Source organism: Mucilaginibacter aquariorum (genome assembly GCF_024498135.1).
GTDB lineage: Bacteria > Bacteroidota > Bacteroidia > Sphingobacteriales > Sphingobacteriaceae > Mucilaginibacter > Mucilaginibacter aquariorum.
Window position 1 is genome coordinate 1 of sequence record NZ_JANHOH010000013.1, and the last position, 57,501, is coordinate 57,501.

The following is a 57,501-nucleotide window of genomic DNA, read 5'->3' on the forward strand; positions in this document are numbered from 1 at the left end:
AGGCCTCAGCTTTAAACTATCTAACACCAAACACTATTCACCAACAAAAAATCCTTGCCAGTATTACCTGACAAGGACTATATTTATTCTTTAATTATTGTCAACTTATTTCAGGACAACTCATGTCTCAATGTTAATGACGTGCAAATAAGTTGAATTACGGGAATTTATACAATATTCCGAGCGAAAGCCCCTCTGTTCCTTGTATGTCGGGTATCCCGGTGTTTTTATCAAATAGTAATGTGCCGTTTATAGATACATTTATAAGGCGGTTAACCTTTGCCGAAAGTATCGCATCTAAACGGTGTCGGGTGTAGCTAATTGGTTGACCGTAGGGTATAAACATTTCGTAACGGGCATTCAGGTGCATGTTTTTGGCAATATCCTTATCAAAAATACCAACCACCTGGAATGCTATGTCATTTCGCACTTTTTTGTTATTCGCGGTATCAACCCCGTATGATTGCACCTTGCGCACAGAATCGTCTAAAACAAATGTTTGGCGGGCAGTACCCGTACCTAAACGCAGGTCGAAATATGTGGTGGGTTTATACTCAAAACCGATAGATTCTGTAATGTAACCCGGCGCCATAAAGTTTGATATCAGCAACGGTGGTGCCTGGTTGTTAGCATCATACTGGTACCCCTTGTCAAACTGAGACTCGAACGTTAATGAACCGAAGAAGAACCAATGCTTTGACATTTGGGTGGCTATTTTGTTATCCCAAAAAATACGGTCGTTTGTTTTGCGTGACGATTGCCCTTTATTTTTGGATTTCCCGTATTGCAGGTTAAGCTCTGAAACATAGCTGAACGGGGCCTTATTATACTCTACCCGGTACACAAAGGTAGATCCAATGGCAATTGAGGAAACGCCCCCGGCAGCGTAGTTGTTACTAAAAGCCGCCTGGTTAAAGTTTAATCCGAAGGCTACAAACTTGCGCCAGTAACTTATCTTATAATCCAGCATGGTTACCGGTATCAGCTCCTGCTGTATCTGTATGGGGGTTGGTGGTACCGGTATAGCATTCTTTTTGCTTTGAATACGGTACTTATTGAGCAGGTTGCTATCTATTTTAACCGTGTCTTTTTTCACGGTGTCGGCTGTTTGCGCATTCGCAGACAGTGTAATTGTGATCATCAGTAGTAAAAAAAGCCTGATACCTGTTTTCAACATATTCACAAATAAAAAGCAAAAATCTGTTATTTCATTGTTTTAATTAAAAATACCTGAACCAACTATACATTTTCCGACACTTTAGATAGCCGGGGTCAGCATCTTTTGCATAGGCTTCCCGTTCAAAAACAATGTTTAAGTAGGCCTTATCATGGTTTCGATATTTTGCAATATTAATTAAGTAATTTATTAGATACAATACGTAGAAGGGGATAACCAACAGCTCGGCTTGCTGCTTTAAGTGAATGCGTTCGTGGTTAATGAGTATTGCATCTGTTAATAAGCTTTTATTATTCACCAGTATAAACGGGAACAACGCCATACCGCTTACCTTTAAAAACGGCGCAACTATTATTTTGTATCGGTATCCCATTTAACCTGTGGCAACGGGGCAAGCTCATACGCCCGTGGGTGGCGCAGATAGCGTTTTAAATTATTGCGGATATAGTTGATGAACTCATAATCGCCGGCGGTGGTAACCAGGTAATAACCGGGGCGATACTTCTGCATAAAATCCGTTAGTTTTGGTTCTTCCAGGTGGGTTATGCCCTGTACAAAAGCTTTATTAAAGCGATAGTCGATAATATTTTGGCGGTATTCAGCATCAATTATGCCGCGCAGTTTTTCTGCATTGCGGCCGCTTTTGCTAAAGGCATTATATAAGGCATCTATACTAAATCCTACACCTGATTGCCCCACGCTTAACAGGTTCGAGTTATTTAATGACCCGTAGATCTTGCTGTACTCTTTTTGTGTATTAGCCAATCGCCTTTGTGGGTTCAAAAAACTATCACGAATGGTTACCTCCTGTAATGGTATAGCTTTAGGACGCATATAAACTGCCATGGCCGAATAGTCTTTTATCTTGATAGTATCAGAATAATGGTCGGCTTTGCTAAAAACCAGTACATCGCCGGGTTGGGCGGCAATATTAAACTCTCCCTTAAAGGTGTTATAAACCGATTTGCCCGATGTAACGTTCAATACATTTACTTTTGCAATACGCGCCTTGGTGTCTTTATCAAACACAATGCCCGTAACCTCTTTTTGCTGCGAAAAAGCGGAAGCGCATACTATGCTTAAAAAAAGGGTAAGCCAAAACTTCATTATAAAGTTTAAAGCTAAACGTTTGGGAAGGGATAAACTATACTTTAACAATCTTTAACACACTATTTCACTACAACAAGCTTCTGACCTATCCTTAGATTGTTGTCGGTCATTTTGTTAAGCGCTTTTAACTCATCAACAGTGATACCAAAACGTTTAGAAATATTGTATAGTGTATCGCCCTGTTGTATGGTATAAATTTTATCGTCGGGTGGGGTTTTGGTAATTGAATCTTGCTGTGGTTGGCCAACGGTATCGTTTATCTCCGTTAATACCCGGTCTTCACGTTTTATTTTAGCCAGCTCGCCCTCGGGGCGGTCATACTGGTCAAGCTGGTATTTATTAATAATGTTAAGCAGCAACTGTGGGTATTTGGGGTTGGTTGCATAACCACAAGCCTTTAAGCCGTAGGCCCAGCCATTAAAGTCATTCTTATCCAACTCAAAAAGCCGGGCGTAGTTTTTCTTCTTTAAAAATTCGGAATGGTCCCGGAAAGATTCTTCGGGGTTGCTGTACACCCTAAAACAATCGTTAACATTATCATCGTTTTTGTAATAGCTTTCGCCTTGCCACGTACTGCCGCATTTTATTCCGAAGTGGTTATTGGCCACTTTGGCCAGTTCGCTGTTACCACTGCCCGACTCAAATAAGCCCTGTGCCAGGGTAATGCTTGCGGGTATCCCATAACTGTTCATTTCCTGAATGGCAATGTCTTTAAAACGTTCAATGTATTCCAAAGAGCTAAGATCCTTATGCTGCGCAATGGATGACTTATTCCGTTTCTGAATAGCTTTGTTGTTTTTTGACGCCTTACTTTTGCTAATGGTGCCCTTATGCGCCGAGCATGACGTAAATAATAGAGTGGCAATTAATAATGTATATATTCTACGCATGTAGTTAGCTTATTTTAGCCAAACTTAAGGTTAAAAATATAATTATTACTCGTTAGTTGCCATTTCCTGTTTAGTTGAATCAGGTGCGGCATCGTCATCAAGTTCGTTAAGGTCATATTTGTTAATGATGCCTAAAACCTGTGCCGACCATTTTTTGCTGCTTGCATACCCACCACGTTGTATGCCTTTTGCCCAGGCTTTATAATCATATTGGGTAAGATTATCCGCCAGATGGCTAAATGGCTTCCGCTCTGTCATGATGCGGGCAAAATCTTTAAAAGAATCTAACACGTTATCGTAACGCTTATAAGCCGACCTAACTTTTTTCTTGTTTTTGTAATAAACCACAGTGCCTCCGCCTTTTACTCCAAACTGGTTGTTAAGATTTTTGGCAATGGCACTTTTGCCGCTGGCAGATTCATGCATGGCAACGCCTAAAATTATACTTGCGGGCACACCTGTTTCATGCATAATGCGAATGGCATTATCTTTGAACTTCTCTATGTAAGATTGTGCTGCGTTTTGTGCCGATACGGCTGTTGTAGATGCAATTAATGCTGAAACTGAAAGTAGTGTAATAGTTAAGAGTTTCTTCATAATTATTTTTTTCTGATGATCAATATGCCATCACGTACAGGCAGAATTAGTTTTTCAACCAGTGTGTTAACAGCTATTAGTTCATTTAGTTTGCGAATATTCTCGGTATCGGCATCTTTTTCAGCGCCAAACACCTTTCCTTTCCACAAAACATTATCAATTATTATTAAGCCTCCTGGCCTCACTTTATCAATTACTAACTCAAAGTACTTAAAATTATTTCGTTTATCGGCATCAATAAACACCAGGTCAAAGTTAGTTTCCTTTAAATCAGCTATTACAGCCTCTGCTGCGCCAAAATGAAGCTTGATCTTTTTATCCACATTTGTTAGTTTAAAATGTGAATTTATCATTTCCTCAAATTCGCGGTTAACCTCAATGGTGTGTAAAACGCCGCCTTCAACAAGTCCTTCGGCCAGGCAAATGGCCGAGTAGCCGGTAAACGTACCTATCTCTAAAATAAGCTTTGGCTGTATCATTTTACTGAGCATGCTCAGTACCCGGCCCTGGTAATGCCCCGAAAGCATATGTGGTTTCAGCACCTTCAGGTAGGTATCCCGGTTTATCTTTTGCAACGCCTCTGGTTCAGGGTCGCAATGGTTATCAAGGTAAGCCTGCAAGGCCGGATCAAGGATCTCCATGGCGGCAAAGATAAGAAATTTGAAATAAATGAATTTTTACGGCATTAGTTGGTTGATAATTAACACTTTATTGCATCATGGTTCAAAAATGCTCTTCGCTTTCTTAATCGTTTTTTCCAGATCAATGCCTTTTCCTAAAACGCCCTCAAATAGGTCGCCTTCCTTTTTTAGGCGGGCAATAGAGTTATGGATGGTAAAATGCTTCATGGTTAAACCTGGCTTTACCTCGTCCCAATGCAGTGGCATAGAAACGGTTGCGCCGGGTTTTGGCCTTAACGAATAGGGCCCGGCAATGGTTGCGCCCGGGCGGTTCTGCAAAAAATCGAGGTACATTTTACCGCTACGGTTTTTAACCATCCGTTCAAGTGTTGTATAATCGGGGATCTGTTGATGTACAATGTTTACAACAAGCCGGGCAAACATTTGCGACTGGTCATAGTCATACCTGGCACCCAGCGGAATATAAATGTGCATCCCGGTAGAGCCCGATGTTTTACAGTAGGAGGGCACGTCTATGGCATCTAAAACTTTCTTTACTTCCTGGGCGGCTTCTATTACCTGGTCAAAGGTGTTTTTATCCGGATCAAGGTCTATAATGCAATAGTCCGGGTTATCAGGCGATTGAATCCGGCTAAACCACGGGTTCATTTCAATACAACCTAATGATGCCATCCATAAAAGGGTTGCCTCGTCGTGCCCCACCAAATAATCTTTATCCTCACCCTCGCTGGTGGTGTAGGGGAATGTGCGTACCCAATCCGGAGATTTGCCGCGTACATCTTTTTGGTAAAAGCTTGGCCCATGGATCCCGTTAGGGAAACGGTTAAGCGATTGGGGCCTGTCTTTCAAATAGGGCAGGATATATTCGGCTACCTGATAGTAATAATTGAACATATCACGCTTGGTAATCCCATCCTCTGGCCAGTAAACCTTGCTGAGGTGGGTAAACTTCAAATCGTGCCCGCAGATCTTTTTTACCTGGGTTTCCTCCTTAGGGTTTAGCAGTGTGCGCTTGGTAGACTCTTTTGGCGCGCTTACCAACTTGTGTTTTCCCGATTTTTCTTCGGTGTGATGCTCTTCCTCAACTATTTCAGCTGTATCCGCTTCTATTTCGCGCACCACATCCTTTGCTTTTTTATCCTCCCGCATCCCTTCAAACGAGGGGTGACGGAAAACACCATCACTGGTTACTTCGGCAAAACTCACTTCACAAACCAGCTCGGGTTTTAGCCAGGTGGCTTTTGCCTTTGGCGGATTTGGGCGGAATCTTGAGGGTTTATTTACGTCCGGTTCGTACCCAAAAGGGCTTTTTTCCGTCCTTAAAACGTCAAATTTCGCCATCATTTCCTTCTGTAGTTTATCAGAAAACCCGGTACCAACCTTGCCGACATATTGAAGTTTTTCGCCCTCGTAAACGCCCAACAAAAGTGAGCTGAATTGCTTGGCCGTCCCCTCGTTTTTGGTAAAGCCGCCAATAACAACCTCCTGCCTTTTATTTATTTTTATCTTGAGCCAATCTTTGGAGCGGTTATCAGGCAGATAAGTACTGCTCGCTTTTTTGGCCATGATGCCTTCTAATCCTATTTTGCCCGCCGCCTCAAAAAACTCGGTACCGTTGGCTTTAAAAACCTGGCTTAGGCGCACGCGGTCGTCATCAGTAGGGATAACTTCTTTCAGGATAGCCTGGCGCTCTATCAGCGGCAGGTTCATCAGATTTTTTCCTTCGTACCAAAGTATATCAAAAATGTAGAGCACCAGTTCACCGTCGGCCTCGCTGCGCCAGTTTTGCAGGGCACCAAAGTTTGATACGCCTTTATCGTTCAGCACCAGTATTTCGCCATCAATAACCGCGTTCAGCTTCCAGCTTTCCAGCAGCTTTTTTAGCGGGTAATATTTCTCGTTAAAGTCTTTGTTGTTGCGCGATAGCAGTTGCACCTCGCCTTTATTAATGAAGCCCAATGCGCGGTAACCGTCCCATTTTACCTCGTAGATCCAGTCGGGGTCATCAAAAGGCTCATTCACTAGCGTGGCCAGCATGGGTTTTATGCCTGTGGGTATTTTGCCTTTGGGCGCTTTTTTTAGAATGGCAGCAGTATCCAGCTTTTCTTCTGATGTCTCCTCAGCCATGTCCGCTATTTCTTCGGTAGGCTCCGGGAGTTTTTTTTTTGAGGATCCCTTCTTTGGCTTTTTTTCTTCAACGTCCTGCTCTCCACCGTCCTTCCAAACCTTTTCGCTGGTCTTTTCCATTGTTTCAATGGTTTTACCGGATAGGACAGATTTATCCTTTTTAGTGATATCTGCTTTTGATGCAAAATCGTCCTTATGCTTAATAAGCAGCCAGCCGTTCTCGCCCATGCCATGCGTTTTCACCAGGGCATATTCGCCCTCCAGCTTTTCGCCGTGAAGTTTTATTTTTAGCGAGCCTTCTTTAAGTTGTTTTAAAAGGTGCTTTTCCTGGGCTTTTTTGCCTTTTATTTCTTCAATCGGCTCATAGGTTCCCTCGTCCCATACTATAACGGTACCGCCGCCATATTCGCCCTGCGGGATGATGCCCTCAAAGTTGCGATAGTCGAACGGGTGGTCTTCCACCATCATGGCCAGGCGTTTGGTTTGAGGATCGGTTGATGGGCCTTTGGGTATAGCCCAACTTTTTAATACGCCCTCCATTTCCAGCCTAAAATCATAGTGCAGGCGCGATGCATCGTGCTTTTGGATCACGAACATCAGCTTATCCTTATCCTTGCTTCTTCCGGCTTTGGGTTCGGCGGTTTTTGTAAAATCCCGCTTTTCAACGTATTTTTCGAGGCTCATGGCTTGGCTGCTTTATTTGTTCAGATATTTCTGCACAGCTTCTACAGATGTGCCCACTGCTTCAACCGCTTCTTTTATCCTATCCCTGCTTACGCCAAACTTTTCACTCCAGTATTGCAGTTCGTAATCCTCGTTTACGTTTATTCTATCCCTATCGGGGCTGCCAACATTTTTTGTACTGTCCATAATATTACTGTTTTAGATAAACAATAAACAGCCTGCCGCAATTATGGTTTGAAAAGAAATTAATTAGTAATTAACCCCCTGCTAAGAGTCGATTTCAATTACCGATAAAATATTGCCGGCCGGGTCTGTAAACCAGGCAATATTAGGGCCGCCATTTCCTTTAGAAATGTTGTTTTCGTCAGTTTTTAAATACTCGCTGTCGTACCTTTCAAATCGTACACCGCGGGCTTTTAACTCTTTCACGGCGGCTTCAATATCTTTCACCGGGAAATTCAGGATAGTAAAAGTTGCCGGCGTATGGTTTGGTTTTGGATAGATCAATATATTGTTATCATTACCATTGATATGAACCGTGAGCATGCCGCCCATTTCGTCGTTCTTATCAACCTGCAGGTCCAATGTTTCGCCGTAAAAATCTTTTGCTTTGTCGATATCATTTACCGAAAAGCCACTGAATGCTTTTGAATCTTTTAACATGATATTTAATTTAATATTGATTATTCTGGTTTAAGATCAAACATGGCCATGCCGGTTTCCATATCTATCGGTTCAGAGTTATGTTCATGGGTGATGAACCATTTACCGCCGACTTTACGGTAGCCATCGGTTGTACGGTACCACATATCCATTTCTTCGCCTTTGGCATTGGTGCCGTAGGTGCGGGTAAGGCAATGGCTGTAGGCAATATCGCCGCTAACCGCTATTTCAAGATTGGCTATCTCCTGGCTAATCGGGCTCTCATAACCGGCAAACCAGTTTTCCAGCCGCTTTTTAATGGCATCGCGAGTGTTGTTTTGCAATGGGCTCATCAAATCGAAGGTCACCACATCCGGCGGGTAGTTTGATAACAAACCCTCAAGGTCCCGGTCATAAATCGCTTTTATTTTAGCATCTAATAAATTCTTTATTTCCTGCTGCGAGGCAGATAAATCATTTCCTGAAGCCATAATTGTTCTCCTGTTAATTGGTTGATGTACAGCATAAGTGTTCGGAAGATTAGCGTTTGGGCTAAAGCCCATTTTCTACCCTCTCTATCCGGCCCATAAATGGGACGGCAATGAATTAGAAATTATAAGAATCACTTATATATCATTGCCGTTGGCTTCAGCCAACGGATTACAAACAAAAGCACATAAGGCTTTAGCCAAAATCCGGAGGCTGAGCGTTATTTTGTTTCTTACGAACACCTATGATGTATACAGGTACAAAAATGCAGCCAATAAGTTGATTAAGAAGGGCGTGAACGCGACAATTTAAGGGGTATAAGGAGACAACCCGAAATTAATTCCGGGTTGCCTTTAAGAAATAAGATCTGATATTTGTTTAGATCTCGATATTCTCGAGGTATTTGTATCCACTGCCCGTATTCACCAATACAATGGTTTCGCCGGGTTGGATCCATCCGGATGATTTGAGCTTTTTGTAGGCCTGCCATAACGCCGCGCCTTCGGGCGCCATCAGCACCCCTTCGTGGCGGGCAATCTCTTTTACGGCCGCGCTCATCTCACTATCGCTAACAGATAGCGCTATGCCTTTGCTATCGCGAAGCACTTTTAAGATAACTTTATCGGCATATGATTTTGGTACACGTAAGCCATTGGCAATGGTAAAACCTCCGTCTACAAATTCGGCATTGCTGTGGCCGCCGTTAAACGCGGTAACTATGCCATTGCAGCTTTCGGATTGTACGGCTACCATGCGCGGGCGCTTGCTGCCTATCCATCCTATCTGTTCCAGTTCGTCAAAGGCTTTCCAGATGCCAATAAGCCCGGTACCGCCGCCTGTTGGATAGAACACAACATCCGGCAGTTGCCAGTTAAACTGCTCGGCAATTTCAAAGCCCATCGTTTTTTTACCTTCCAGCCGGTATGGTTCCTTCAGGGTAGAGATCTGGAACCAGCCTTTCTCTTCGGCACCTTCGGCTACCAACTTTCCGCAATCGGCAATATTACCATCAACCTCTACCAGTTGCGCACCGTACAGTCGGCATTCATCTTTAAAAACCTGCGGGGTAAGTTTCGGCATGTAAACAACCGCTTTTACCCCAGCCCTGGCTGCATAAGCGGCTAAGGCACCACCTGCATTGCCGGCTGTTGGCGTGGCAATAGTTTGTATGCCCAGTTCTTTTGCTTTTGATACCGCCATGCCTATTCCTCTGGCTTTAAACGAGCCTGTTGGGTTGCCCGCTTCATTTTTCCAGAAAACCTCATTGCCTTCGGTAAAATGCCTAAGGTTTTGTATAGGCAAAATAGGGGTAAAGCCTTCGCCCATAGTAACAATATTTTCAGGGTCGATAACCGGCAGCAGTTCACGGTAGCGCCACATATTTGCGGGGCGATCTTTCAGGATAGCTTTATCAAGCGGCTGGCTCAGATCGTACTGTGCAAATAATGTGCTTTTGCAGGCATCATTGGTGCAAAAAGTATTTGTTAATGATGCATCGTATTCAGCGCCGCATCCCGGGCATTTTAAATTTATTAATAATGAACCTGTCCCCGTCGCAATATCGTTTATCATAATTTGTATAATCTCTTTTTAATTATTAACCACACCCGCATCCAATTATGGGTTTAAGGTGTCCTAACCATTAACGATGCTTAATGTGGCAAGGTATCAACTCCAATATCTATCCGCAAATTTTTAGCGATAATGTTACCCGGTTGGAATTATGAATAGCCTTTATATTAGCTTAACTATCACAAGCGGATAAACGAATTAAGGAATAAATATTGACGCGCTAAGTTCTGCTTCAGATGGGGTTTGGGTTGCGCTTTCTAATGTTATTTTGGGTAATAGGATAATAATACCGTCTTTATTTTTGGTGAAATTAATTGTTATAGGATCGCCTTTATAGGTGTACGCCCCAAAACTGCCTACTACTTCTAATTTAAATTGTAATCCTATTAATGGATCGTCTGATGATACAAGGTCATAAGCGGCAGCTTCTGTTGGCTTAGCCGGAAAACTTAACCTTAACGTGTTCCCCACTTCATCCTGAAATGCATATTGACCGGCACCACCACCACTTGACCAAATTGCAAATGCAACGTTGTGTTTAGTGTTATTAAGGGTCCACGTACTTTCATAAACCGGCGCTTGAGCTTTATCTTTTTTACATGAGCCGGCGATCATTAGGATGAAGGAAATTAAGATCAGTAAATATTTTCTCATAATAATTCAGAATATAAGTGTAAGATATATGTTTTAATTTTATTCTGTAAATTTATCCATATGTGTGCGTTAGGTATATGTCCGTGTATACGCCCCGGGTCTTCATCCCACAAAACAATCATTAATTAAAAAGCTATATTTACTTATTGAAACACGGTAAGCTACATATCGCTATTAAATGCAAAGCAAAAAAAGGCATGCTCTTTTTGGCCTTGTTGCTTAGCTTTTTTACATTTTCTGGCGCGGCAAGTATCGCGCAGCAAAATAACCTGCTTACACAATCGGAACTGATTTTGCCAAACAGCCAAATTACCAGAAGCTCCATCAATTATAAAAGCGCAGCCCGGCAACTCTATAAAATTCAACATGCCTATTTAAGCAGTAAAAATGCATTTGCTGCTACGATAGTTTTTAACAAGCTTGTTGCCACGCAACACCTGCATTTAATTAGCCTTGCCTTACCCAACCCGCAAGTAGTTTTTCAAAGTTACACGAATACCCCTCACGCTACAGAACCAACACACCAGCTACCTTACAGGGCATAAGCCCCAACCCAACAATTTACTGGTTTAAGTTTTAACGGCCCGGCTGTGCTTACGCATAATGGGCGCTTATTTGTATGGATGAAAAGGTTCAAAAAGGTACTGAGGCTTTGTGGCCTGGTTTTATTTTTATTATTAGCGACCGGGGGAGTATCGCTTACCGGCATTGCGCCTGTGCCACCTAAAAACCGCAGGATGATCAACACCGAAAGCGTTATAGAGATGGAGGAGGATAGCAAGCAAGAATTGCCTGCCGATGAGGCTTTTTATTAAGCACTATATAAATAAGTCCGCCTAAACAGGCGGACTTATTATTAGAAACGGCTAACCGTATGAATAAACGACTATTGCTCGTAAACTGATGCGGTTAATGTCAAAATGGGGGCCGGGGATGCAACCGTTACCCTCACTTCGGGTATAGTTACTTTAATTTTATTATTCTTGGTAAAACCTATTTCAACAGAAACCGGGCTTCCTGTGAAATACCAGCCACCCCCTGCTTTATCGTAAACGTAAAGCCGGCACTCTGTCCCTGAAAGCTTTTCTCCATCAAATGCAGTAATTTGGTACGTTCCTGTTGCTGTTGGCAACGCGACAAAATCCAATCTTAATTTCGCTTTTCCACCATTTGCGTCGTCTTTAAATACGATAGATGCTTCTGTATTAGCGGTAGCCTCGCTACGGGTTGTGCTTGAAACGACGCTTAATGTGCCATCTAACGTCCAGGTATTATCTGGTACTACAGGTGCTTCTTCGCCGCTTTTTTTGCATGCCCCAAATAAAAGCAAGGTACAAGCCAACGTTACTATTAGTCCTTTTTTCATGATTAGTGTTTAAGTTATAGCTGGCAAATATGCAGCATTTATTTGAAGGATACCGCAATGATTCGCTATCGTTATTACTTGGGCCCGGATTCCCATTTAAAACTTTCTGCTCTATTGGTGGTTAAGTGATTAACAATTTATTTTTTAACCAAATTTTATATTATGAAACTCAAAATATTTATGCCGATACTTTTTATTGTAGCAATCGCAGCCTCGAGTTGTGTAAGCAATAAAAAATACAAAGAACTGCAAGCTAATTACGACAAACTGGATAGCAACACCCGTGAAATGCGTGGTAGATACCTGCTTACCGAAAGAAACTTTGCAGTGGCAACCGACAGGATAAAAAGCCTTGATGAACAATTATCATCAGAACGGGCTAATAACAAACAATTACAATCTGCCCTCGACAAGTGTTTAACCTCAAGCGGCCAGGGTAATGTTAACATCTCTAAACTAGTTGACGAGATAAACAGCTCTAACAAGTACATTCAGCAATTAGTGAACGCCAAAAACAAAAGCGATTCGCTTAACATGGTGTTAACTAACAATTTGACCAGGTCATTAAGTCAGCAGGAAATGCAGGATGTTGATGTGCAGGTATTAAAAGGTGTTGTTTATATTTCGCTATCCGATAACATGCTGTACAAATCTGGCAGTTACGAAATTTCTGATAAGGCGGGACAAACCCTTACTAAAATTGCCAAGATCATTAAAGATTACAGCACCTATGATGTGCTGATTGAGGGAAACACCGATAATGTTCCGATTTCGCAAAAGAACATTCGTAATAACTGGGACCTGAGCGCACTAAGAGCGTCTTCCGTAGTGCAGGCCCTGCAAAACAATTACCAGGTTGACCCCAAACGTTTAACCGCGGGTGGCCGTGGTGAGTATAACCCTATCGCTGATAATAATACAGCCGCTGGTAAATTAAAAAACAGGCGTACACAAATTATCATTACACCTAAGCTGGATCAGTTTATGGACCTGATAGGAAAAGCTCCTGAGAAACCAAAACAATAACAAAATAGCAATTATGTGAAAGGCCGGCTCAAATGAGCCGGCCTTTGTTGTTTTATTAATTGTTGTGAGAAATTATGCCTACAATACTTTAAGCTTCTACTTAAAAGTACAATTTGAAAGCCTCTATAGGGACTATATGGAACCCTTATTTGAACTTAATTGCAACCTAACACTCCTTGTAGATTGCATGTACTCCACCTCTCTTTTAGGTTTTCTGAAGGTATATAGCCACCATAAATTATACTTTAAACAAAAGTTATAAAAGAATACAGGCAGCACAATACCAGAAGACCAAACCAAAAGAATAAGTGTTGGAGCATGATCAATCTGTAAAATACTGCCAAAAAAGATACGGGCAAAATTCATAACGATCATCTGCATACAGTATATGAACAAGGAATGATACCCTACTATTCTTATCCAGGTAAAAAGTTTATGCTTCTGAAGTAAAAACGAAAAGTTGATGGATATGGCGCATCCAACCAGCGCTTCAAAAAGGAAAAAGAATGGCATTTTTCGCTCTACAAAATTGTTCCCGTGGGCACTTGGCCTCAGGTTTATTTCGGTAAAATAGTATTGGATGATTAAAAAAAGCACCAATAAGGGCACAAATATTTTCCACGATGAAAACCGTTGTATGTTTTTTTCATCCAGCATTACCTTTGAAATAAGGTCGCCCAGCGCGAAAAATATATAGTATCCAAAAACATCAGTTAAAAAGCCTGCAGACAGATCATTAATGTGGATATATGCAGATACCGAAAAAAGAATCAGGCCCAATATTACCTGTAACCAGGATTTCAACTTAAACACCGATTTAAAAACGGCATAGATCACCCCAATGCAAAACAAAGCATTAAGGTACCAGAAATGCCCCGTATCGCGCGGATCTGTGATCAGTTTAAGATATTTTGAAGGGCCTATCCGTTGATCGATAGTCAACTGTGTAAACCGTGCCGCTATGATCTGAAATGAAATCTCGATAATGCCCCATATAAGCAATGGATATAAAATATTATTGGTGCGGTTACCTATATAATTACCAAGCCCCTTTTTATTAAGGCTCCTGCCAACTAGCAGGCCAGACACAATAAAGAACAAGGGCATCCGGAAACCGTAAAAAAATGTCCCGATGTAATTGAAAAATGGATAATTACTTAAATCTAACCCGTGACCCTGCAGGGTGGCAAGGGCATGCCCATACCCAACCAGCAAAATACTGATGCCTTTATCGTAGTCGATCCAAAGCCACCTTTTTTCATTTAATATAAACTTTGAGTTAAAAGGATCCATGGGCATTTTTATTTAATTGTGTTGCGCCATATACAACTGGTTATCAGTGTTTAAAGATACCATAGGCAACTTTAATAAGCAAACAAAGGTGAAAAGCGTGAAATCTGGCACAGAAAATTACACACATTAGCTTAGGGGTTGCTACACAACAAGCAGGCGTTGCACCTGTATAGATGAGTGGATGTGCCATACTCCCGGCAACTTAACAGCCTTTTGCATATATGCAGATGCGAGTGTATAACTTTATATTTTGGGAGAAACAAAATGTAGCAGCATACGATAGCAGGAACGGATAAGAGTTGCCACCTTTAAAAGTATACTTAACTACATTTTATACTAAAAGTGGGCGTTTCGGAGATATGTTACACCCTATTCCGTAGCAAAACTGACCACCTGTTTTACAGAGGCAATCGGAGGGTTTGCTGTTTGGCCATTTCCTGCTAACGGAGTATGAAAAGCAACAAGTATAAATACCTTTTCATAATCCTGCCTTTGAAAGTTTCTTATTGATTTCTTCCAGTTTCTGTTGAAGCTTATCGGCCTGTAAACGTAAATCTTTTTCTCTTTTCTCCGCGTCAATCAGGTATAAGGTCAGCTCTTCAATTTTTTTTGTCAGTATCTTATTCATATCACCCAAATTCAGCCCATTGGCCATAACCTCTTTTTCTGATGGCATGCCCGGCAGGTGGTGGTTCTGGTCAATGTAGTTCTTAACCTCGGTAAGGGTCCGTAGCTTATAATCTTTTTTAAATACATAATCCGGCCATTCATTCTTTACCTTAACTGTTACAGATGTGGCAATGACACTGCCGTTGACTGCCAGTTGGTAACCTGCAGGCCGGTCTGTTGTACCGATACTAACACTTCCCCCATTCGGGTTCAATAGTAGCGGGTAAGTTGCGTTAAGTGCAGTTTGGCTGGTTGCCTGCAAATAGGAGCCCGATGCCCCGTTAACCCCGAAGTCCAATACGGCTTGGCTGCTTGAACCCTGCAGGCGTAACACACCTGTTTGAGCAGTTCCGGTTGTGGCAGGGAATCCTGTTATCCCAAAAATGTGCGTTTTTAATCCGGGGGTAGTTGTGCCAATACCCACATTTCCGGTGGCGTTCCAAATGCCTGATCCCGGAAGGTTAACAACACCTGCGAAACTATTTTTATACGGCAAAAGGAGCTGGTCAGTCCCGGTCAGGGCTTCATCAACCGCCGTCCAGCCCTGAAAATTGATTGCTACATCCTGGGGCATGCCCCTTGAATAAACACTTACCGTAAAGCGTGAATAGTAAGCCTTATCATTAATAAATATTACCACTTTGCCATCTTCATTGGCTAGTGTTATTGGTGGGGTGTAATTACCATAAGAGGAAATGGAGGCATTGAAAAAGGCTGGTGGTGTGCCATATACATAAAAGCTGATCTGAAGCCCGATAGCAGAAGCACTCACATAGTTATAGCCCTCCAGGATAATAGTGGGCATATTCGAGGTCGATGTAAAAGGTATGTTGGTTTTGATCTTCACGCCGTTAACCGGGGTGGCGTTTAAAGAATAATTTACAATATTGTTATAATTCTGGGCCTGTGTGGTTGTGCAGGCAAATAGCAAGCCAATGAGAATAAGAGAGAGTAGTTTTTTTTTCATGAAGGATAAGCGTTTAGGTAAACAGATGACAAAACAAACATGCCACCCTTTTTGATAAGCCAATGTAAAAACCAAGTTGATTTACATTAACAAACCACTAATTATACGGAAGTTCAATGTGATAAGTTATACATCCGGATTGGTAATTCTGCACTTTCATATATTTTAAAAGGTAACAGCGTCCAATCAAGTAGTTCTGTAAACGCTGTATGCAAGGATTGACCGCAAGCAAATTTCTCAAAAGTTGTAAGTAAAGATTTAATCGGTGTCATTGCAGTGAGTTTTAATGTCGAGTGAATTCTCGAACAGATTCACTGTTGTAACGCAGCATTAAGGAAAGGTGGGGATATAAGAATATGTGGAGGCACCACTTATGGAAACACATATTCGTTATACTATCTTGAAACAAAGTGGTCATTTATTCCACGGGGAAATCTGTTAGCATAAACACAATATCATTAGTATACAAATCACCAAAAAAGCATATCCAATTGGTTACAAACCTTTCAAATATGCTTCCTTCTTTTTAGTCGGGATGGCGGGATTCGAACCCACGACCTCCAGCACCCCATGCTGGCGCGATACCGGGCTACGCTACATCCCGAAGTTGGGTTACAAATATAATAACGGGTATAAAAAATAAAAAGAGTTTCGAGAAACAACCTATAAAAACCCTAAATCAGATCAAACGCCCTTGCGTATTGCATCAGTCCGTAGGTGCTGGCGTTTAGTTTTTGCTTGATATTCTTCCGATGGGTTTCGGCCGTGGTAACCGAGATGAATAACTCTGTCGCTATTTCGGTAGCACTTTTGCCTAATGCTATCTGCGTAAGTACTTCTTTTTCGCGTTTGGTTAATTTAGCGTAGCTCTTAAAGTTTCGTCGTAAAAAGTTGTTCTCCCCTAGTAACCGTTCTGCTTTTGCTGTCATATGATGCATAGCATCAACAGGTATGGCAATAGTTATGGTTAAACTCGGGTTACCGGCATCGTCGCGCATAAATATCTTTGTGCTCGACAGGTGCCAACTCCAATCATCATTATCCGGAAATTTTACCTGTTGGAAAAAAGAAACAGACTCATCATCGTTGTTTCTTTCCAGCAATCCCATAATCTTCGGTACATAGTCTTCTGCGTCCTCGCTGTTAAAATATCGGTTATGATACTCATCGTATGAAATAGACCTTATTTCCTCCATGGTAGTACCCAATTTACGCAGGCCCCTTTCAGACATGTAAACCACTATTCTTTCCTTCAGATCATGCACAACAACAACACAGGGTAAATGGTCGAGCGTAATTAAGTGTTCGTCAATTTTAGTTCTTAATTCCGTGGGAAGATCAATTTTGTAAAGCATCTCCTAAAATAAGACTAAAAACCTTTTGCACAACCCGTTAATTCACGGTTTATATTGGGTTAAACCGCCTGTAAATGTTGTTCTTCAACCGCCATTACGTTGTGCCGTTGTTTTAGTTTTTCTTTACGCAAGTAGCGCATATGCAGCAGGCCAATAAGCAGGGCGGCAATCCCTTCGCACAAAATAGTATCAGGTGCGCCTATCCATTTAGATACCGAGCCAACTAACAAGCCACCAATTGGTTGCAGCCCGAAAAAGGCCATAGCGTAAAAGCTTATTACCCGGCCGCGCATTCCGGGTTCTACAGTGGTTTGTATAAGTGTATTGCTTATGGTGATCTGCGACATCATCCCGAAACCGGCAATGGTAGCAAATACTAAAGCCAGCGGATAAGTATTTTCATGCGAGAACAAAACCAACCCAACCCCAAATATCAGCGTGTTAATACTAAGGATCTTTTTTAAATTGTTCCCGGCCTTTAACGATGCCAAAAATATTGCCCCGCTAAAAGCGCCAAGGCCAATTACACTATCAATAACCCCAAATGTAGTGGCATTGCCTTTAAACACCTCGCGGGCGTAGTAGGGTATCAGGGTGCTAAAGGGCAGTACCAGTAAACTAATAAGCCCCAACATTAATATCACATAGGAGATAGATGGCGTAGCTTTAAGATATGCAAAGCCCTCTTTTAGTTCGTCGAATACATTTTTTACATGTGCTTTTTTTACGTATTTAGGTAAGCGCATCATCAATAATGAACCCAATACAGCTATAAAACTTGCCGCGTTTAGCGCGAAACAGGCGCCGTCGCCCCAGTATTCTAATATAAAGCCGGCAATACCCGGTCCAATTAAACGCGAAAGGTTTACCATAGATGAATTGAGTGCCAGTGCATTGGGCAGATCCTTCTTATCTTCGATCATTTCGTACACCAGCGATTGCCGTGCCGGGACATCAAATGCATTTATAACTCCCAGCACCGCGCTTAGCGTCAATATTTCCCAAACGGCATAGTGTTTTAGTAATATCAATATCGCTAACAGGCTTGCCTGTAGCATAGATGCTACCTGCGTGGTAAGCAATACCCGGTAACGGTTGTATCTGTCTGATACTACTCCTCCAAAAAGTGACAATAAAAACGACGGAAATTGGCCGGCGAAAAGCGTGAGGCCCAGCATAAAGGTAGAGTGCGTAAGGGTGTAAATTACCCAGCTTACGGCTGTTCTTTGCATCCAGGTACCAATTAGGGAAATGGACTGCCCGGCAAAATATAAACGATAATTACGGCTGTGGAATGCTTTAAAGGTGGTGATATTCATTGTATACTTAATCAACGACAAAAATTGATCTGGAATTGTTTTTTTAACCCTTTATAATAATTAAATTACGGTATCCTGTCATTAATAGGTCAAACATCACCTATTTTCTTAGTTTTCGTTCTTAAATAGGTGGAAAACACCCTTTATGCATATTAATTAATGTATTAATTTCGTTTATTGCGTATGTTGGTAGCTTAACCCGAATATGACTCCCGCCGAAAATTATGATTTGTTGATAGAAAAGATCAACACCTTCATCCGTAAGTATCATTATAATAACCTGCTACGCGGGCTGATATTTTTGGGCGCGGGCCTATTTTCGGCTTATGTTGTGATTGCGCTGGGTGAGTATTTTGGCAATTTTAATACCCTGCTGCGTACCATTCTTTTTTACTTTTTCATTGTACTTAATTTAGGGCTGATTGTTTGGCTGGTTTTGCCACCGCTTTTGGCGCAACTAAAATTGGGTAAAACCTTAACACATGACCAGGCAGCAGAAATTATTGGCCGGCACTTCACCGATGTGCACGATAAGCTGCTGAACACCCTGCAATTAAAAAAACAAGTCACCGAGAACGCTGAACACCGCGAACTGATAGAGGCCAGCATCAACCAAAAAATAGAAACATTAAGGCCTGTAAGTTTTCCATCGGCTGTAAACATTCGCGAGAATAGTAAATACCTGAAGTGGGTTATCCCGCCCGCAGCCATTATTTGCATTATTGCTTTCGCGGCGCCATCGGTGCTAACAGAAAGCACCAAAAGGCTCATTCGCCATAACGAATATTTTGCACCGGTCGCACCTTTCCAGTTTGTGCTGCTAAACAAAAATCTGTCTGCAGTGCAGGGCGAAGATTACAAGCTTGATTTGAAATTAACCGGCGATAAGTTACCCGGTGATGTTTATGTAGAAACAGCCAACACCACCTTTAAACTTGATAAAGATAATATCAGCAGGTTCCATTACCTGTTTAACAATTTGCAGCAAAATACAACGTTCCGGCTGTCTGGCAATGGATTTAAATCTGTGCCCTACCAGATAAAAGTTAACCTTAAACCCGTTCTGTTGCACTTTGATGCCGAACTGAATTATCCTGCCTATCTCCACAAAAAAAATGAAACGGTAGCTAATGCCGGCGACTTAACCCTACCCGCAGGAACTACTGTTAACTGGAAATTTCACACACAAAATGCTACGGCACTCCTGTTTAAAATAGATGGCAGTAATAAAACGATCCAACCATCAAATAACGACTTGTTCGAGCATCGGGAAAGGATCCTAAAAAATACGGCTTATAATGTTAGTCCGCTGAATAACGCGGTTAAGCGCAGCGATTCGGCCAGTTACCGTATTAATGTGATTGACGATGAAGCCCCATCTATTGAGGTACAGGAAAAACCCGATTCGGTAAGCATGAAAGCCTTTTACTTTAACGGCCGGATACAGGACGATCATGGTTTTTCATCGCTAACATTCCATTACAAAACCGTTGGTAAGGGCGCCGAGCGGTCGGTTACCAAAGCGGTAAAGGCAGACCTGGCAGCTACGCAAACAGATTTCTTTTATTTTTGGAATTTGAAAGAACTTGGCATAAAACCCGGCGACGCGGTTGTTTATTATTTTGAAGTTGCAGATAACGATGGTGTTGCCGGCCCTAAAACAGCACGCACACCCGAGCGTACATTAAACCTGCCGGATGCAGCCCAATTAGCCGAAGAATTAAACGCGGGTTCGCAGGCGGTAAAAGAAAAAATGCAGTCGGCGGTGAAACTGGCCGCGCAGGTAGAGAAAAGCGCGCAAAAGTTAAATCAGTCATTGTTAGATAAAAACAATCTTTCTTTCGATGAGAAAAAACAGGTAGAAGAGCTGCTGCAAAAACGCAAGGACCTGGAAGATCTGGTAAAAGAGATACAAGACGATAATAAAAAGAACCTATACAACCGGCAAGAAAACCAAAAGCAGACACAGGAACTGATGGATCTGCAGAAGCAAATAGAAAACCTGTTCAACAACGTGCTGGATGATAAAACCAAAGAATTGCTCCAAAAACTGCAGCAGTTACTACAAGAAAATCAAAAAGATAGCACCCGCGATGAGTTGTCTAAAATGCAAATGGACAATAAATCGTTAAAGAAAGAACTTGACCGGATCCTGGAATTATACAAGAAGCTTGATTTTGAACAAAAGCTTAATCAAAACATTAACCAGCTTAACCAATTGGCCGACGATCAGAAAAAGCTGGCCGACCAAACCCAAAAAGCGGGCAATAGCGATAAGGACCTGCAACAGCAGCAAAAACTTAACGAGCAATTTGATAACATCAAAAAATCGTTAGATGACCTGCAGAAAGAAAACGAGAAGAACGGCGACAAGCAGGATTTTAAAAACCCGGAGAGCGAGAAAAAAGCCATTGACGAACAGATGGATAAAAGCTCGGATGCGTTGAAAAAGAATGAACGCCAGCAGGCCTCAAAATCGCAGCAGCAGGCAGCAAAACAAATGAAGCAGCTTGCAGATAAAATGCAAAGCGATGAGGCCGAAGGGCAGGAAAGCCAAAACGCTGTTGATGCACGCCAATTACGCGAGCTATTAAAATCGCTTGTCAACAGCTCCTTTACACAAGAAAAAATCATGCAATCGTTGCGGACCACCAACCCAGCCGACCCTGCTTATGTAACTTTGGCGCAAAAGCAAAAAGATGTTAAGGATAATTTGAAAACCGCCGAGGATAGCTTATATTCGTTAAGCCGCCGCATCCCACAGATACAATCTACTGTTAACAAAGAAATTACCGGCATTAACGAACAAATTGACCAGGCACTGGAAAACTTGGGCGAGCGTAAAACCGCAGAAGCCAACCGAAACCAACAATTTGCCATGACCAGCATGAATAACCTGGCACTGATGTTGAGTGAAGCGTTGGATCAATTGCAAAAGCAGCAAAATAAAAGCGGTAAAGGCAAGGGCAAACAACCTTCTTTATCGCAATTGAGCAAAATGCAGCAGCAATTGAACCAGAATATGCAAAAGGCGCGCGATCAGATGCAAAAAATGGGCAACCCTCAACAAGGGAAGAGCGGCCAGCAGGGAATGAGCGAGCAATTTGCCAAAATGGCACGCGAGCAGCAAATGATAAGGCAATCGTTACAGCAAATAAATAAGGAAAATAATAAAGATGGGACCAATGGTTTGGGCAATTTGGATAAAATTTCAAAAGAAATGGAACAAACTGAAAACGATCTCGTAAACAAGAAAATCACAAATGAAGCGTTAAAACGTCAGCAGCAAATACAAACACGTTTACTGGAGGCGGAAAAAGCGGAACAGGAGAGAGAGCAGGACCAAAAGAGGGAAAGCCGCGCAGCAAGCAATATGCCGCCCGGATATATTAAAGCTTTGCAAAATTACGAACAGGTTAAAACAAAGCAAACGGAACAGATTAGAACAGTACCTGCGACAATTAACTTGTATTATAAGCAAAAAATTAAAAACTACTTTGATCAACTTAATGGAAAATGATATGGAACAGGCAAATGTTCATACCGAACTTTATACATTACAACTTCCCTCAAAGCGCGAAAGCATTACACTGCTGGAGGCCCTGATAGAAGAAGTAGCGGATAAATATCAGGTTAGCGAGGACACCTTTGCCAACATGATGACCTGCCTTAACGAGGCGGTTATAAACGCTATAATCCACGGTAATAAATTAGACCCCAATAAAACAGTTTTTGTTAATGTTGAAGTTGACGGTAAACGTATTATCTGGACTGTTGCCGATGAAGGCCCGGGTTTCGATTATAATAACCTTGCAGACCCTACAGCGGCCGACCGGTTGGAAGAACTGACTGGCCGCGGTGTGTTTATTTTGAAACACCTTGCAGACCAATGTATATTTAACACAAGCGGAAACCAGGTTGAACTACATTTTAAGATATAATGCCCGCCATAACTTTTCACGAGGAGGACATTAGCTATAAATTAAAGAACAAAACTGCGGTACGCAAATGGATAACCGATACCATTGTTGCCGAGGGTTATAAGCTGAGTGAACTTACCTATATTTTTTGCACTGACGAATATTTGCTCCAGATAAACAAGCAATATCTGGATCATGATACCTATACCGATATCATCACTTTCGATAATTCGGAGGAAGATGGAGTAATTGTTGGCGATATTTTTATTTCTATAGAGCGCATTCGCGAAAACGCAGGTAAATTTAATGTTACAGAGGCGCATGAGCTGCACCGGGTTTTGATACATGGTGCGCTTCATTTACTGGGATATAAGGATAAATCGCCTGCTGATAAGAAAAAAATGACGCTGAAAGAAGATTTCTATTTGGATAAAAGAGGTTTTTAATCCCTAATTTTACCTTATAAATTATTCATCTCCAATTTTTTAAAACATGAAATTACTTACGCTAATATGCGCTATGATGTTTATTACATCAGCGCCCTCATCGGTTTATACCTTTAAGCTGAAAACTATCGATGGCAAAGCCTTTTCGCTGGCAAAGTACAAAGGCAAAAAACTTTTGATCGTTAATACGGCTTCAAAATGTGGCTTTACTCCACAATATGCCGAACTGCAGAAACTGGCAGATCAATATAAAGACAAAGTTGTTGTTGTTGGTTTCCCGGCGAATAACTTTGGCGGCCAGGAGCCGGGTACAAACAGCGAGGTTAAAGAGTTTTGCCAGAAAAATTTTGGTGTTACCTTCCCGCTAAGCTCAAAGGTGAGTGTAAAAGGTGATGATATCGATCCATTATTTCAATATCTTACAACAGAGCCTAACCCTGATTTTACAGGCGAGATCAAATGGAACTTTGAAAAATTTCTGATAGATGAGAACGGCAAACTGATACATCGCTATCGCTCAACCGTTAAACCACTATCTGACGAGATAACAAAAGCATTATAATAAAAAGGGGGTTGAAATTCAGCCCCTTTTTTATTGGTATTACCCCAATGTCATTTCGAACGATAGTGAGAAACCCTGTTCAAAGCGGCCCATATGCTTGTAGACCTGCTTAATGAAACAAGATTTCTCTTCGCCCCAACGCTCTTTCCCGCACATATGCTCATCGAAATGACATGGTGGGAGAGGTGGAAACTGTAGTATAGTCTAATTGTCTTCCTTCTTCTTAGCGGCCTCCTTTGCTGCTTTCTCTTTCGCCTCCTGGATCTTTTCCTGAGCTTTTTTGATCGAATCTTGTTTTGCTTTGGCCGCTTTCTTTTTCTTATTGAAGAACCCCTTTAATAAAAAGTTGCTTTGCGCCGCTTTCAGGTCTTCGTTTAGGGTGGCTGTAGTGGCATGTACGCCCTTCATGGTTGTGTTGGCCTGCCTAACCGTGCCTTCCAGGTCTTTTGCTATCTTATCATTGTTTAACAATCGCCCAATGCTTCCTTTACCGCTATTAACCTTTGCCACAATTTGCGATAGGTCGGTAGTCAGGGTCTCCGCATTATCTGCAATGCGGGTTAGTTTGGTTATGATCTTATCTACATCAACCGGGTTAACAGATCCCAGCTCGTTGCCTTCATCAACTTCTTTGTTGCTTTTAATACCTCCGGGCGCTATAACAATCAGTTTATCACCCATTAAGCCATCACTACCAATGCTCATTTTCGAATCGGTTTTAATGAATCTCTTAACAGAATTATTAAGAGTAAGATCAACACGTACCGAGCTATCGGTAACTATGTTTATGGCATCAACCACACCCACATTTATACCGGCAAAACGTACATTGTTACCAACAGTAAGTCCGTTTACGTTCTTAAATGTGCCATAAACCCTAAAGGTAGAACTGAAAAGGCTTTTTTGATTGCCTATATAAAATACAGCCAGAAACAGCACCAATAACCCAATTACGGTAAATGCGCCTATTTTTATTTTTTGTGCTGATGTGGTTTTCATGTTGTTTCGTTAAAAAATGATCTTACCAATGTATCTTCCGAATTTTTCAGCTCATCAAACGAGCCCTCGGCTATATATGTTCCCTCATTCATGATCACAACACGGTCGGCAGTAATTTTTGCGCATTCCATATCGTGGGTAATTATGATGGATGATGTTTTATGCTTCTTTTGCATCTCCAGGATCAACTCACTTATCTCGCGTGATGTGATAGGGTCAAGCCCGGTGGTAGGCTCATCATAAAGCATTATTTCGGGCCTTACGATCATTGTACGTGCCAATCCCGCCCGTTTACGCATCCCTCCGGAGAGATCTGAGGGCATTTTATCTATCGCGTCAAGCAAACCAACACCATCAAGCACATCTTCAATACGTTTATCAATCTCGGCCTGGTCGGTCAGTTTTAAAACCCTTGTAAGCGGAAATTCAAGATTATCCCTAACGGTCATAGAATCGTACAATGCCCCGCCCTGAAACAGGAAGCCAACCTTTGTGCGCAGTTCTTTCAATTCATCGGCATCCATTTCGCCCACATCATCGCCAAACACCTTTACGATCCCTTTGTCCGGTATAAGCAGTCCAACAATGCATTGTATGGTAACTGATTTGCCCTGGCCAGATTTACCTAAAATAACCACATTTTCGCCCCGTTTTAGCTTCAGGGAGATATCTTTTAGTACCTCGTTATTACCAAACGACTTACTGATATGGTCGATATCAACCACCACCTCGTTTTTAAGGGCTTGCTTATTTTCTTTGGTATGTTTTGTTGCTGTTTCCATAGTTTACCTGTAAAATAATAAGCTGGTGATTTGCACCGCAACCGCATCAATAACAAAGATCCATAAGGAAGCGGTTACCACTGCCGAATTTGCCGCGAGGCCTACGCTTTCGGTGCCTTTATTAGAATTATACCCCTTATAACACCCTACAAAGCCAATGGCAAAGCCAAAAAATACTGTTTTAATAAGTGCCGGGAAAAGGTCTATAAACTCAAGCGAGGCAATACATTTGTGAAAATAGAGCGAGAAGGAGATATCATCGGTAAAGTTTAATGCCAGATATCCTCCAAAAAGGCCTATAGCATCGCCTATAACTGTGAGTAAAGGGATCATTAGGCTGGTTGCCAAAATACGGGTAACCACCAGGTATTGCAGCGGATTTGCCCCGGATACTTCCATGGCGTCAATCTGTTCGGTAACCTTCATACTGCCCAGTTCGGCACCAATGCCCGATGCTACCTTACCGGCACAAATAATGGCTATAATAACCGGCCCAATCTCGCGGACAAAAGATACCGCGAGTGTTTTTGGCAGGATGCTTTCGGCACCCATTTCTAACATAGCTGGCCTTAACTGCAAAATAAGCACCATCCCCATAATAAAGGAGGTGATGCCTACCAGCATCATAGAACGGTAACCAATTTCGTAACACTGGCGCACAAACTCCGACCACTCAAAACCGCCCCTAAAAATGTTGCGGGAAAAGTTTTTGAAGAACACCCCTTGCTCACCAATGCCCTCCAGCCATCTTTTATATCCGGTAATTACTTGCTCTGCCATAAGTTTCTTATTACTTGCCAGTTATAAACAAACTATTGGCCAAATGTTTTGGCTACCAAAATATCATATTGGCTCAGGTTATACCATCGGTACTTCTATGATCAGTAACCGGCTTTCGCTATTGGTTTGTATTGTAAAGGCATCTGCTTCATAAACGCCCAGGGCATCTCTTTTGTTTAAATCCTGTCCGTCTATATTGATATCTCCCTCAAGAACAAATACATACGCGCCGTTCCCGGGTGTTTTTATGGTGTAGTTTATCTGTTGGCCTGCATCAAAGCTGCCCTGAGAAAAAGTGGTATCCTGGTTTAACCAAAGGGTATTATCACTTTTTACTGGTGAGATCAATGTGGTAAATTCATTTTGCACGAACTTGTCACCAAAGTTCTTTTGATCATAACGGGGTTCTATGTTCCTCACTTTAGGGAAGATCCAGATCTGTAGCGACAAGGTATCTTCGGTTTCAGAAGGGTTATATTCTGAGTGAACCACACCCGTACCCGCCGACATTACCTGTACATCGCCGGCTTTTATGATGCCTTTATTGCCCATACTGTCCTGGTGTTCCAATGCTCCTTGCAGAACAATAGTGGTGATTTCCATATTATCGTGCGGGTGGCTCCCGAAGCCATTTCCACGGGCGATAAAGTCGTCATTTAGCACTCTTAAAGCGCCAAAATTCGTCCTATTTCGGTCAAAAAACGGCCCAAAACTGAACGAAAAGTTCGCTTTTAACCAACCGATATCATTATACCCTCTTTCGTTTGCGGGATGAAATACTGTTCTCATTTTCTACTAATTTTTAATGGATAATAAATGTTATGTAATTAAATACATGTTTAAACATGCAATATTTATTCCACAATTTAATTATGCGTATTTTTGCACGTTAAAACTGACCATAATGGCATATAAAGCAATTATAGCGGGCGCAAGCGGCCTTATTGGCAGTAATTTATTGAATATACTGCTGCAACAGCCGGAGTACAGCGAGGTATTGGTACTAGTTCGAAAAGAATTGCCCCTTCAGCATAAAAAGTTAGTTCAGCTGGTCATAAATTTTGATGAGCTAGATAAGCATGCTGCAGCTATAACAGGACATGCGTTATTTTCTTGCCTGGGGACGACAAAAAGCCAAACGCCCGATAAGACGTTATATCGAAAGATAGATCATGATTATCCTTTACAGCTTGCACAATTAGCAAAGCAAAACGGCGTTAATCAGTTTCATCTGGTAACGGCTATTGGGGCAGATAAAAACTCCTCGATGTTCTATACCAGGTTGAAGGGCGAGCTGGAGGACGATATTCAAAAGCTTGGCTTAGAAACCCTGCACATCTACCAGCCATCAATGCTGATAGGTGACCGGGAGAGGAGCCGCTTTTTAGAGAAAGTAATTGGCGGCATATTCAAAGTTGTTGATCCGTTATTAGTTGGCGGGTTAAAAAAATACAGGAGCGTTAAAGGCATTACGGTTGCCAATGCCATGTTCAAAAAATCATTAGAAAGTGCAACGGGCACTTTTATATATACATCAGATAAAATACAAACTATTTAGTGAGCACTTATATTTCGGCCGAGAGTTTAGGCCATTCCTTTCATGATAACTGGTTGTTTAAAAACCTAACCATTGGTATTAACCGCGGCCGCAGGGTTGCGCTTGTTGGTATTAACGGGGCGGGTAAATCAACTTTGTTAAAAATCCTTTCCGGTTCGTTAAAGCCAACCGAAGGAAAAGTTGCGCAAAGTAAAGACCTTAATGTGGGCTATCTGGAGCAGGACCCGCATTTTAAAGGCGCTATTAGCATCAGCGATTATATTTTCCATGCGGATAACATCCAGCAGCAACTGATCCGCCGTTATGAGGAGTTGTTAGAGAACGACCCTGAGAACATGAAGGAGATGGATAAAGTAATGGAGGAGATGAGCGAGATTGATGCCTGGGAATATGAGTATAAGATAAAGACTATTTTAGGAAGACTTGACATACATCACCTTAACCAACACATTAGCACGCTTTCAGGTGGCCAGAAGAAACGTTTAGCTTTAGCTAAGCTGTTAATTGAAGATCCTGAAATATATATTTTAGATGAGCCTACCAATCACCTTGATATTGATACCATTGAGTGGCTGGAAAAACTACTGACCGAAGGCAGCAAAACTATCCTGATGGTTACGCACGATAGGTACTTCCTGGATAACGTTTGTAACGAGATCTTAGAGATAGACAAGGGTAAGATCATTCCATACATTGGTAATTATGGTTACTACCTGGAAAAGAAAGCCGAAAGGGAAGCATCTGATGAAGCAACTTTTCAAAAGAACTCGAATTTATTGCGCAAGGAGCTGGAATGGATGCGCAGGCAACCAAAGGCCCGTGGTACTAAATCAAAATCGAGGATAGATGCTTTTTATGACCTGGAAGGCAAAACAAAAAACAACGGACCCAAACAAAATGTTGAGTTGAGCGTAAAAACATCACGCCAGGGCAATAAGATAATGGAGATGCACGCCATAAGCAAAGGCTTTAACGGCAATACCTATATCGATAAATTTAGTTATACATTTAAGAAAGGCGACCGTATTGGTTTAGCCGGAAAAAATGGTAGCGGTAAATCAACCCTGTTAAACTTAATTACAGGCGGCTTGCAGCCTGACAGTGGCGAGATAGTAAAAGGAGAGACTACCGTGATCGGTTATTTTAACCAGTCGGGTTTAAGCTTTAAGGAAGATGAACGCGTTATTGACATTGTAAAGAATGTCGCGGAGTTCATCACCATGGCTGATGGAAAGCTAATATCGGCTTCGGCGTTGCTTACGTTGTTCTTATTCCCGCCGGCTAAGCAGTATGGTATGGTTTCCAAACTAAGCGGGGGCGAGAAGAAGCGCCTGCACCTGATGAGTATCCTTATCAAGAATCCAAACTTTTTGATCCTGGATGAGCCTACCAATGATTTAGATATAGATACCCTGAATGTATTGGAAGAGTTTTTAACCAACTTCCCGGGTATATTGATCATGGTATCGCACGATAGGTACTTGCTTGATAAACTAACCGACCAACTATTTATTATGGAAGGAGAGGGCAAAGTTCTTATTTATAATGGAAATTATACCTCATACCGCGTTGACCTGGAAGAAGCAAAGCAACAAAATAAAAAACCAACTATAGCTGCTCCAACTGCGCAAGCAGAAGCACCAAAGAAAGCCAAGCTGAGCTTTAAAGAAGAAAAAGAATTTGAGGGTTTGGAAAAGGAAATTGCCGATATTGAGGCTAAGCTGGAGGAAACAACCGACCAGCTAAACACTATCAATATCGACCCAAAAGAGTTGACCAAGCTAACGGACAAGATCACCTACCTAAACAAACAGCTTGATGCAAAAACAGCTCGCTGGATTGAATTAGGCGAACTAAAAGAAGCATAACAAGATGAAAACATCGGATATTATCGCTTCTATTGGTGTCATTATTTTATTGATCGCTTTCTTATTGAACATGTATAAGAAGGTATCGGCACAGGGAAGAATATACACGGGAATGAACTTTCTAGGCGCAGGAATATGTTGTTTCTCGTCTTATTTAATAGATTTTTACCCGTTTGTAGTACTAGAGGGTGTTTGGGGTGCATTTGCGCTTTATTCATTTTTAAACGTTCCACGTGGAACATCAAAGTAAAAAATCACATAATGTTCCACGTGGAACATGGAGGTTATATGTTTAAGAAATATAATGTAATAGTAGTTGGTGCCGGGCACGCGGGCTGTGAAGCTGCTGCTGCTGCCGCCAATTTGGGCTCGTCTGTTTTGCTTATTACCATGAACATGGGGACTATAGCACAGATGAGTTGTAACCCTGCAATGGGGGGTGTAGCCAAGGGACAAATAGTGCGTGAGATTGATGCGTTAGGTGGGTATTCGGGTATTATCACCGATAAAACATCCCTGCAATTCCGTATGCTTAACCTATCAAAAGGCCCAGCTATGTGGAGCCCAAGGGCACAAAGCGATAGGGCAAGGTTTGCTGAAGAGTGGCGCATCGCCTTAGAAAAAACACCTAATGTTGATTTCTGGCAAGACACCGTTACCTCTCTATTGGTAAAGGGAAATACCATTGCCGGTGTACGTACATCAATAGGAGTAGAGATTGAAGCCGATGCTGTAGTACTAACAAATGGAACCTTCCTGAATGGCGTGATCCATATAGGGGAAAAGAAATTTGGCGGCGGCCGCACGGGTGAAAAAGCAGCAACCGGCTTAACTGAACAGTTGATCACCCTGGGTTTTGAATCGGGTAGGATGAAGACAGGAACGCCTCCTCGTGTGGATGGTCGTAGCCTGAACTACTCCCTAATGGAAGAACAATGGGGTGACGAAGAACGTGGTCGTTTCTCGTATACCGATGTTGCGTTAGTCAAAGACCAACGCTGTTGCTGGATAACTTATACCAATACTAAAGTACACGAAACGCTTAAAGAGGGGTTTGAAAAGTCGCCAATGTTTACCGGCCGCATCAAAGGTTTAGGCCCAAGATATTGCCCATCTATAGAGGATAAGATCAACCGTTTTGCAGAGCGCGACCGCCATCAGATCTTCGTTGAACCCGAAGGGTGGAATACCGTTGAGATCTATGTTAATGGTTTTTCTACATCGTTACCAGAGGATGTACAGTATAAAGCTTTAACCCAAATACCAGGTTTTGAAACCGCGAAAATGTTCCGCCCGGGTTATGCCATTGAATACGATTTTTTCCCGCCTACACAATTAGGCTTAACACTGGAAACAAAATTAATAAGCAATCTGTACTTTGCCGGGCAAATAAACGGCACCACCGGTTATGAAGAAGCGGCATCGCAAGGTTTCATCGCGGGTATTAACGCGCATCAAAAAATAAACGACAAACATGAGCTGATCCTTAAAAGATCAGAATCGTACATTGGTGTTTTGATAGATGACCTGGTTACAAAAGGTACCGAGGAGCCTTATCGCATGTTCACATCAAGGGCAGAGCACCGCTTGTTGCTTCGCCAGGATAACGCCGATATCAGGTTAAGCCCGATGGGCCACGAGTTAGGTTTAATAAACAACGAGCGCTTGGAGAAGGTGAACAGGAAGATCAAAAACTCGGATGACATCGTCTCGTTTACCAGAACTAAAAGCGTTGATCCATCCGCAGTAAATGCTTTACTGGAAGAATCGGGAACAACACCAATTAACCAAAGCGCTAAATTGTTTAATTTATTGAGCCGCCCACAAATAGGGTTTAATGAGTTAAAGCGGATAGATAGCTCATTACAAGATAAGTTATCGGGCTACGATAAAGAAACTGTTGAGCAGGCTGAAATAAAAATCAAATACGAGAGTTACTTTATAAAAGAATTAGAAATTGTTGACCGCATGAAGAAAATGGAAGACCGGGAAATTAATCCCGAGTTTGACTATCGTCAGCTGGTTTCACTTTCGAAAGAAGCGCGCGAAAAATTGATGAGGATAAAACCACGCACTTTAGGCCAGGCATCCAGAATTTCGGGCGTTTCGCCGTCAGATGTATCGGTTTTAATGGTTCATGTATCCAGATAACGTTATAACAGGCTATAAATCAGTTTATTATAATAATATCGTTTATAAAGCATTTTTTCAAAGTTTTAATATCACAATTCATAAAAAGATAAAAATCGTTTATAGGCCATAAAAACAATGTTAAATCCAAAACCGGCTTTTTTCAGCAAAAATTTATTCTTCTTAATGGTGATTTTATTGGTTTATGGTTGCGCAAGCATCCAAAAACCGCAGGGAGGGCCCCGCGACCTTACCCCACCAAAATTATTGAAGGCAACTCCCGAAAACATGACGCGCAATTTCGCGGCCACAGAAATTAAACTGGAGTTTGATGAATTTTTTAAACTGAGCAATCAGTACCAGGAAATAAGTATTAGCCCGGCGCAGGAAAAACAAGCGGAGTATAAGATCGGCAGAAAAACGCTCACCATCGATTTTAAAGACACGCTTCAAAAAAACACCACCTACGTTATCAACTTTGGGAAGGCCATACAAGATGTTAACGAAAGCAACACGCTTACCAATTTCACTTATGTTTTTTCGACCGGCCCGCATATCGATTCGTTGAGCATGTCGGGAACGGTGATCAACAGCACCACCCAGGAAAAAGAGAAAGAAGCAACGGTGATGATCTTCCCGATAAAACAAGACTCATTGCTTTTCGGAAAAAAGAAACCCGCTATTTTTACTACTACAGATTCATCGGGTAATTTTTCGCTGAACAATCTGCATGATGGTGAATACCGGATTTACGCGTTAAAAGAACCGAGCCCAAATAAGATCTTTGATAATGATAAAGAGCTGATCGCTTTTTCAAAAAAATCGATAATTCTTAATAAAGACACCTCAAATATCAAGCTTTCGTTATTTCAACAGATCCCGGAGAAATTCCGTTTATCCGAAAAGAAATTTACCCCCGATGGGATCCTATCGCTTGTTTTTAATAAGCGATTAAATAATCCATCATTAAAGATACTCTATCCGCCGGCCCTTGATAATCAGAAAATTTACGAGATAAGTAAAACTAAAGATACCGCGCTTGTTTTTATGCGCAATATGGATTTTGATTCGTTAAGGGTGGCCATATACGATAATAATAAACCGGTAGATACTATCTATCAGCTTAAAGGCCGTAAAGAAAGCTTTGCACGTGTTTTATCCTTTAAATATGGTATTAACCGCGATAACAGGCTTAAGCCCAATACAGACCTGCGCATTACCGCTAATTTACCTATAGAAAGTTTTGAGACAGGGTTGATAGCGTTAAGCCAGGATTCGGTAAATGTGACCAACTTTACGGTACAAAAAGATACATCAAACACGCGCAGCGTATTAATAAAATATCGTTGGCGGGTGGGCAGCAAATACCAGTTAGTTTTAAACGAAGCCGCTTTTACAGATATATACGGTGATAAAAATAAACGAACGGGTATACCATTTGAAGCGGATAAACCTGAAAATTACAGTCAGTTAACTTTACAGGTTACCGTACCAGACAGCAGCAAACGCTATGTGGTAGAACTAATGGACGAAGCAAAAACGATAGTGCGCAGCGACCCTATTAGTAAAAGCACTTCTATTATCTACAAAAACTATTTAACCGGCAAATACAAGGTTAGAGTTATATATGATGACAACCGTAACGGGCGATGGGATAGTGGTAACGTGCGGCAAAAGACCCAACCCGAAAACATTTGGCTTTACGAAAAGGAGATTACCTTAAGGCCAAACTGGGAGGCAGAAGAACCTATTTCTATACCAAAGGAACCTGTTAGTCCTTAAACCAGCCGGAGTACATGATATAGTTTTGCGGTAATTTATTTAATAAAGCCTTTTGCTCATCGGTAAGGGGCTTTATTTTTTTAGCGGGAGTGCCGGCATACAGGTAACCCGATTCGCAGATTGTTTTCTCCAGCACTACAGATCCCGCACCTATTATTACATAAGGTTCTATAACGGCATCATCCATTACAATGGCGCCCATACCTATCAAAACATTATCATGCAGCGTACAGCCATGCACAATGGCATTATGCCCTATTGATACGTTATTGCCAATGTTGGTTGGCGCTTTTAAGTATGTGGCATGTATTACAGCACCATCCTGTATGTTGGTGTTATCGCCTATCTTTATGTAATGCACATCGCCACGGATAACCGCATTGAACCATACTGAACAATTATTGCCCATTACTACATCACCCACAATGGTAGCATTTTCGGCAATAAAACAATCTGTTCCCCATACGGGTGATTTATCTTTTACAGGCAGTATAACAGGCATGATTTAATTAGTGATTTGGTGAATTATTGATTTAGTGATTGATTTACTTTTGTTATGTTTGGATATTAATATAAGCGGAAATAGCTCAGCTGGTAGAGCATCAGTTTCCCAAACTGAAGGCCGCGGGTTCGAATCCCGTTTTCCGCTCGCTTTATCTAAATATTTCTATAGCCTCTCTGATAAAATTTCTATCTGAAAGCCCTAAATCTTTAACTCCGGCTTTTATTACTGCATCTTTCATCTCTCGATAATTAGCATGATAATACTCAGATAGTTTTAGAACTTTATACTTTCCCCTAATTAAATTAAAGGTTTCAAAAACACGCCCACCTCTAATAGATTGGCTTCCCAGACTATACCCATCTACATCTTTATAATAAATAACAGACTTAATACCTAATCCTATAAAACCAGCTTTAGATAAAAAATTATCATAAATTTTCACTTTTATTATTCGGGTCCTAAGTTCTCCTATTACTAAAATGCACAATAAATAAACACCAAATAATATCATAAATATCCTTACTATCAGCGGAAAATGTTCTGAAAAAGCCGGTGACTTTTTTGCAAAAAAGAAAATCAATAGAGTTATACTAACCAATACAAGTGGTATAATCCTTAATATTCGAAACTTTGATGAAATCATAATATCATATCCATTACTTATCTATCAGGAGATTGCTTCGTACCTCTCAATCACGTGCGCGGAAGTTAATCGCTAATTTAAAAAACCGTATCCTCCAAAACCTCCTGATGCTCAGGATAATCCGTAGTATAATGCAACCCTCTGCTTTCGTGCCTTGCCATTGCTGATTTTACTACCAAATAGGATACCTGGATCAAATTCCTTAACTCGCAAAGCTTAACCGATAGCTTGGTTTTCTTATAGAAATCTTCGGTTTCTTCATACAGTAAACGCAGCCTGCGCATAGCCCTTTCCAAACGGAAATCGGAACGAACAATACCTACATAGTCATTCATCAGTTTTTGCATTTCGCGAATATTGTGGGTAACTAATATATCTTCGTTGGATAGTTGTACACCTTTTTCGTCCCAGTCGGGGATATTGGCAGGTATCTCTAACTCATTAAAGTTTACAATAGCATCCTTATATATCCGGTGTGCAAAAACCAAGGCTTCTAATAACGAATTAGAAGCCAAACGATTAGCACCATGCAAACCTGTTGATGAACATTCGCCACAGGCATAAAGTCGCTCTATAGACGAACGGCCCTCGTGATCTACCAATACGCCTCCACACATATAATGGCATGCCGGCGCAACCGGGATCATATCGCGGGTCATATCAATACCAATATCCAAACACTTGGCATATATATTAGGGAAATGCTCCAGAATATCTTTTTTCTTTTTATGACGGATATCGAGGTAAACAAAGTCTTCCCCCGACTTTTTTATTTCAGAGTCGATAGCACGGGCAACAATATCACGTGGGGCTAATGATTTACGATGATCATATTCGTTCATAAACTCTTCACCGTTAGTGCGCCTTAATACACCACCCATTCCCCGTACCGCTTCAGATATAAGGAATGAAGGATATTCCCCCGGGTTATATAAGGCAGTAGGGTGGAACTGGATAAATTCCATATTACGTACTTTACCCTTAGCACGATAAACCATGGCCACACCATCGCCGGTAGCAATAACAGGGTTGGTAGTTACCGAATAGATATGCCCTGCACCACCAGATGCCATGATGGTGATTTTCGATTCTATCTTTTCTACCTGGTTATTCTCGGTATTAAAAGCATAGATGCCGTAGCATTTTATATTATCGGATGACTTATCCACAAACTCACCTAAATGGTGTTGGGTTATCAGATCGACAGCAAAATAATGGGTTAGTATCTCAATGTTTGGTTCGCGATGAATCTCTTCCAATAATGATCTTTCAATCTCAAATCCGGTGATATCCTTATAATGCAGCACCCTAAATTCGCTGTGGCCGCCTTCTTTTGCAAGGTCATAAATGCCTTCGTTGGTCTTATCAAAATTGGTTCCGTAATCAATAATCTCCCGAATTCGCTCTGGACCTTCCTTAACAACTGCTTCCACAACTTCGGGGTCGCAAAGGCCATCACCGGCAATTAGGGTGTCATTTATGTGTTTTTCAAACGAATCTTCTTTTTTATCAACAACTACAGCAACACCGCCCTGGGCATACTTAGTGTTACTTTCATCCTCGTTAGCTTTTGTAACTATCAGTACCTTACCATGCTTTGCAGCCTTTAGTGCAAAACTTAATCCGGCTATACCCGATCCTACTACAAGGAAATCAACAGTTCTGGTCATCTTTAGTATATGTATTGTGTAAAATTAGCCTTTATGTTAATAAGGGGTATAAAACATGTTAACTTTGTGTAAGTAAAAACTTAAGAAATAAACAGAACGTTGATAACTCTGAAATTTACAGTTTTTACATTTACTTTTGAGCGATTTGTAAGACGATATTACAACGAAACTAACATTTTATTCAGCATGTAATTATCAACAAATAAGTATTTAAATTAAAACTTGTTTGTCACACTAATCTTAAAATCAGCAAAATAAAAACTAAAAAGAGGTTAAGAACTGTTAATAAGTATGGAAAACTAACTTTTCAAGCAAATAGCAGAACGACTTTTAAACATAACTAACACCTTAATAACAATAGTTTTATTTATATATATAAAAAGAGTTATTATTAATTGATTTGTGGAATGGATATCTTCGAAGAAATAAAAGTGAAAGGTTTTGCAGACGAATACATCGACCCGTCGCTTGACCTTTTCGCCGAAATAGAAAAACTTAAAAAAGAAAAAAATGCTGTCATACTGGCCCACTATTACCAGGAAGGAGATATTCAGGATATTGCCGATTATATTGGCGATAGCCTTGGCCTATCTCAGCAGGCAGCAAAAACGGATGCCGATATTATTGTTTTTGCCGGTGTACACTTCATGGCCGAAACAGCAAAAATATTATCACCAAACAAGAAAGTTCTTTTACCGGATCTGAAAGCAGGATGCTCTTTGGCCGATAGCTGCCCACCGCACTTGTTTAAAAAGTTTAAAGAAAATTATCCCGACCATTTGGTGATAACCTATGTGAACTGTACGGCAGAACTGAAAGCTTTAAGCGACATAGTTTGTACGTCAAGCAATGCGGTGCAGATTGTGGAAAGTTTGCCGAAAGAGCAGAAGATTATTTTCGGACCGGATAGGAATTTAGGGGCATGGGTAGCCAAAAAAACAGGCCGCGACCTGGTGCTTTGGAATGGTGCCTGTATGGTACACGAGATCTTCAGCCGTGAAAAAATTACGAAGCTGAAAGAACGTTACCCGAATGCTAAAATACTGGCACACCCTGAATGTGAGGAAGTTATATTACAGCTGGCAGATTATATAGGATCAACTACCGGGATATTAAAATACGCTACCAATAGCCCCGAAAAGGAATTTATAGTGGCTACAGAGGCCGGTATATTACACCAGATGCAAAAGGAAAACCCGGATAAAACTTTTATTCCGGCACCCCCAAATAACACCTGCGCCTGTAACGACTGCCCGCACATGAAACGTAATACACTGGAAAAGCTTTACCTGTGTTTAAAAAATGAAATGCCGGAAATTGAAGTGCCTGCACATATCATAGAAAAAGCGGTAAAACCTATTGAAAGGATGCTGGAGATCTCAGCAAGTTTGGGGTTATAGGCCACTTTCCACCCGTCATTGCTGTAAGGTACGAAGCAATCTCTTTAGGACAATTGTACACCTTGCATGAAGGAACAGCTTAAAGAGATTGCTTCGTACCTCGCAATGACGAGTACAATAAAAAAGGCCTTGCTTATTCAAGCAAGGCCTTTTTTATCGGTGAAATCAGCACCTAAAATCAGTGTAATCTCAACTATAGATTATCCTTTTTAGTTTCTACAGCATCCTGTATATTCTGCGGTAGATTTGATAGCAGGTTATAACCGGTAGCGGTTTCAATATCACGTACGGTAACACGGTATTGTCTCCAGTCGCTATTTGTTGTATTAATGTTTGGTGTATTTACGGCAATTACACGGGTACTGGTAGTTATCCTGCTAATATCACCATCACCTTTAGGTACAATCACAGCAACTTTCCAAACATTGCTTGGTACAATAATGTGGTCATTATTTATTTTATTTGCAGCGCCTTTTGAACCTGTACCACCCATACCATAATTTCCCATTACAATATATACCTCGTTACCGGCAACAACCTGTTCGCGCAGGTAATTTTCCATATTGGCCCAGGTTTGCTGATTATTTTGTGGTGCCTGCGGTATCATATTGGTCATCAGGAAAGTGGCGGCATTAGCATTTGCAGAGCTTGTTCTGTCGGCAGATGGGCAGTTATGTCCTCTGTCAAAACCAGAACCCGAAAAGCTATTACTTTCTACCTGGTAAAAAGTGTTTGGCAAACCTATAAAACCTGCAAAGTTATCAACCCTTGGTGCTGCGTTGGTAATATTGGTAGCATCTAAATGCCAGCTCACCCAGTTTGGTGTACCTCTGGTGCTGCTGTACGATTCTGTATAATAGCTTTGATCTATCAGGTAATTATCAGCCATAACAACCGCAGGTTGTGCATTAGATGGGTTACCAAACAATAAATTACTATTGTCTCCTGTAGCTGGTGGCGCGTCGGGGCCAACGGTTACGCCCCTGTCTGCAGCAGGTGTACCTGTATTTGTTGTAGTATCGGGGTCGGTAGTATCCGGTAAGCCAACTATTATACCTGCATCACCTGTACCTTTAAAAGTAATATCATCAAGGTTAATACGTGTAGTACCGGTTTTTTGGATCCGGAAACGAACAGGTTTTGTGGTAACAACCTTAAATGAATCGGTAACCAGTGTAGTATTGTTTTCGGCAATATCGGCACCTAACTGAGTAAAGGTTTTACCACTATCAACAGACATCATTAATTGCCAGGTTGATGCCGCGTCATTACCATATTTAGCGTGTTTTATACTGATCTGTTCAACACCCTTAATGTCAAACTTCATGGTGATATCGCCTGTGCGCAAGCGTACAGCTTTTGTATCGGCCTTAACATCAGCAGCAAGATTACCAATTAAGGCATCATTAAAACTCCATATACCCGTATTTAACTGAACATCTAATATTGCATAACCGCCTTTGCTACCGGTCTCAAAACCTTCAACAATAGTATAAGGTTTTGGTGCCGGTGGTATTACAATTGGGTCTATAGGTTGTTGTGGGGTATTGTCTTTCTTACAACTTGCAATAACAAGTAAAAGGGCTGAAAAAATAAGTAATTTTCTGATTTTCATATAAATGTATTTAGTAAAGTAAAAATAAGGGATATATATTAACCATGTGTTAATTAATTATTTGTATGGTAAATATTACAATTGGGCTAACTGTATGCGGATAAAGCAATTACAATAAGGTTATTGTATTAAGCTTTCGTATTTTTGTACTTTATTTGGATTGCACCGATTTGTTTAAGATTGATTACACCGATTCTATATCGTTATAATAATCAATCGCTGTAATCACCATTGTAATCTGTGAAATCATAATAAGTATGTTCGAGAACGAAGAGAAAACCAATATAGAGAACTTAGGAGAATTTGGCCTGATAAACCACCTTACCAAAAACATAATACTTACTCAAAAAAGTACGGTGAAGGGGGTGGGGGATGATGCCGCTGTTTTAAGTTTTGAGGGGATGAAAACCCTGATATCTACTGATCTGCTTTTAGAAGGTATTCACTTTGATCTGGCTTATACACCGCTTAAGCATTTAGGCTACAAAGCTGTACAGGTTAACCTGAGCGATATTTATGCTATGAATGGTACTGCCAGCCAGGTTACGGTCTCTATTGGTATGAGCAGCAAGTTCCCCTTAGAGGCTATTGAAGAATTATATGAAGGTATTTACCTGGCCTGCGGCAATTATAATGTAGATATTGTGGGGGGTGATACATCAGCTTCAAAACAAGGCTTGGTTATCAGCATTACTTCTATTGGTTATGCCGATGAAAAAGATATTGTTTACCGTAATACTGCCGAAGAAGGTGACCTGATCTGTGTATCAGGCGATTTGGGTGGTGCTTATACCGGATTACAATTATTAGAGCGCGAGAAACTGGTTTATATCGAAAACCCAAATATTCAGCCCGATCTGGAAGGGAAAGACTATATCGTTGAACGCCAGCTAAAACCAGAGGCACGTAAGGATATTATTGATCTGTTAAAAGAATTAAGCGTTAAGCCAACATCAATGATAGATGTATCTGATGGTTTAGCATCCGAGATTTTACACATATGCAAGCAAAGCAATAAAGGCTGTAAGTTATACGAAGAAAAGATCCCTATCGACCCAATGACCTACGAAACCGCCCGCGAATTTGGCCTGGACCCAACCGTTTGCGCTTTAAGTGGCGGTGAAGATTATGAATTACTTTTCACCGTAAAACAAGCAGATTATGATAAGATCAAACATAAAATGGATTTCTCTATCATCGGTTATATCACGGAGCCAAACGAAGGCTGCAGCTTAATCACAAAATCCGGCAATTTGCACGAGCTAAAAGCGCAGGGTTGGAACGCTTTTAAGGCTGGGGAATAAAATTTAACCGCCCGTCATTGCGAGGTACGAAGCAATCTCTTTAAGCTATTCCCTTATGCAAGGTGTATAACTGTCCTAAAGAGATTGCTTCGTACCTCGCAATGACGTGCTGAAATAAATTTACAGTTATTAGTGCCAACTGCGTACTGATAACTGCAAACTTACTCCCCATCCAAATACTTACTATCCAACTGCTTATTGGCCTTAGCCCCTAATCCCTTAATCTTCTCGGCGGTTTTGGTTAAATTACCGTTGCCATCAACCAGTTTATTAAATGCGCTGTTATAAACCGATTGCGTTTGGTTAATATTTTTGCCGATGCTATCCATATCGGCCATAAAGCCAACAAACTTATCATACATAGATCCGCTTAGGCGAGCAATTTCTAATACATTACGGTTCTGGCGTTCCTGTTTCCAGATACTGGCAATAGTACGCAGGGTGGCCAGTAAAGTACTCGGGCTAACAATTACTACCCGTTTATCCCAGGCATCGCTAAATAGGTCGGCATCCAGCTGTACAGCAAAGCTAAAGGAGGATTCTATCGGTACAAAAAGCAAAACAAAATCGGGCGAGTTTACCTGGTACAGGTCATGATAGTTTTTTGACGACAGACCATGCACGTGGTTACGTAACGATTCTACATGCGCTTTTGAAAACAGTTTTCGCTCTTCCTCGGTATCGCAATTCACCAGGCGCTCGTAAGCTATCAACGAGACCTTAGAATCAATTATTAAATGTTTTTCATCCGGGAGGTCAATTATAACATCGGGTTGCAACCTGCCGCCATCTGTGCCGTTCAGGCTGGCTTGTATCCGGTATTCACGATCGCGCACCAGGCCACTTCGTTCTAAAACTTTTTCCAGAATAACTTCACCCCAGTTGCCTTGCTTCTTATTGTCGCCTTTTAAAGCCTTGGTTAGGTTTGATGCCTCGGTACTGATCAGTTTATTAAGGTCCATAAGTTGAGTGATAACGCCTTTAAGTGTGTTACGCTCGGCGGCCTCCATATTATAAACTTTATCAACCTTATCCTCAAAAGCTTTAATATTTTCTTTCAACGGATTTAAGATAGCGTCAATACTCAGCTTGTTTACATCGGTAAATTCACGCGATTTTTCCTTCAATAACTTTTCGGCTACATTCTCAAACTCACGCTGAAAATGCTGGCGGGTTTGCTCAATTTCTTCTTTTTGCTCGGTCAGCTTTTGCTGCTGCGCTTGAAAGTACGATCGGGAAGATTCTAAAGATTGATTAGCCTGTGCCAACTGGGTACGCTCGTATAAAAGTTCATCAAGCAAGCGGTTTTGTTCGTCTTTAAGCAGTTTTGTAATGTTTTCTTTTTCAGAAAGTAAGCTGGTGGCTTTTTGCTCGGCTTGTGCCAACGCTATCTTTAACGATTCATTTTCTTTTTTTAACTTAGAAAGTTCATCAGCAGAAATAAGCCCGGCCGCAGGTTTTCTTAATAAAACAAACAGCACGATTCCCAACAAAATAACACCGGCACAAATTATAATAGCTACACCCATTTTGATAAAAATATTAGCAAAACGAATGTAGTAATTTTACTATTAAAATAAAATACTTAGTAAATTATGGGTTTGTCCTCAGTGTATCTTTTGGCGCATTGGTGTTGCCGGATCCATTGCCGCTGGTATCTTTCCCGCCGGTTTCTGTTGGGGTAGTTTGATACTTAGCACTATCTGCCGGAGACTCATTCCCTACATGGGTTTGACCGGAATCTGCCGAAGTATCGCTATCACTACCCGGTTTATTCCCTTTACAGGCAACAACTGTAATAGCCATTAATATGAACAGATAAACAAATGGCTTTTTCATATTATTTAGGATTGGTTTTAAGGGTATCGGCAGTTGGGTTGGTTGTGCCTTTTGCATTGCCGCTGGTATCGGTACCACCTGTGCCTGTTTGTGCGGGAGCGCTTGATGACACTGTGGTATCTGCCGCGCCGGAGCTGCCTACATTTGTTGCGCCCGAATCGGGTTTATCACCGTCCGTTTTATTATTGCCTTTACAGGCAGATAAACTTATGGCTGCTGCAAACAGATAAACAAATAACTTTTTCATAGTTAAGTACATTGGTATACTTAAACTACAAACAGAAGTATTGCGGGTTTTAATTATTTGGGGTGTTCTGTGCTTTTTCTACCCTTAAGCCGGCATCAATAACCTCGTGCAGCGGGTTATCGCGCATATTTTGCTCTATCTCGAAATGGTAAACCCCCTTGGCCGGGAATTTATATTGGGTACGTAGCGGCAATTGAAAGCTGTATAAATTACCGCTGCCACTGCCCAGCCACTCACCATCTTTATTGGCCAGTTTAAATTCGTAACGGGTGGTATGTGTTTTTTTGCCTGGCGATGTTTGAATGAGCAGCGCAAACATGTTAGCATATTTATAATTGCCGCTAACCCTTAGGTTAAAATAAAGGTTATAGGGCACGCTGATATCATCTATCTTAACATCGTACTTAACCCGGTTAACATACGACCAATTGTGATTGGCTATCGCCGTGTTTTGATCTATAACCGCGTTGGGATCCGTGCAGCCTTGTGCCGAAAAAAGCACAAGGGCAATTATTCCACCAAAAAGAAATTTAAACGCTTGCATTATTCCGGGTTGCTCGGGTTATCGTTGCGGGGTTGATTATTGTTTGGATTGTTTGGCCGCGGGCGGTTACGCCTGTTGTTGTTATTTCCCTGCGGGCGATTGCCACCGCCGCCTTCCGGCTTTTGCCCACCGGCCTGCTGGCCATCCGGGCGTGGCCCTTGCTGGTGCTGCTGACGGTTGCCACCCTCTGGCCTTTGACCGCCACCTGCGGGCTTATTTCCCTGCGGGCGGTTACCACCTTCCGGCCTTGCACCGGCTTGTGCTGCATCGGGGCGATTGCCGCCTTGCTGCTGGGTACGATTGCGGTTTTTATTATTCTTATTGCGGTTGTTGCTGTTACGGCGATCGTCAAGGCGGGTTAAACTATCCTGCCCAACAACATTTTCGTAATCTAATATTTTTACCGGTTTGGTTTCTATCTCAACAACTTCACCTAAATCTGCCGGGATAATACCTTCGCGGTTTTGTTGCTGGATCTCTTTTACCTTGGCAATAGGCATAGGTACCCATGCTTCTTCGCGGGGGTAGCTAAACCACATTATCTTTTTAAATATATCTGTTTTTTGCAGGCGGGCATCACCTTTTTCGGTTTTTAGCACGCTCACATTATCAGGGATATGCTTTAAGGCGTCCATGTAAGTATCCAGCTCGTAGTTAAGGCAGCATTTTAATTTACCGCATTGGCCGGCAAGTTTCAATGTGTTTAACGAAAGGTTTTGATAACGTGCCGCAGATGTGGAAACAGTTTTAAAATCTGTTAACCAGGTGCTGCAGCAAAGTTCGCGGCCGCAGGAGCCAATGCCGCCTAAACGGCTTGCTTCCTGGCGCATCCCAATCTGGCGCATTTCTATCCTGATGCGGAAACTCTCGGCCATTTTTTTGATCAGTTCCCTGAAATCTACGCGGCCTTCGGCCGTATAATAAAAGGTGGCCTTGGTTTTATCGCCCTGGTAATCTACATCACTTATCTTCATAGATAAGTTTAGCTCTAATGCCAGCGTGCGCGATTTATGCATGGTTTCCCACTCCATATCCTTGGCAAGCTTCCACTTGTCTACATCGGCAACGGTAGCACGGCGATAGATCTTTTTAACAACATCAGCCTCTTTTACATGGCGCTTGGTCATCTGCATCCGCACCAGCTCGCCGGTGATAGATACGTGGCCAATATCGTAGCCGCCGGTAGTGGTTTCAACCGCTACAAGATCGCCCGCTTCCAGGTAAATGTTATCGTTATTATGATAAAACTCCTTACGCGATCCCTTGAATTTTACTTCGACAATAGAGTAAGGCTTATAGTTAGTTGGCATATCCATATGTGATAGCCAATCGTGTACATCTAATTTGCTGCAACCATTTGTAAGGCATGAGCCATTACTTTTGCAGCCTGCAGGCGAACAACCGCCGCCTGTTGAGCAACTTCCGCATCCCATAATTAATTCGGTATATAATGATTCCCCGCAGGGACAGTTTTCAAATTTAGAACTTTTATAATTTGTAAAGATACGTCTAAAAACAAGATTTTAGGGTTTGCATTACGTTCTATATGATAATGAGCCTTTTCAAGCTCGGTTATAATGGCCTGCGCCATGGCATTTGTAATAACAGCCGACATTTTTTTGGCCGTTTCCATCTCCTGCTCGGGCAGCTTAACAATCCGTTCGGCACCCGCCCTTAGCAGGCAGCACTCGCGGATAAAACTGGTACCGTAGCGTAAAAAATTCTTCTGATTTTCGCGGCCCATCTTGGCCATCTGGTCTACAAAACTCAAAACTTCGAGGCCTTTATTGCCGAAACACAGGCGCAGCCATTGCACAAACAGCGTGTGGTAGCTTTTAGTATCGTGCTGCAGCATAGCCAGGGCTTCGGTCACGTTACCATTGCTCAGGTAAGCAATTTCTGAAGCCGCGGTTTCTGTTTGATGGTGTTTATTGATCAGCTCGCCTTTAATATCCTCATAATTTAAACAAGGTATTTTAATAAGTTGCGTACGCGATAGAATGGTATTCAATATCTGATCTTGATTTTGGGCCACAAGGATAAACAGCGTATTGGGCTGTGGCTCCTCTATCATTTTTAGCAGGGCGTTACCCTCCTTATCCAAATATTCGGGCAGCCAAAGTATCAGAATTTTATATACCGATTCAAATGGCTTAAAGCTTAGTTTTTTGATGATCTGGTGGCATTCGGCAATGTTGATGTTTGCCTGTTTGTTCTCGGCCTCGAGGTATCCGCGCCAAATATCAAGGCTCAGATAGGGGTTGGCCGTAAATGCATCGCGCCACTGTTCAATAAAGGTAAGGGCGGTATCATCCTTATGTTTGGCGAAGAACGGATAGGAAAAGTGCAGATCGGGGTGCATTAGTTTTTGGTACTTACGGCACGATGAACACACTCCGCAAGAATCCGTTGGCTGTTTATCTTCACACGATAAATATTGCGCATATGCTACTGCCAGCGCCAAACCACCCGCACCCTCGGGACCCAAAAACAACTGCGCATGGCTTACCCTGTTCTCGTTTACCGAGTTCATCAGTCGCTGCTTAATTGTCTCTTGCCCTATAATATCCTTAAACTGCATTGGTGCAAGGTAAAAATTAGATGTGAGATTTTAGATATGAGATTTGAGACAACAGGAGGATTGGCCTATCTTTGAATGAAATAAGTATTTATTTTTGCTATGCGACATCTCATATCTAAAATCTCACATCTCATATCTACGAAGTCATGCGGATAATGGCTTTTGATTATGGTACCAAGCGCATTGGCATCGCGGTTACCGACCCTATGCAGATCATCGCAACAGGCTTGGATACCGTTCATCCGTTAAAAATTATCGACTATCTAAAAAAATATCTGCAAACAGAACCCGTTGAACGCTTTGTAGTTGGCGAACCCAAACAGATGGATAATACCCCATCGCAATCGGCTATACATGTAAAGGGCTTTGTAAACCTGCTCAAAAAAACCTTCCCCGAGATCCCGGTAGAAATGCTGGACGAACGGTTCACCTCCAAAATGGCATCGGCTACCATAGCCCAAAGCGGCATGGGTAAAAAGGCCCGGCAAAATAAAGAGCTGGTAGATACTATATCGGCCGTAATATTATTGCAGAGCTGGATGAGTAAAAGTTATTAATAACCCTTAATCCCTTTCTTAAACACAGAAAATATCGCCTGTACTTATAAAATTATTTGTCTAATAATCAGATAGTTAATCGTTAGCGCTTAATTAATACTAATCAATTAGTTGCAATACTAATTCATTAGTAGTAAACTTGTTTTATAATTAGAATTTTATGCAAAAACTGGCTAAGCGCGAAGAACAAATAATGCAGGTGTTTTGGAAACTGGGAAAAGCTTTTATCAAAGAGATCATCCCCGAAATGCCCGACCCTAAGCCGCATTATAACTCGGTAGCAACCATGGTGAAGATTTTGGAGGAGAAGGGTTTTCTGGATCACGAGACTATTGGCAACATATACAACTATTACCCAAAAGTTACCCGCGAAGATTACCAGAAGCATGCCATGAAGGATATTGTGAGCCAATATTTTGATAATTCGTACCCAAGCATGCTGGCCTTTTTTGCCAAAGAACAAAAAATATCTGAGCAGGAACTGGGAGAGATCTTAAACCTTATTAAATCCGAAAAGAAATGATACCATACGTATTGCACGTTGCACTGCTGATAAGCGTTTGCCTGTTGTTTTACAAAGTACTGTTGCAAAAGGAAACCTTCTATCATTTAAACCGATGGGTGTTGCTGGCCTGCCTGGCTTTAACATTTCTGCTGCCGCTTGTACGGGTACCGCAGCAATGGGCCTTAAGGAAAAGCCAACAAACAAGTGTAGTTACCACGGTAAACGTAAACCGCCAGCCGGAGTTAAGTTCCCCGGTTATCAAGACGCCCGAAAATCAGGCGGCAGCGGTTGTCACAGCTCCACCTGCAGAGACATCGGTTAAGGAAACGGTTGTTTCCCTGATGCCGCAGTTATTAAAATGGGTGCTTGTTTTGTATTGGTGTGGTGTGGCGGCATTCGGGTTTAACTTTTTGCTGCAGGTAGCGGTGCTTTTACGCCAGGCCTATAAAAGCCCGGCTATACAAGATGGGCAGTTTAGAATAATTGAGTTGGATACCGATAAAGCCCCATGCTCTTTTGGTAACTATATATTTATAAACCCGGCTAAATACGATTGGGAAACCTACAGCCAGATCTTGCTGCACGAGAAGATCCACATTAAGCAAGGCCATAGCTTTGATTTGCTATTGGCCGAGCTGATGCTGGTGTTCCAGTGGTTTAACCCCTTTGCCTGGTTATACCGCAAGGAGCTGGAAAATAACCTTGAATTTTTGACAGACAGCGATGTACTAAACAATAACGAAGTAGAAAGGGAACTGTACCAAATGAGCTTACTGAAAGTATCGGTGCCCAACCTGTCGCTTCGGATAACAACCAACTATAATCAATCACTCTTAAAAAAACGAATTGTTATGATGAACGCAAAAAAATCAAACATACACACCACCTGGAAATATTTTTTCCTGCTGCCGCTTATGGCATTTTTGATGTGTGCTTTTAACGAACCAACAGCTTACCGCCCGCCTGTGGTAATAAAAAGCCAAACAAGTTTTGATACTTCGGATAGCCAGCGCGAAGGCGTATGGTCGGCAACCATAACCGGCAATAAATTAGATATCCAGTTCAGGAACGAGAAGGACAGCCGTAGCCATATGAGCAACAGCAATTTTTTGGTAAGCGAATTTTCTGCCTTGCCAAGAGGTACAGCCGGCGATTTTAAACTGGTACGTGAAGCCGGTACCATGAATCTTAACGGTAAGTTTGATGGCAATACAGGTAGTGGCCGTTACAAATTTGTAACCAACCCGGCATACATCCAGTACCTTACCAGCCAGGGAATAACAGATATTGAACAGAATGACGAGATGGCCTTTTTTATGATCAACATTAAAAAAGATTACATGGCTATGCTGCACCGCAATGGCTACAAAAAGGTATCAAAAAGCGATTTGATAGCCACAGCCGCTTTGGGCGTGAACGAACCATACATTGTATCCTTAAAGAAAAATGGCTTCCCGGATGCAAGCCTGCAGGATTTGATAACCGGTAAGGCGATGGGTATCGACGGCGCTTATATCAGCGAGATCCGCAAAGCGGGCTACCCTAATGTATCTTTTGATAAGTTAGTGAGCTTTAAAGCACAGGGAATAAACGGGCAGTATATTACTAAATTTAAAAACGCGAGAGCGGCCACACCGGGCAAGAAAAATGCATCGGCCAAATCAAGGAACAATGATAACGCCGACGATATGATCGCTTACAAAGCCCTTAATGTTGATGAAAGCTTTGTGAACGGCTTTAAAAAAGCAGGATACACAAACCTAAGCAGCAGCGACCTGATAAGTATGAAAGCAGTAGGTGTTACCCCCGAATATGCATTAAGCTTTAAAAACGCCGGATATGGCAGTCTATCTCATGACGATCTGGTATCAATGAAGGCATTGGGCATCACGCCCGAATATTTAAATAGCTTTAAAAACGCGGGCTTTAAAATTAATGCCGACAAAGCTGCAGGCTTAAAAGCATTGGGTGTAACGCCCGAGTTTATTAACAGCTTTAAGGGTATGGGCTTTGGCGATATTTCTTTAGATGATGCCACCGCTTTAAAAGCCTTGAGCATTACGCCGGAGTACATTACCCAAATGCGCGAAAAGGGCTTTAAATCAAACGATATTAATAAGTATATTACCATGAAAAGCGCGTTTTAAGTAGAAAACGATGTATAATAAGAAAGCCGGACCTGCAAGGGCCCGGCTTTTTTGTAAAAAAATAAACCGATGCCTTAACCAACCGTTGTACTAATAAATGGTTGGTTATGGCAACAAAAACAGCAGCAAAGAAAAAAAAGGTATCTAACGAAAATGAAGATACAGCCGGCAAAAAAGACCCGTCTGCAGGGTATAATGCCTATAAAAAATACGGCGGACACCAATATACCGGCATGCAAATTGGCCGCAGCCACCACTGGCATTATGACCAGGGCGACTGGAAGGAGACTAAAATTACGCCCGACCTTTGGGAAATATCATACGCGGTAACCAAGCGCCGGGTTGGCCATGCGCCCGAAAACTCAGGGGTGCCTGTGGGCACCGAATACCAATGGTATATTATTTCGCATCAGCATGTAAAAAAATTGAATGCCAATGATTACTCGACCGAAATGACTGGCCTTAAGTTTAAGTTGGCACATAAACGGGCCGATAAAAAAAGCTGGAGCACCAAAGCAGTAACCCAACGAAAGCACTTAGTAGATTTCTTAAAAGAAATAATTGATCAATTAGAAAGCGCTCCAATCCCAATTGAATTTGAATTTAACGGGATACTGTATAAAGGGGAGGGCTTACCCATTACACAAACCTGCAGCGAGCATGTGTGTTACGAGATAGATATAACCCTTAACGACGAAAGCCTGGGGATACTAAAACACTATAAATCTGGCTGGAAAATGGACAGGATAGAACCCGAGCTGGCTAAAGCAATAGGTGCCGAAATAGAAGAATATTTTGAACACGAAACTTAAGCGGCCAGTTGAAACTGCACCTTATTGATCAGCGCGCTCATATCAAACGGCTTGTGCAAAATGTCATTTGGTGCACCTATCTGTGTTAATGTAGCATCAAGATTATCTTCGGATGAGCATATAATTACCGGCAGATCTTTAGTGTCCTTATTCATCTTTAATATTTTGCAGATATCGCGGCCGTCTATGCCGGGCATTATCGCGTCAATTATCAACAGATCCGGATGTGTTTTTTTTACTTCTTCAATCACATGGTAGCCATTGGGCAGTGAGGATACTTCATAGCCATTATTGGTCAGGATGTAGCTCATCACTTCAATTATCAGTTCATTATCGTCAACTATCAATATTTTCTTAGACATGGCTGTTGTGTTTCAGATAGTTATACAAATGCCGTGCCGTAATTAATATGTAGTTAATTGTTAGAGAGCATGCGAGTCATTGTGAAGAAATACAGACAAAAACAGGAGCGCAACTGTTGCGATATGGGGAGCTGCTAAACGTTTAAAATTCGTCTGTTGTAGAGCGGAGGTCGCCATACTCATCACCCTGAAAATTTATACGACCTGATTGCAGATCTGTTTCAAAATTCCAGTAGGAGTGTTGGTTATTAAGATCGTTAACAATGCCCGAGCAGCTAAAGGTGAGCTGCAATTTATATTGAATGCGCAAGCGCCCTTTCAGTGTGGCCGGGTCAAATCGCTTCACCTCAAATTGTAACGTGTCAAATTTCGATGAACCGAATTTATCCTTATTCTCTTCGGTTAACGCGGCAATTAAACTTTTATAGGGTTCGGAGCCCGGTTGAAATATAACCTCCATCGCACCTTGCAGCTGGTCGTTATCCCTTAGGATAACCAAGCCATCCGGCAGGGAAACATTAAATACCTCTTGCATAGATTAAGGCATGCGGTCTTTTAGTTCGCGTTCTTTCTCTTTGCCTTCGTCCTTCAGTCGCTTTTTCTCGGCCTTTATTTCTTTCTTGGTACGGCCGGCGGTATCCACATTCTCAATGCGGTTTTTATAATCGGCTTTTACCTTTTCAATTTCCTGTTTAAGGCGGGCCTTTATGGTTTCGTTGGTTTCTTCTATCTTCTTTTCCATTTTGGCAGCGGCAGTATCCTTTTTACCAAATAAACGCTGGAAGAAGTTAGGGTGCTTTGGTTCATCAAAAATTGGCGCCACACCTATCCCGTTATCATCATCGCTGGTTTGGTGTATCAGGCTATCGGCCACCAGGGTATCAACAGGGGCTTCCCGGCGTAGGCCTTCGCGTAAGCGTACATTGTAAAAGCCATAGGCGTTGCTATCGCGCTCTATGAGGCCTTTGCCGGCCATTAGCCGGCCAATCAGGTTAAAGTAGCCGTGCAGCCCCGGTCGCAACGTTCCGTCTGGCTGAAAGGCGTATAGGCCCGCTTTAGGGTTAGGCACAATACTGGCCAGGTAAATACTTTCGCCAATAGTTAGGTCAGACGGCGATTTGCCAAAGTAATATCTTGATGCTTCGCCGATGCCGTAAATTCCTCGTCCCCACTCAATGATATTGAAGTAAACCTCCAGCATCCGGTTTTTACTCATAATGCGGTTGTTCTCTATTAACCATACGATCAGGATCTCTTCTATTTTGCGTGAAAGGGTTTTGTTGCGGCTTAAAAAGGAGTTTTTTATCAGCTGCATAGAAATAGTGCTGCCACCTCGTTTAAATTTCTTCTCCTTAATATCGGTAATAAACGATTTGCGGATAGATTCGTCAACAAAACCCCGATTGGTATAAAAAGAAGGATCTTCGGCAGTCATTACCGCGTTACGCACATTGGGCGAGATCTCCTCAAGCGGTGTAAAATCCGGATTGCCGGGGCCAATGGTATGCGGCGGCATAGCCTTACCCCTTTCATAAGGTACGTAAACGAAGGTTTTATTCAGTTTACCCAGATCGGCTTTGCCATATTTAAGGATCCTGAAATCCTTATCCTTTTGCAGGGTAGAATTGAAGATCATATCATCAATATGCGCCCGGTTCAGGAACAGGTTTAAAGTGTAGTTGAGCTTACCGATTACTTGTATGCCCTCTAATGATTCGAACATACCATCTGGAAACGAATCAAAAAGATCCTGTGCATTTAGCCAGCCGGTTTTAATTTTCATCTCATAGATCTTTACCGGGTTAAGGGTATATTTCAGATAAGGGTTAGCGGTTAATTTCTTCAAATGGATAACCGACGAGCTATCAAGCGACAGGTAGTTAGTGCCCACAAACACATTGGCATCTATAGAGCCATTGGGCACCACAATATCACTAACGGACAGGCCCGGATGGTTAAGCAGCAGGTTGCGCACGCTCCAGGAGCCGGATATTTTAGTTTCGCCACTGCTATGTTTAACATTGCTTAGCTTGGTACTAATGGTATCAAAGTTCAGCTTCAGCTTAAATTTTTTCTCGATTATAGGCAGCTCTACCTTTTTGCCATCGGCATACAGGTGCACATCTATGTCTTTATCAGATGGCAGCATTATACCATCTATATGCCAGGTTGAAGCGCCATCATCAACTTTTATGGTTGATGCCAGTTTGCCATTTTTAATAATAGCGGTTTGGGCAAGCATTTTTACATGGGTGCTATCATCAGCAAAACTCATCAAAAAATTATGCAGCGACAGATCATCGGGGATTTTGTAAAGCACCTCATTAATAAGGTTGTTTGATAGTTCGGACAGGTCGACCTTGTTGCCGGTGTTAACTGTATCCTTTTTCTTTTTAAACAGAAAATCAAAGTTCCTAACCCCTTTAATGCTGGTAAGGTTTAAATGTCCTTCCTGCAGTACCACTTCGGCCAGTTTTATGTTGCCAAAAATTAACGGGAATATTTTAACGCTTACACTAAATTTTTTAATGGATAGCAGGCTGTCGCGCTGATCTGGTACAACGCTGATATCAGAAAAAGCCACCGTGCTAAGGCCTGTAAAATGCGCCGAACCTATTTTTACATCTAAATTATAATCCCTTTTTGCTTTTGCTTTAGCTTTGTAAATAGCTTTTTGAAGCAATACCTCACGTTTAGAATAGGCAACGTATCCGCCTATCAGCATAATAACTACTAATATTAGGGCAGTTATACCTGCAATACGGATATATTTGGGGTTAATACGACGCATAAAGGGAATTTGCTTCAAAACTAAACTAATTATGATGTGGTGCAAACGGTTGCAAACTGCAAATTGTTTTCTTAACAAACGCATGCTGCTACCTGTTTTCGTATTTTTGCGGATAAATAAATATGGAATTTACTAAAGAACAAGTATTACAAGCCCTTGGAAATGTTGAAGAACCCGATCTGAAAAAAGACCTGGTAACCCTAAACATGATACAGGATATACATATTGAAGGCAACAAATTAAGCTTTTCGGTAGTGCTAACTACGCCGGCCTGCCCGTTAAAGGCTTTAATTGAAAATGCCTGCCGGAATGCTATCGGCCATTTTATAAGCAAGGATATTGAAGTTACCGTGAACATGACGTCGCGCGTTACCTCGCAAAAGAACACGGGTGTGCCTGGTGTTAAAAATATTATTGCGGTAGCATCGGGTAAGGGTGGGGTAGGTAAATCTACCGTATCTGTAAACCTGGCGCTGGCTTTGTCAAAAACCGGCGCTAAAGTGGGGTTGATAGATGCCGATATTTATGGCCCATCTATCCCAATTATGTTTGGCCTGGAAAACGAGCGCCCAAAAGCTACGCAGGAGAACGGCAAAACACGCATCGAGCCAATTGAAAAGTTTGGTATCAAGCTATTGTCGATAGGATTCTTTACAGATCCAAACCAACCCGTGCCATGGCGCGGGCCAATGGTATCAACAGCCGTAAAACAGCTTTTTAATGATGCTGATTGGGGCGAACTTGACTACCTGGTGGTTGATTTGCCGCCGGGCACCGGCGATATACATATTACCGTTACGCAAAGTTTCCCGGTAACGGGTGCTGTAATTGTCACCACGCCGCAAAATGTGGCTTTGGCCGATGCTAAAAAAGGGATCGGGATGTTTATGATGCCTGCTATCAACGTGCCTATTATGGGTGTTGTTGAGAATATGGCTTACTTTACCCCGGAAGAATTGCCCGATAACAAATACTACATTTTTGGACAAGGCGGCGGTAAAAAGCTTGCAGAAATTTTGGATGTGCCATTTTTAGGCGAGATACCATTAATAAAAGGCATAAGTGATTCTGGTGATGCAGGCCGGCCAATTGTTTTAGACGAAGATAGTGTAATGACCACCGCATTTATGGAGATGGCCAGGCGCGTTGCCCAGCAGGTTTCTATTTGTAACGCCCAAAAGGCTGATAACTTAAATGTGGTAAATAATTAATAACTTTACTTTATAATTTAATAGAAATGAGTTTAATAGATCAGGTGGAAGCAGCGTTGGATACCATAAGGCCTTACTTGGAGGCTGATGGGGGTAACGTTTCTGTTGAAGAAATTACTCCTGAAAATGTGGTAAAGCTTAAGCTGCTGGGTTCATGCGGTTCGTGCCCCATGAGCATCATGACGTTGAAGGCAGGGATTGAACAGGCTATATTAAAGGCCGTACCAGAAATTACAGGTATTGAAGCGATAAACCTAACCGACATTGATGACCCCAATGCCGTACTTCCGGAAAATTTAAGATAGTGTTAAGAAGTGTTAAATGCACTTATTGATATTTTTCAATAACGTATTTTTACCCGCTTGTTTAAAACAAAAGATAAACAGGCAGGTAATATTAGCGTAGCGATAAATGAAAAGATTAATTGGCATATTGTTTTTACTGACATCCTTATCAGCGTTTTCCCAGAAAAAGGAAAACCCGCTGGTACAGTTTACGGGTGTGGTATACAATGCCGATAGTGCTGACGTTGTAGTGCCTTATGTAAGCGTTACCAACATTACCAACCATAATAGCATTGTAATAACCAACTTTAAGGGCTACTTTTCATTTGTGGCGCATGAGCAGGATTCATTGCAGTTTACGGCCATTGGCTATGCACCCGTTACCGTTGTTATACCCGCCGATGTTAAAAGCAAAAGCTATACAGCAAAGGTTTTAATAAAACCACAAATAACAAATTTGCCAATGGTGAGGGTATTCCCCTGGGCTACTACAGATGAGTTTAGAAAAGACTTTGTTAACGCTAAAATAGCGGACGACGACCTGGAGATCGCCCGCAAAAACATCAGCCGTACATCAATAGTAGCCATGACCAATACCCTGCCAAGAGATGGGCAGGAAATACAATCGGCCAATGCGCAATACATGCACCAGGATATTGTTAACCAGCACTCGCGTACCAATCCGTTGCTAAATCCGCTTGCCTGGGGCAGTTTAATTAAGTCGATAACGGACGGGGACAAGAATTAAAAGAGAGTCAAGAATCAAGAATTAAGAGAAAGCCAGGAATCAAGAAAAGACCGGGACACATATAATAGAAAAGGGCTTCGATAATTCGAAGCCCTTTTTGTTTGCGTTATATTTTCTCCGGTCTTGATTCTTATGTCCTGACCTCTTGAATCTATCTGCCCTTTTTAGCCGCCGGAAACTTCATTCGGTACTCCACGTCAACGGCACCTTTTGAAATATCGTTCAGTTTCTTTTCTATCAGTCGTTTGCGCAGTGGGCTTAGCCTATCGGTGAATAGTTTGCCTTCTATGTGGTCATATTCGTGCTGTATAACGCGTGCGGACATACCGCTAAAAGTTTCTTCGTGGTGTTTCCAATTTTCGTCGTAATACGACATTTTAACGGTGGATTTGCGGGTTACATCTTCTCTTATATCAGGGATGCTTAGGCAGCCTTCGTTAAAAGCCCATTCCTCGCCGCTTTCTTCCAGAATGGTGGCATTGATAAATACTTTTTTGAAATCCTTTAGTTCCGGTTCTTCGTCATCAAACGGGGTAACGTCAACAACAAACAAACGCATAGACATGCCCACCTGCGGGGCAGCCAAACCAACACCGCGCGCACCGTACATGGTTTCGAACATGTTGCCTACCAACTCTTTAATGTTTGGGTATTCATCAGGCTCAATAGATGTGGCTTTTTTTCTTAAAACCGGGTCGCCATATGCTATTATAGGATATTTCATGGTGCAAAGGTAGGAGATTTCTTATTTAGGCTCAAATAATAAGGTTATCATACGGTCATTATCAAAGATTTCGTTGCTAATTTCTAACAAATCATCGGCCGAAACCGCATTTATCTTAGCAAAGATGTCTTCCAGCGAATCTATCCGGTTAAAATCAAGCAAACTTTTAGCCATTGATATGATCAGGCTCATGCGGCTTTCTTCGGCAAGGGCTATTTGACCAATAAATTTTTCTTTGGCTTGTTTTAGCTGTATTGTACCCAGTTTATTATCGCGCAGCTTCTTCAGTTCTTTATGAACCAGCTTTAAGGCCTTATCGGCTTTTTCGGCATCGGTACCAAAGTAAATAGAGAATATGCCCGTATCGGTTAACGATGTATAGTTTGATTCTATTGTATAAGCAATGCCGTATTTCTCGCGGATCTCCAGGTTTAGTCGGTTACTCATCCCCATGCCGCCCAAAACATTGTTCAGCAGAAGCAAACCATATTTGTTTTTATGTGCCGATGGATAAGCCCGGCCTCCTAAAATGCAATGCGTTTGCGAGATAGGTTTTTGTAAGGCATAAATGCCGTGGCTTATTGGCCCGGGTGCGATCCTGTTCTTTTGATTGGTGTTTTCGGGCACGTTGCCAAAATATTTTTCACACAGTTTTACCAGCTTTTTAAAATCATAATCGCCATAAACCGCGAAGATCATTTGATGGGTATTGTTATTGGCTGCGGTAAACTGTTTAATATCATCGCCGTTTAATACCGCTACCGTTTCGGGCGTGCCTAAAATATTATTGCCAATAGGGTGACCCTTAAACAGGTATTCCTCAAAATCATCCTGTATGGCTTCTTCGGGCTGGTCCAGGTACGAGGCTATCTCGTCCAGTATCACGCCGCGTTCCTTTTCCATTTCATCTGCCGGGAAGGTAGAGTGAAACAGGATATCTTCAAACAGATCTACCGCGCGTTCTAAATGCTGTTTTAATAGCGACGCATGTATGCAGGTATATTCTTTTGTGGTGTAAGCGTTAAGGTCGGCACCAACCAGTTCCAGGCGGTTTAGTATCTGCGGAGTGTTGCGTCGTTCGGTTTCTTTAAATAACAAATGCTCTATAAAATGAGCGAGCCCCTCTTTATTGGGTAACTCATCGCGCGAGCCCGCATTAAGCACAAAGCAGCAATGTGTAATGGGCGACGGAGAGTGTTTAAATAATATGCGGATGCCGTTTGGCAGCGCGTGAACATGGTGATCTGTCATAAAAGGTTCAAAGATAGCGTATAAACATGCAAATTGTTTCGCCATTATGTATGTTTACACCATGAAATTACAAATTGACGATCTTGAGTTTGAACCATTGTTCTCGGCCGAAAGCATACAGCAGCGTGTTGCTGAGGTGGCGCAGCAAATAAATAATGACTTTGAAGGCCGCCAGCCAATATTTGTAGGCATCCTAAATGGCAGTTTTATGTTCGCTGCCGACCTGGTTAAAGAAATTGTTGTACCATGCGAGGTCACATTTACCAAGCTGGCCTCTTACTTAGGCGGTCTATCAAGCACACGCACCATTCGCGATGATTTTGACCTGCACGTAAAAATTACAGGCAAGGATGTGA

58 protein-coding genes and 2 tRNA genes (1 of these 60 only partly in view) are annotated in these 57,501 nt (G+C 41.9%); 23 read left to right on the top strand and 37 right to left on the bottom strand.

Features of this window, described 5'->3' with window-relative positions; all coding sequences use genetic code 11:
• Positions 1-157: 157 nt before the first annotated feature.
• The 12 genes from NPE20_RS24945 to NPE20_RS25000 all read right to left on the bottom strand — a co-directional run bounded on the left by NPE20_RS24945 (position 158) and on the right by NPE20_RS25000 (position 10,583).
• Complete coding sequence (locus NPE20_RS24945; RefSeq protein ID WP_256541433.1) at positions 158-1,141, bottom strand: DUF3078 domain-containing protein; 984 nt, start codon at positions 1,139-1,141, stop codon at positions 158-160.
• Positions 1,142-1,220: 79 nt separating this feature from the next.
• Positions 1,221-1,550, bottom strand: coding sequence for a hypothetical protein (locus NPE20_RS24950; RefSeq protein ID WP_256541434.1), 330 nt, complete (start codon positions 1,548-1,550; stop codon positions 1,221-1,223).
• Positions 1,529-2,284 (bottom strand): hypothetical protein, encoded by a 756-nt coding sequence (locus tag NPE20_RS24955; protein ID WP_256541435.1) that lies wholly within the window; start codon positions 2,282-2,284, stop codon positions 1,529-1,531. Before NPE20_RS24955 ends, NPE20_RS24950 begins: the two co-directional genes overlap by 22 nt.
• Positions 2,285-2,346: 62 nt before the next feature.
• A complete protein-coding gene (locus NPE20_RS24960) occupies positions 2,347-3,177 on the bottom strand; it encodes a glucosaminidase domain-containing protein (protein WP_256541436.1) in 831 nt (276 codons plus the stop codon).
• Positions 3,178-3,222: 45 nt separating this feature from the next.
• Complete coding sequence (locus tag NPE20_RS24965; protein WP_256541437.1) at positions 3,223-3,774, bottom strand: glycoside hydrolase family 73 protein; 552 nt, start codon at positions 3,772-3,774, stop codon at positions 3,223-3,225.
• 2 nt (positions 3,775-3,776) lie between these two features.
• On the bottom strand, positions 3,777-4,415 hold the full coding sequence (locus tag NPE20_RS24970) for an O-methyltransferase (RefSeq protein WP_256541438.1): 639 nt from the start codon (positions 4,413-4,415) through the stop codon (positions 3,777-3,779).
• 75 nt (positions 4,416-4,490) lie between these two features.
• Positions 4,491-7,226, bottom strand: coding sequence for a DNA ligase D (ligD, locus tag NPE20_RS24975; RefSeq protein ID WP_256541439.1), 2,736 nt, complete (start codon positions 7,224-7,226; stop codon positions 4,491-4,493).
• Between the two features lie 12 nt (positions 7,227-7,238).
• The gene (locus NPE20_RS24980; RefSeq protein WP_256541440.1) at positions 7,239-7,412 is read right to left on the bottom strand and encodes a DUF3606 domain-containing protein; all 174 of its coding nucleotides are present in this window, start codon (positions 7,410-7,412) and stop codon (positions 7,239-7,241) included.
• An 81-nt stretch (positions 7,413-7,493) separates the two neighbouring features.
• Entirely contained in the window at positions 7,494-7,889 is a 396-nt protein-coding gene (locus NPE20_RS24985) for a VOC family protein (protein ID WP_256541441.1), read from the bottom strand.
• Between the two features lie 20 nt (positions 7,890-7,909).
• Positions 7,910-8,359 (bottom strand): YybH family protein, encoded by a 450-nt coding sequence (locus NPE20_RS24990; protein WP_256541442.1) that lies wholly within the window; start codon positions 8,357-8,359, stop codon positions 7,910-7,912.
• Positions 8,360-8,735: 376 nt separating this feature from the next.
• Positions 8,736-9,929, bottom strand: coding sequence for a threonine synthase (locus NPE20_RS24995; protein WP_256541443.1), 1,194 nt, complete (start codon positions 9,927-9,929; stop codon positions 8,736-8,738).
• A gap of 198 nt (positions 9,930-10,127) precedes the next feature.
• Positions 10,128-10,583 carry a hypothetical protein gene (locus NPE20_RS25000; protein ID WP_256541444.1) on the bottom strand — a complete coding sequence of 152 codons (456 nt, stop codon included), beginning with the start codon at positions 10,581-10,583 and terminating at the stop codon, positions 10,128-10,130.
• Between the two features lie 146 nt (positions 10,584-10,729).
• Here NPE20_RS25000 and NPE20_RS25005 point away from each other — a divergent pair, with 146 nt between their 5' ends.
• Together NPE20_RS25005 and NPE20_RS25010 are read left to right on the top strand one after the other, a co-directional pair.
• Positions 10,730-11,128 carry a hypothetical protein gene (locus NPE20_RS25005; RefSeq protein WP_256541445.1) on the top strand — a complete coding sequence of 133 codons (399 nt, stop codon included), beginning with the start codon at positions 10,730-10,732 and terminating at the stop codon, positions 11,126-11,128.
• Positions 11,129-11,206: 78 nt separating this feature from the next.
• Positions 11,207-11,398 carry a hypothetical protein gene (locus NPE20_RS25010; RefSeq protein WP_256541446.1) on the top strand — a complete coding sequence of 64 codons (192 nt, stop codon included), beginning with the start codon at positions 11,207-11,209 and terminating at the stop codon, positions 11,396-11,398.
• A 71-nt stretch (positions 11,399-11,469) separates the two neighbouring features.
• Here NPE20_RS25010 and NPE20_RS25015 read toward each other — a convergent pair whose 3' ends face one another.
• Entirely contained in the window at positions 11,470-11,949 is a 480-nt protein-coding gene (locus NPE20_RS25015; protein WP_256541447.1) for a hypothetical protein, read from the bottom strand.
• 159 nt (positions 11,950-12,108) lie between these two features.
• Between NPE20_RS25015 and NPE20_RS25020 the strand changes: the two genes are divergently transcribed.
• The gene (locus NPE20_RS25020; RefSeq protein ID WP_435529218.1) at positions 12,109-12,975 is read left to right on the top strand and encodes an OmpA/MotB family protein; all 867 of its coding nucleotides are present in this window, start codon (positions 12,109-12,111) and stop codon (positions 12,973-12,975) included.
• Between the two features lie 132 nt (positions 12,976-13,107).
• On the opposite strand, the gene NPE20_RS25025 is transcribed toward NPE20_RS25020, so the two are convergent.
• From NPE20_RS25025 to NPE20_RS25045, 5 genes are all read right to left on the bottom strand, one after another.
• Positions 13,108-14,268, bottom strand: coding sequence for an acyltransferase family protein (locus NPE20_RS25025; protein WP_256541449.1), 1,161 nt, complete (start codon positions 14,266-14,268; stop codon positions 13,108-13,110).
• Positions 14,269-14,746: 478 nt separating this feature from the next.
• On the bottom strand, positions 14,747-15,904 hold the full coding sequence (locus tag NPE20_RS25030) for a hypothetical protein (protein WP_256541450.1): 1,158 nt from the start codon (positions 15,902-15,904) through the stop codon (positions 14,747-14,749).
• 530 nt (positions 15,905-16,434) lie between these two features.
• A tRNA-Pro gene (locus tag NPE20_RS25035) sits at positions 16,435-16,508 on the bottom strand.
• A 70-nt stretch (positions 16,509-16,578) separates the two neighbouring features.
• Positions 16,579-17,259, bottom strand: a complete 681-nt coding sequence (locus NPE20_RS25040; protein WP_256541451.1) for a response regulator transcription factor — start codon at positions 17,257-17,259, stop codon at positions 16,579-16,581.
• 59 nt (positions 17,260-17,318) lie between these two features.
• Positions 17,319-18,578, bottom strand: coding sequence for an MFS transporter (locus NPE20_RS25045; RefSeq protein WP_256541452.1), 1,260 nt, complete (start codon positions 18,576-18,578; stop codon positions 17,319-17,321).
• Between the two features lie 205 nt (positions 18,579-18,783).
• Between NPE20_RS25045 and NPE20_RS25050 the strand changes: the two genes are divergently transcribed.
• The 4 genes from NPE20_RS25050 to NPE20_RS25065 are packed head-to-tail and all read left to right on the top strand — an operon-like array spanning position 18,784 to position 23,506.
• On the top strand, positions 18,784-22,098 hold the full coding sequence (locus NPE20_RS25050) for a DUF4175 family protein (RefSeq protein WP_256541453.1): 3,315 nt from the start codon (positions 18,784-18,786) through the stop codon (positions 22,096-22,098).
• A gap of 1 nt (position 22,099) precedes the next feature.
• Positions 22,100-22,519 (top strand): ATP-binding protein, encoded by a 420-nt coding sequence (locus tag NPE20_RS25055; protein WP_256541454.1) that lies wholly within the window; start codon positions 22,100-22,102, stop codon positions 22,517-22,519.
• Positions 22,519-22,944 carry an rRNA maturation RNase YbeY gene (ybeY, locus tag NPE20_RS25060; protein ID WP_256541455.1) on the top strand — a complete coding sequence of 142 codons (426 nt, stop codon included), beginning with the start codon at positions 22,519-22,521 and terminating at the stop codon, positions 22,942-22,944. Before NPE20_RS25055 ends, ybeY begins: the two co-directional genes overlap by 1 nt.
• Before the next feature lie 46 nt (positions 22,945-22,990).
• The gene (locus tag NPE20_RS25065) at positions 22,991-23,506 is read left to right on the top strand and encodes a glutathione peroxidase (protein WP_256541456.1); all 516 of its coding nucleotides are present in this window, start codon (positions 22,991-22,993) and stop codon (positions 23,504-23,506) included.
• A 204-nt stretch (positions 23,507-23,710) separates the two neighbouring features.
• On the opposite strand, the gene NPE20_RS25070 is transcribed toward NPE20_RS25065, so the two are convergent.
• The 4 genes from NPE20_RS25070 to NPE20_RS25085 all read right to left on the bottom strand — a co-directional run bounded on the left by NPE20_RS25070 (position 23,711) and on the right by NPE20_RS25085 (position 26,856).
• Positions 23,711-24,505 (bottom strand): MlaD family protein, encoded by a 795-nt coding sequence (locus NPE20_RS25070; RefSeq protein WP_256541457.1) that lies wholly within the window; start codon positions 24,503-24,505, stop codon positions 23,711-23,713.
• Positions 24,502-25,287: an ABC transporter ATP-binding protein gene (locus tag NPE20_RS25075; protein WP_256541458.1), complete on the bottom strand. Its 786-nt coding sequence runs from the start codon at positions 25,285-25,287 to the stop codon at positions 24,502-24,504. Before NPE20_RS25075 ends, NPE20_RS25070 begins: the two co-directional genes overlap by 4 nt.
• A 3-nt stretch (positions 25,288-25,290) precedes the next feature.
• Complete coding sequence (locus NPE20_RS25080) at positions 25,291-26,067, bottom strand: MlaE family ABC transporter permease (RefSeq protein WP_256541459.1); 777 nt, start codon at positions 26,065-26,067, stop codon at positions 25,291-25,293.
• 78 nt (positions 26,068-26,145) lie between these two features.
• On the bottom strand, positions 26,146-26,856 hold the full coding sequence (locus NPE20_RS25085) for a pirin family protein (protein ID WP_256541460.1): 711 nt from the start codon (positions 26,854-26,856) through the stop codon (positions 26,146-26,148).
• Positions 26,857-26,971: 115 nt separating this feature from the next.
• On the opposite strand from NPE20_RS25085, the gene NPE20_RS25090 reads away from it, so the two are divergent.
• From NPE20_RS25090 to NPE20_RS25110, 5 genes are all read left to right on the top strand, one after another.
• Positions 26,972-27,625: an NAD(P)H-binding protein gene (locus tag NPE20_RS25090; protein WP_256541461.1), complete on the top strand. Its 654-nt coding sequence runs from the start codon at positions 26,972-26,974 to the stop codon at positions 27,623-27,625.
• Entirely contained in the window at positions 27,625-29,493 is a 1,869-nt protein-coding gene (locus NPE20_RS25095) for an ATP-binding cassette domain-containing protein (protein ID WP_256541462.1), read from the top strand. The genes NPE20_RS25090 and NPE20_RS25095 overlap by 1 nt, the downstream gene beginning before the upstream one ends.
• Before the next feature lie 4 nt (positions 29,494-29,497).
• Positions 29,498-29,743, top strand: a complete 246-nt coding sequence (locus NPE20_RS25100; protein ID WP_256541463.1) for a CBU_0592 family membrane protein — start codon at positions 29,498-29,500, stop codon at positions 29,741-29,743.
• A gap of 38 nt (positions 29,744-29,781) precedes the next feature.
• Positions 29,782-31,644 carry a tRNA uridine-5-carboxymethylaminomethyl(34) synthesis enzyme MnmG gene (mnmG, locus tag NPE20_RS25105; protein ID WP_256541557.1) on the top strand — a complete coding sequence of 621 codons (1,863 nt, stop codon included), beginning with the start codon at positions 29,782-29,784 and terminating at the stop codon, positions 31,642-31,644.
• A 117-nt stretch (positions 31,645-31,761) separates the two neighbouring features.
• Entirely contained in the window at positions 31,762-33,405 is a 1,644-nt protein-coding gene (locus NPE20_RS25110; RefSeq protein ID WP_256541464.1) for an Ig-like domain-containing domain, read from the top strand.
• Here NPE20_RS25110 and NPE20_RS25115 read toward each other — a convergent pair.
• Positions 33,395-33,907, bottom strand: coding sequence for a gamma carbonic anhydrase family protein (locus tag NPE20_RS25115; RefSeq protein WP_256541465.1), 513 nt, complete (start codon positions 33,905-33,907; stop codon positions 33,395-33,397). The genes NPE20_RS25110 and NPE20_RS25115 overlap by 11 nt on opposite strands.
• A gap of 74 nt (positions 33,908-33,981) precedes the next feature.
• On the opposite strand from NPE20_RS25115, the gene NPE20_RS25120 reads away from it, so the two are divergent.
• Positions 33,982-34,054: transfer RNA gene (locus NPE20_RS25120), tRNA-Gly, on the top strand.
• Positions 34,055-34,058: 4 nt separating this feature from the next.
• On the opposite strand, the gene NPE20_RS25125 is transcribed toward NPE20_RS25120, so the two are convergent.
• Positions 34,059-34,352, bottom strand: coding sequence for a hypothetical protein (locus tag NPE20_RS25125; protein WP_256541466.1), 294 nt, complete (start codon positions 34,350-34,352; stop codon positions 34,059-34,061).
• Between the two features lie 278 nt (positions 34,353-34,630).
• Positions 34,631-36,223 carry an L-aspartate oxidase gene (gene nadB / locus NPE20_RS25130; RefSeq protein ID WP_256541467.1) on the bottom strand — a complete coding sequence of 531 codons (1,593 nt, stop codon included), beginning with the start codon at positions 36,221-36,223 and terminating at the stop codon, positions 34,631-34,633.
• Positions 36,224-36,630: 407 nt separating this feature from the next.
• Here nadB and nadA point away from each other — a divergent pair, with 407 nt between their 5' ends.
• Positions 36,631-37,623: a quinolinate synthase NadA gene (gene nadA, locus NPE20_RS25135; protein WP_256541468.1), complete on the top strand. Its 993-nt coding sequence runs from the start codon at positions 36,631-36,633 to the stop codon at positions 37,621-37,623.
• A 193-nt stretch (positions 37,624-37,816) separates the two neighbouring features.
• On the opposite strand, the gene NPE20_RS25140 is transcribed toward nadA, so the two are convergent.
• Positions 37,817-39,238 (bottom strand): DNA/RNA non-specific endonuclease, encoded by a 1,422-nt coding sequence (locus NPE20_RS25140; RefSeq protein WP_256541469.1) that lies wholly within the window; start codon positions 39,236-39,238, stop codon positions 37,817-37,819.
• Between the two features lie 257 nt (positions 39,239-39,495).
• On the opposite strand from NPE20_RS25140, the gene thiL reads away from it, so the two are divergent.
• The gene (gene thiL, locus NPE20_RS25145; RefSeq protein WP_256541470.1) at positions 39,496-40,542 is read left to right on the top strand and encodes a thiamine-phosphate kinase; all 1,047 of its coding nucleotides are present in this window, start codon (positions 39,496-39,498) and stop codon (positions 40,540-40,542) included.
• Between the two features lie 161 nt (positions 40,543-40,703).
• On the opposite strand, the gene NPE20_RS25150 is transcribed toward thiL, so the two are convergent.
• The 6 genes from NPE20_RS25150 to NPE20_RS25175 form a co-directional block, all read right to left on the bottom strand.
• Positions 40,704-42,071, bottom strand: coding sequence for a DNA recombination protein RmuC (locus tag NPE20_RS25150; protein ID WP_256541471.1), 1,368 nt, complete (start codon positions 42,069-42,071; stop codon positions 40,704-40,706).
• A 64-nt stretch (positions 42,072-42,135) separates the two neighbouring features.
• Positions 42,136-42,381, bottom strand: coding sequence for a hypothetical protein (locus NPE20_RS25155; protein ID WP_256541472.1), 246 nt, complete (start codon positions 42,379-42,381; stop codon positions 42,136-42,138).
• A gap of 1 nt (position 42,382) precedes the next feature.
• A complete protein-coding gene (locus tag NPE20_RS25160) occupies positions 42,383-42,628 on the bottom strand; it encodes a hypothetical protein (protein ID WP_256541473.1) in 246 nt (81 codons plus the stop codon).
• A 49-nt stretch (positions 42,629-42,677) separates the two neighbouring features.
• Positions 42,678-43,172, bottom strand: a complete 495-nt coding sequence (locus NPE20_RS25165; RefSeq protein ID WP_256541474.1) for a gliding motility lipoprotein GldH — start codon at positions 43,170-43,172, stop codon at positions 42,678-42,680.
• Entirely contained in the window at positions 43,172-44,605 is a 1,434-nt protein-coding gene (gene ricT / locus NPE20_RS25170) for a regulatory iron-sulfur-containing complex subunit RicT (protein WP_256541475.1), read from the bottom strand. The genes NPE20_RS25165 and ricT overlap by 1 nt, the downstream gene beginning before the upstream one ends.
• Positions 44,606-44,607: 2 nt before the next feature.
• On the bottom strand, positions 44,608-45,753 hold the full coding sequence (locus NPE20_RS25175) for a DNA polymerase III subunit (protein WP_256541476.1): 1,146 nt from the start codon (positions 45,751-45,753) through the stop codon (positions 44,608-44,610).
• A 146-nt stretch (positions 45,754-45,899) separates the two neighbouring features.
• Here NPE20_RS25175 and ruvX point away from each other — a divergent pair, with 146 nt between their 5' ends.
• The 4 genes from ruvX to NPE20_RS25195 all read left to right on the top strand — a co-directional run bounded on the left by ruvX (position 45,900) and on the right by NPE20_RS25195 (position 49,774).
• Positions 45,900-46,310 carry a Holliday junction resolvase RuvX gene (gene ruvX / locus NPE20_RS25180; RefSeq protein WP_256541477.1) on the top strand — a complete coding sequence of 137 codons (411 nt, stop codon included), beginning with the start codon at positions 45,900-45,902 and terminating at the stop codon, positions 46,308-46,310.
• A gap of 160 nt (positions 46,311-46,470) precedes the next feature.
• Positions 46,471-46,833, top strand: a complete 363-nt coding sequence (locus tag NPE20_RS25185; protein WP_256541478.1) for a BlaI/MecI/CopY family transcriptional regulator — start codon at positions 46,471-46,473, stop codon at positions 46,831-46,833.
• Positions 46,830-48,962 carry a M56 family metallopeptidase gene (locus NPE20_RS25190; RefSeq protein WP_256541479.1) on the top strand — a complete coding sequence of 711 codons (2,133 nt, stop codon included), beginning with the start codon at positions 46,830-46,832 and terminating at the stop codon, positions 48,960-48,962. The genes NPE20_RS25185 and NPE20_RS25190 overlap by 4 nt, the downstream gene beginning before the upstream one ends.
• Positions 48,963-49,069: 107 nt before the next feature.
• Complete coding sequence (locus NPE20_RS25195; RefSeq protein WP_256541480.1) at positions 49,070-49,774, top strand: hypothetical protein; 705 nt, start codon at positions 49,070-49,072, stop codon at positions 49,772-49,774.
• On the opposite strand, the gene NPE20_RS25200 is transcribed toward NPE20_RS25195, so the two are convergent.
• The 3 genes from NPE20_RS25200 to NPE20_RS25210 form a co-directional block, all read right to left on the bottom strand.
• A complete protein-coding gene (locus tag NPE20_RS25200; RefSeq protein ID WP_256541481.1) occupies positions 49,771-50,136 on the bottom strand; it encodes a response regulator in 366 nt (121 codons plus the stop codon). The two genes, NPE20_RS25195 and NPE20_RS25200, sit on opposite strands and share 4 nt — an antisense overlap.
• Positions 50,137-50,278: 142 nt before the next feature.
• On the bottom strand, positions 50,279-50,671 hold the full coding sequence (locus NPE20_RS25205; RefSeq protein ID WP_256541482.1) for a hypothetical protein: 393 nt from the start codon (positions 50,669-50,671) through the stop codon (positions 50,279-50,281).
• Between the two features lie 3 nt (positions 50,672-50,674).
• Entirely contained in the window at positions 50,675-52,945 is a 2,271-nt protein-coding gene (locus tag NPE20_RS25210) for a transglycosylase domain-containing protein (protein ID WP_256541483.1), read from the bottom strand.
• 104 nt (positions 52,946-53,049) lie between these two features.
• On the opposite strand from NPE20_RS25210, the gene NPE20_RS25215 reads away from it, so the two are divergent.
• From NPE20_RS25215 to NPE20_RS25225, 3 genes are all read left to right on the top strand, one after another.
• Positions 53,050-54,138, top strand: a complete 1,089-nt coding sequence (locus tag NPE20_RS25215) for an Mrp/NBP35 family ATP-binding protein (RefSeq protein ID WP_256541484.1) — start codon at positions 53,050-53,052, stop codon at positions 54,136-54,138.
• 26 nt (positions 54,139-54,164) lie between these two features.
• Positions 54,165-54,443, top strand: a complete 279-nt coding sequence (locus NPE20_RS25220) for a NifU family protein (RefSeq protein ID WP_256541485.1) — start codon at positions 54,165-54,167, stop codon at positions 54,441-54,443.
• A 106-nt stretch (positions 54,444-54,549) separates the two neighbouring features.
• Positions 54,550-55,170: a hypothetical protein gene (locus NPE20_RS25225; RefSeq protein ID WP_256541486.1), complete on the top strand. Its 621-nt coding sequence runs from the start codon at positions 54,550-54,552 to the stop codon at positions 55,168-55,170.
• Positions 55,171-55,321: 151 nt separating this feature from the next.
• Here NPE20_RS25225 and def read toward each other — a convergent pair whose 3' ends face one another.
• Positions 55,322-55,894 (bottom strand): peptide deformylase, encoded by a 573-nt coding sequence (def, locus tag NPE20_RS25230; protein ID WP_256541487.1) that lies wholly within the window; start codon positions 55,892-55,894, stop codon positions 55,322-55,324.
• A 21-nt stretch (positions 55,895-55,915) separates the two neighbouring features.
• Entirely contained in the window at positions 55,916-57,190 is a 1,275-nt protein-coding gene (locus tag NPE20_RS25235) for a M16 family metallopeptidase (RefSeq protein WP_256541488.1), read from the bottom strand.
• Between the two features lie 16 nt (positions 57,191-57,206).
• Here NPE20_RS25235 and hpt point away from each other — a divergent pair, with 16 nt between their 5' ends.
• On the top strand, positions 57,207-57,501 hold the 5' portion of the coding sequence (gene hpt, locus NPE20_RS25240; RefSeq protein WP_256541489.1) for a hypoxanthine phosphoribosyltransferase. It continues 245 nt past the right edge of the window; only the first 295 of its 540 coding nucleotides appear in the window; the start codon lies at positions 57,207-57,209; the stop codon falls past the right edge of the window.

What these genes read in the sequence shown, in the direction of transcription:
- NPE20_RS24955 (WP_256541435.1), bottom strand. Translation starts at nt 2,284, where the DNA reads ATGAAGTTTTGGCTTACCCTTTTTTTAAGCATAGTATGCGCTTCCGCT.
- NPE20_RS25000 (WP_256541444.1), bottom strand. Translation starts at nt 10,583, where the DNA reads ATGAGAAAATATTTACTGATCTTAATTTCCTTCATCCTAATGATCGCC.
- mnmG (WP_256541557.1), top strand. Translation starts at nt 29,782, where the DNA reads ATGTTTAAGAAATATAATGTAATAGTAGTTGGTGCCGGGCACGCGGGC.
- NPE20_RS24990 (WP_256541442.1), bottom strand. Translation starts at nt 8,359, where the DNA reads ATGGCTTCAGGAAATGATTTATCTGCCTCGCAGCAGGAAATAAAGAAT.
- NPE20_RS25085 (WP_256541460.1), bottom strand. Translation starts at nt 26,856, where the DNA reads ATGAGAACAGTATTTCATCCCGCAAACGAAAGAGGGTATAATGATATC.
- NPE20_RS25030 (WP_256541450.1), bottom strand. Translation starts at nt 15,904, where the DNA reads ATGAAAAAAAAACTACTCTCTCTTATTCTCATTGGCTTGCTATTTGCC.
- NPE20_RS25015 (WP_256541447.1), bottom strand. Translation starts at nt 11,949, where the DNA reads ATGAAAAAAGGACTAATAGTAACGTTGGCTTGTACCTTGCTTTTATTT.
- NPE20_RS25080 (WP_256541459.1), bottom strand. Translation starts at nt 26,067, where the DNA reads ATGGCAGAGCAAGTAATTACCGGATATAAAAGATGGCTGGAGGGCATT.
- ybeY (WP_256541455.1), top strand. Translation starts at nt 22,519, where the DNA reads ATGCCCGCCATAACTTTTCACGAGGAGGACATTAGCTATAAATTAAAG.
- NPE20_RS25065 (WP_256541456.1), top strand. Translation starts at nt 22,991, where the DNA reads ATGAAATTACTTACGCTAATATGCGCTATGATGTTTATTACATCAGCG.
- NPE20_RS25050 (WP_256541453.1), top strand. Translation starts at nt 18,784, where the DNA reads ATGACTCCCGCCGAAAATTATGATTTGTTGATAGAAAAGATCAACACC.
- NPE20_RS25150 (WP_256541471.1), bottom strand. Translation starts at nt 42,071, where the DNA reads ATGGGTGTAGCTATTATAATTTGTGCCGGTGTTATTTTGTTGGGAATC.
- NPE20_RS24965 (WP_256541437.1), bottom strand. Translation starts at nt 3,774, where the DNA reads ATGAAGAAACTCTTAACTATTACACTACTTTCAGTTTCAGCATTAATT.
- NPE20_RS24980 (WP_256541440.1), bottom strand. Translation starts at nt 7,412, where the DNA reads ATGGACAGTACAAAAAATGTTGGCAGCCCCGATAGGGATAGAATAAAC.
- NPE20_RS25110 (WP_256541464.1), top strand. Translation starts at nt 31,762, where the DNA reads ATGTTAAATCCAAAACCGGCTTTTTTCAGCAAAAATTTATTCTTCTTA.
- NPE20_RS25055 (WP_256541454.1), top strand. Translation starts at nt 22,100, where the DNA reads ATGGAACAGGCAAATGTTCATACCGAACTTTATACATTACAACTTCCC.
- NPE20_RS25190 (WP_256541479.1), top strand. Translation starts at nt 46,830, where the DNA reads ATGATACCATACGTATTGCACGTTGCACTGCTGATAAGCGTTTGCCTG.
- NPE20_RS25200 (WP_256541481.1), bottom strand. Translation starts at nt 50,136, where the DNA reads ATGTCTAAGAAAATATTGATAGTTGACGATAATGAACTGATAATTGAA.
- NPE20_RS24995 (WP_256541443.1), bottom strand. Translation starts at nt 9,929, where the DNA reads ATGATAAACGATATTGCGACGGGGACAGGTTCATTATTAATAAATTTA.
- NPE20_RS25175 (WP_256541476.1), bottom strand. Translation starts at nt 45,753, where the DNA reads ATGCAGTTTAAGGATATTATAGGGCAAGAGACAATTAAGCAGCGACTG.
- NPE20_RS25090 (WP_256541461.1), top strand. Translation starts at nt 26,972, where the DNA reads ATGGCATATAAAGCAATTATAGCGGGCGCAAGCGGCCTTATTGGCAGT.
- NPE20_RS25040 (WP_256541451.1), bottom strand. Translation starts at nt 17,259, where the DNA reads ATGCTTTACAAAATTGATCTTCCCACGGAATTAAGAACTAAAATTGAC.
- NPE20_RS25225 (WP_256541486.1), top strand. Translation starts at nt 54,550, where the DNA reads ATGAAAAGATTAATTGGCATATTGTTTTTACTGACATCCTTATCAGCG.
- NPE20_RS25100 (WP_256541463.1), top strand. Translation starts at nt 29,498, where the DNA reads ATGAAAACATCGGATATTATCGCTTCTATTGGTGTCATTATTTTATTG.
- NPE20_RS24950 (WP_256541434.1), bottom strand. Translation starts at nt 1,550, where the DNA reads ATGGGATACCGATACAAAATAATAGTTGCGCCGTTTTTAAAGGTAAGC.
- NPE20_RS25220 (WP_256541485.1), top strand. Translation starts at nt 54,165, where the DNA reads ATGAGTTTAATAGATCAGGTGGAAGCAGCGTTGGATACCATAAGGCCT.
- ricT (WP_256541475.1), bottom strand. Translation starts at nt 44,605, where the DNA reads ATGGGATGCGGAAGTTGCTCAACAGGCGGCGGTTGTTCGCCTGCAGGC.
- NPE20_RS24960 (WP_256541436.1), bottom strand. Translation starts at nt 3,177, where the DNA reads ATGCGTAGAATATATACATTATTAATTGCCACTCTATTATTTACGTCA.
- NPE20_RS24970 (WP_256541438.1), bottom strand. Translation starts at nt 4,415, where the DNA reads ATGGAGATCCTTGATCCGGCCTTGCAGGCTTACCTTGATAACCATTGC.
- NPE20_RS25115 (WP_256541465.1), bottom strand. Translation starts at nt 33,907, where the DNA reads ATGCCTGTTATACTGCCTGTAAAAGATAAATCACCCGTATGGGGAACA.
- NPE20_RS25205 (WP_256541482.1), bottom strand. Translation starts at nt 50,671, where the DNA reads ATGCAAGAGGTATTTAATGTTTCCCTGCCGGATGGCTTGGTTATCCTA.
- NPE20_RS25140 (WP_256541469.1), bottom strand. Translation starts at nt 39,238, where the DNA reads ATGAAAATCAGAAAATTACTTATTTTTTCAGCCCTTTTACTTGTTATT.
- NPE20_RS25045 (WP_256541452.1), bottom strand. Translation starts at nt 18,578, where the DNA reads ATGAATATCACCACCTTTAAAGCATTCCACAGCCGTAATTATCGTTTA.
- NPE20_RS25160 (WP_256541473.1), bottom strand. Translation starts at nt 42,628, where the DNA reads ATGAAAAAGTTATTTGTTTATCTGTTTGCAGCAGCCATAAGTTTATCT.
- NPE20_RS25195 (WP_256541480.1), top strand. Translation starts at nt 49,070, where the DNA reads ATGGCAACAAAAACAGCAGCAAAGAAAAAAAAGGTATCTAACGAAAAT.
- NPE20_RS25010 (WP_256541446.1), top strand. Translation starts at nt 11,207, where the DNA reads ATGAAAAGGTTCAAAAAGGTACTGAGGCTTTGTGGCCTGGTTTTATTT.
- NPE20_RS24945 (WP_256541433.1), bottom strand. Translation starts at nt 1,141, where the DNA reads ATGATCACAATTACACTGTCTGCGAATGCGCAAACAGCCGACACCGTG.
- NPE20_RS25075 (WP_256541458.1), bottom strand. Translation starts at nt 25,287, where the DNA reads ATGGAAACAGCAACAAAACATACCAAAGAAAATAAGCAAGCCCTTAAA.
- NPE20_RS25070 (WP_256541457.1), bottom strand. Translation starts at nt 24,505, where the DNA reads ATGAAAACCACATCAGCACAAAAAATAAAAATAGGCGCATTTACCGTA.
- NPE20_RS25155 (WP_256541472.1), bottom strand. Translation starts at nt 42,381, where the DNA reads ATGAAAAAGCCATTTGTTTATCTGTTCATATTAATGGCTATTACAGTT.
- NPE20_RS25215 (WP_256541484.1), top strand. Translation starts at nt 53,050, where the DNA reads ATGGAATTTACTAAAGAACAAGTATTACAAGCCCTTGGAAATGTTGAA.
- def (WP_256541487.1), bottom strand. Translation starts at nt 55,894, where the DNA reads ATGAAATATCCTATAATAGCATATGGCGACCCGGTTTTAAGAAAAAAA.
- NPE20_RS25165 (WP_256541474.1), bottom strand. Translation starts at nt 43,172, where the DNA reads ATGCAAGCGTTTAAATTTCTTTTTGGTGGAATAATTGCCCTTGTGCTT.
- thiL (WP_256541470.1), top strand. Translation starts at nt 39,496, where the DNA reads ATGTTCGAGAACGAAGAGAAAACCAATATAGAGAACTTAGGAGAATTT.
- NPE20_RS25025 (WP_256541449.1), bottom strand. Translation starts at nt 14,268, where the DNA reads ATGGATCCTTTTAACTCAAAGTTTATATTAAATGAAAAAAGGTGGCTT.
- ligD (WP_256541439.1), bottom strand. Translation starts at nt 7,226, where the DNA reads ATGAGCCTCGAAAAATACGTTGAAAAGCGGGATTTTACAAAAACCGCC.
- NPE20_RS25235 (WP_256541488.1), bottom strand. Translation starts at nt 57,190, where the DNA reads ATGGCGAAACAATTTGCATGTTTATACGCTATCTTTGAACCTTTTATG.
- nadA (WP_256541468.1), top strand. Translation starts at nt 36,631, where the DNA reads ATGGATATCTTCGAAGAAATAAAAGTGAAAGGTTTTGCAGACGAATAC.
- nadB (WP_256541467.1), bottom strand. Translation starts at nt 36,223, where the DNA reads ATGACCAGAACTGTTGATTTCCTTGTAGTAGGATCGGGTATAGCCGGA.
- NPE20_RS24985 (WP_256541441.1), bottom strand. Translation starts at nt 7,889, where the DNA reads ATGTTAAAAGATTCAAAAGCATTCAGTGGCTTTTCGGTAAATGATATC.
- ruvX (WP_256541477.1), top strand. Translation starts at nt 45,900, where the DNA reads ATGCGGATAATGGCTTTTGATTATGGTACCAAGCGCATTGGCATCGCG.
- NPE20_RS25185 (WP_256541478.1), top strand. Translation starts at nt 46,471, where the DNA reads ATGCAAAAACTGGCTAAGCGCGAAGAACAAATAATGCAGGTGTTTTGG.